Consider the following 57,671-nt stretch of genomic DNA (forward strand, 5'->3'; position numbering starts at 1 on the left):
TCAGCATACGTCCACCACGTGCAACGTAGCCTTTTTGATTTTCTAATGGGTGATTTTTGTTCCAATATTCATCAGTCACTGTGTCCACAGGAGCGCCATCATTTGATCCATGGTCATCTAAGGAGTAGAAAGTGATTTGATCTCCACGCCATTTGCCTTCTTGGATCAAATAAACAGCAGCTGCCATATTCGCGATTCCTGCACCAATCATAATTGCTTTCTTTTTTTGCATCATGCGTTCCTCCAATATTTACCAATTCATTTTCACAGCGATTTTTCTAGATGGATTCAAATTCATCATAAAGGTGACGATCATCTTCTAGTAAGCCTGTTTTTTTGCCAAGATAAACAGCACCTATAGCGACTAGTCCTAAGCCAATGCCTACTTTCAACCATTTCTTGCTCATAAAAAAACCTCCTTTTGGTTTGTGAACTGTTTCTACTTCAAAGCATAAAGCGTTTAGAAAAATAAGCCAAATGATAGGGTAAGGAAGCAACCTGGATTTTTGACAGTTTAGAGGAAGTGTCTGTTTTTCACAATAAAGTGTAAGAAAATGTTAAATGAATCAAAGAAGAATTAGTGACGATCACTGAGGCAAAAAAGGGGAAAGAGATAATGGCTGAAAAAAATAGAACCAACATTTGCTGATTTCTTGAAAAAACTTCGTAGTTTCTGGTTTAGAGAGAAAGAATATGTTTCATCGACTAATAGATACAAGTAATTGAATCTCATTTTTGTTATTTAAAAAAAGGTGGTTTGATTATTTAAAATATTCTTCCAGTGGATAATCAACTAGGATCAGTCATTTTGGTTTTTTTTATTATTATGATGATTTTGAGAAAAGAGTGTGATAGGATGAATGAAAAGGGTATCATAGTTGTTTTTGTATAGTTTTTAGACGGATGAAGTCAAAAAAAGCGCCGAGACAGCGCTTGCTCCTAGAAGCTGATGACGAACAAAGCCTTATTTTAACTTGCTATATTGAATTGAATGCTACCAATGGTTTTATTATAGCATAGATTGTCAGACTTACAACAATATTTTTGATTTTGTTTTTTTATCATGTTGAGAGGTGAGGATTTAAGTATGGAAAAAGAGTATACGATTGGATTAGATATTGGGACAAATTCGGTTGGATGGGCAGTGTTGACGGATGATTATCGATTAGTCGCAAGAAAAATGAGTATTCAAGGAGACTCGAATAGAAAGAAAATAAAAAAGAATTTTTGGGGTGCACGTTTATTCGAAGAAGGTAAAACTGCACAATTTCGACGGATCAAACGAACGAACCGTCGTAGGATCGCACGAAGACGTCAAAGAGTTTTAGCATTACAAGATATTTTTGCAGAAGAGATACATAAAAAAGATCCCAATTTTTTTGCTCGGCTAGAAGAAGGAGATCGTGTGGAAGCAGACAAACGATTTGCTAAGTTTCCTGTTTTTGCTACATTGTCGGAGGAAAAAAATTATCATCGTCAATATCCGACCATCTACCATTTGAGGCATGATCTAGCAAACTCAAAAGAACAAGCAGATATTCGTTTAGTGTACTTAGCGATTGCCCATTGCTTGAAGTACAGAGGGCACTTTTTGTTTGAAGGAGAATTAGATACTGAAAATACCTCGGTAACCGAAAATTATCAGCAATTTTTACAAGCATACCAACAGTTCTTTCCAGAACCTATAGGAGATTTGGATGATGCTGTCCCTATTTTGACAGAGCGGCTATCTAAGGCAAAACGAGTGGAAAAAGTATTAGCTTATTATCCATCTGAAAAAAGTACTGGAAATTTTGCTCAATTCCTTAAACTAATGGTCGGAAATCAAGCAAATTTTAAAAAGACGTTTGATTTAGAAGAAGAAATGAAGTTGAATTTTACTCGTGATTGTTATGAAGAGGATTTAAATGAACTGCTAGAAAAAACAAGTGACGATTATGCAGAATTATTTTTAAAAGCGAAGGGTGTGTATGATGCGATTTTACTTTCGCAAATCCTTTCTAAGTCAGATGATGAAACGAAAGCTAAGTTGTCTGCGAATATGAAGTTGCGCTTTGAAGAGCACCAACGAGACCTTAAACAATTAAAAGAACTAGTCCGTAGAGACTTACCTAAAAAGTACGATGATTCCTTTAAGAATCGCAGTAAGAATGGATACGCTGGGTATGTCAAGGGGAAAGCGACACAAGAAGATTTTTATAAATTTCTAAGAACAGAACTAGCTGGATTAGAGGAAAGCCAATCAATCATGGAAAAAATTGATCTAGAGATCTATCTATTGAAACAACGTACCTTTGCAAATGGGGTGATTCCTCATCAAATCCATTTAGTTGAAATGAGAGAAATTATGGATCGGCAGAAACGTTTTTATCCTTTTCTAAAAGGGGCACAAGGAAAAATCGAGAAACTACTGACGTTTCGAATCCCATATTACGTAGGACCGTTGGCACAAGAAGGTCAAAGTCCTTTCGCTTGGATCAAACGTAAGAGTCCGAGCCAAATCACTCCATGGAATTTTGCAGAAGTGGTTGATAAAGAAAATTCAGCCATTGAATTTATTGAGCGAATGACAAATCAAGATACGTATTTACCAAAGGAAAAAGTTTTACCAAAACAAAGTTTGATTTATCAAAGATTCATGATCTTCAATGAATTGACAAAAGTCAGTTATACGGATGAACGTGGCAAATCTCACTATTTTTCAAGTGAACAAAAACGCAAGATTTTTAACGAGTTGTTCAAGCAACATCCAAGAGTAACAGAAAAACAATTGAGGAAATTTTTAGAGTTGAACGAGCAGATCGATTCAACTGAAATCAAAGGAATTGAAACGTCATTCAATGCTTCTTATAGCACCTATCATGATTTGTTGAAATTATCAGATCAGATGGATACATTATTAGATGATCCCGATATGACAACGATGTTTGAAGAAATTATCAAAATTTTGACGATTTTTGAAGACAGAGAAATGATTAGGGAACAACTGAAACCGTACGAAACTGTCTTAGGTCTTCCAGCTATCAAGAAATTAGCAAAAAAACATTATACTGGTTGGGGACGGCTATCGGAAAAAATGATCCAAGGAATGCGAGAGAAGCAGTCCCGGAAAACCATTCTTGATTATTTGATCGATGATGATGATTTTCCTTGCAATCGTAATCGAAATTTCATGCAACTAATCAATGATGATCATCTTTCGTTTAAAGAAACGATTGCTAATGAATTGATCATGAGCGACTCAAACGTATTGCTTGATCAAGTGAAGGCTATCCCAGGAAGTCCTGCGGTCAAAAAAGGGATTTGGCAAAGTATCAAAATCGTCGAAGAAATCATTGGTATCATCGGTAAGGCACCTAAGAACATAGTGATTGAAATGGCACGTGAGAATCAAAGAACAAGCCGTTCAAGACCCCGCTTAAAAGCCTTAGAAGAAGCATTGAAGAATATCGACAGTCCATTGTTGAAAGACTATCCAACAGATAATCAAGCGCTACAAAAAGATCGACTGTATTTATATTATTTGCAAAATGGAAAAGATATGTATACAGGTGAACCACTAGAGATTCATCGTTTATCAGAATATGATATTGACCATATTATTCCTAGAAGTTTTATTGTTGATAATTCTTTAGATAATAAGGTCCTAGTTTCATCAAAAGTCAATCGTGGAAAGTTAGATAATGCCCCGGACCCACTTGTTGTCAAAAGAATGCGATCACATTGGGAAAAGCTACATCAAGCAAAATTGATCAGTGACAAAAAACTAGCCAATCTTACAAAACAAAATCTGACCGAGGCAGACAAGGCAAGATTTATCCAACGCCAGTTAGTCGAAACAAGACAGATAACGAAACATGTTGCCAATCTGTTACATCAGCATTTTAATTTACCAGAAGAAGTAAGTGCGACTGAGAAAACAAGTATCATTACCTTGAAATCAACGTTGACAAGCCAATTCCGTCAGATGTTCGATATTTATAAGGTGAGAGAGATCAATCATCACCACCATGCCCACGACGCTTATTTAAACGGAGTAGTCGCAATGACTTTACTAAAAAAATATCCTAAGTTGGCACCAGAATTTGTCTACGGAAGTTATATCAAAGGGGATATCAACCAGATCAATAAAGCAACTGCAAAAAAAGAATTCTATTCTAATATCATGAAATTTTTTGAAAGTGAAGAAATCATTTGTGATGAGCAAGGTGAAGTGATTTGGAATAAAAAACGTGATCTCTCAACAATCAAGAAGACGATTGGCGCACACCAAGTGAATATCGTTAAGAAAGTAGAAAAACAAAAAGGTGGATTCTATAAGGAAACAATTAATTCAAAAGCGAATCCAGAAAAACTAATTCCAAGAAAAGCATCATTAGATCCTTTGAAATATGGTGGCTATGGTAGCCCACTTGTGGCATATACGGTGATTTTTATCTTTGAAAAAGGAAAACAGAAGAAGGTAACCAAAGGAATCGAAGGAATTACCGTTATGGAACAATTGAGATTCGAACAAGACCCACGAGAGTTTCTAAAAACAAAAGGCTATGAGGGCGTAAAACAATGGCTGATATTGCCTAAATATATATTATTCGAAGCACAAGGTGGATATCGGAGAATGATTGCGAGTCATCAAGAAACGCAAAAAGCTAACTCATTGATTTTACCTGAAAATCTAGTTACATTGCTTTATCATGCAAGACATTACGATGAAATCAATCATAAAGTGAGTTTTGATTATGTCAATGCGCATAAAGAAGGGTTTAATGACATTTTTGATTTTATCTCTGACTTTGGGGTGCGTTATATTTTGGCTCCTCAACATCTTGAAAAAATAAAAGTTGCCTATGAAAAAAATAAAGAGGTAGATCTGAAAGAAATGATAGATGCTATTTTATCTTTATTGAAATTTACGTTATTTGGTGCTTCTGTTGAGTTTAAGTTTTTTGATATTAAGATATTAAAAAGATATAAGAGTTTGACCGACATTTGGGAAGCAACCATTATCTACCAATCGGTTACTGGATTATATGAAAGGCGAGTGGAGGTAAGGAAGTTATGGGATGGAGAACGCTTGTAATCAATACACATTCAAAATTGACCTATACAAACAATCATTTGATTTTTAGGAACGCAGAAAGAACAGAAAAAATCCACTTGTCAGAAATCGATGTTCTATTATTAGAAACTACGGATATCACGATTACTACAATGTTGCTCAAGCGTTTAGTGGATGAAAAAGTCCTTGTCTTGTTCTGTGATGACAAACGATTACCTACTGCAAAATTGCAGCCATTTTATAGTCGGCATGATAGCAGTTTACAATTGACTCGGCAAATCGAATGGAAGAAAGATGACAAAGCGAGTGTTTGGACTGAGATCATCACACAGAAAATCAACAATCAGCAACGTTTTTTAGAAAAGCGTTTATTTACTGAAAAAGCAGAAGCAATTGCTCAGTTGACTGCCAGTTTACAATTACTAGATCCAACCAATCGAGAAGGCCATGCAGCCAGAATTTATTTCCAAACATTGTTTGGAAATAAATTCACTAGAGAAGCAGACAATGCAATCAATGCTGGATTAGATTATGGATATACTTTATTGATGAGTCTATTTGCTCGAGAAATCGTCAAGAATGGTTGCATGACTCAATTTGGGTTGAAACATGCCAATCAGTTTAATGACTTTAACTTAGCCAGTGATTTAATGGAGCCGTTTCGCCCATTAGTCGATCAAATCGTGTACGAGGTACGTGAGAAAGAATTTCCAATAATCAAACGCAGATTATTCGATCTGTTCTTAACGAATTATTCTTATGAGAAAAAAGAGATGTTCCTGACAAATATCGTTGCAGATTATACAAAGAAAGTAATCAAAGCATTAAATAAAGAAGCGAAAGGAGTTCCACACTTCGGAATATGAGTTATCGCTATATGAGAATGATATTAATGTTCGATATGCCAACTGAAACCGTCGATGACCGCAAAGCTTATCGTCGTTTTCGAAAATTTTTGATCAGTGAAGGCTTCATCATGCATCAGTTTTCCGTCTATAGTAAACTCCTGCTTAACAATACCGCCAATCAGGTAATGATCGGTCGTTTAAAAGGGAATAATCCTAAGAAAGGGTTGATCACGATCCTTACAGTAACAGAAAAGCAATTTGGTCGAATGATTTATTTGACTGGTGAAAAAGATCAAAGTATCGGGAATCTAGATGACCGAGTGATCTTTTTAGGAGAGGAGTTCAATGATGAATCTTAATTTTTCATTACTTGATCAGCCAATGAAATTTGAGCATGCGAATTTTTTTATCATAGAAGACGTGACGGTGTTTGCTAAAATGATCCAACAGCTGTACACCTATAAAGAAAATGGTGAAGTGAAGTTATTCAATGAACGGCATGAAACGATTAAAGAAAGCGAATTGATGATGATAACAGATATTTTGGGCTTTGACATCAATTCAGCCGCGACACTGAAATTGATTTATTCAGATTTAGAAAGACAATTGAACGAAAAGCCAGAAGTGAAGTCGATGATCACTAAATTGACAGATACGATCAGTGAACTGATTGAGTATGAATTATTAGACCATGAGATGGACTTGGAAAGTGATGAGATCACGATTTTAGAATTATTCAAGGCGTTAGGAGTCAAAATAGAAACGACGAGTGATACGATTTATGAAAAAATAATCGAGATTTTACAAGTATTTAAGTATCTGACAAAAAAGAAACTATTAATCTTTATCAATGTTTGTTCGTATTTAACGTTGAAAGAAATAGAAGAAATACGATCTTATATTTCTTTATGTAACATGGATGTTCTTTTTATCGAACCAAGAAAAATTGCAGGAATCACACAAACAATCTTAGATAATGATTATTTTTTAATAGATGGTAGTATGGTAGAATAAAAGAAAATAAGTATTCAATTCTGAAGTTTTGCTATGAACGAATCGCGCGATTACGAAACTTTGTCAGAAAAAATTTTTTCTACGAGGTTTTAGAGCTATGTTGAATTGAATGCTTCCAAAACACACCACCAACACACGCCACATCACAAGGCGTTTTAGAGCTATGTTGAATTGAATGCTTCCAAAACTCAAGTTTCTTCTTCACTACTAAAGGTTTTGTTTTAGAGCTATGTTGAATTGAATGCTTCCAAAACTGTGCTGATATTGAAGGAGTGGAAAGCTTCGTTTTAGAGCTATGTTGAATTGAATGCTTCCAAAACTTTTCATCTTGATATAAAGTAGGCTTATATGTTTTAGAGCTATGTTGAATTGAATGCTTCCAAAACCAATTGATGAAATTGAACCAGCAACAGTAGGTTTTAGAGCTATGTTGAATTGAATGCTTCCAAAACTGGTTATCAATATACGTTAAAACTTTGTCTGTTTTAGAGCTATGTTGAATTGAATGCTTCCAAAACTAAATTATTTGGTGCATGTGACTACGTAACGTTTTAGAGCTATGTTGAATTGAATGCTTCCAAAACGATGTACTTGACGACGAAGGCAATCCAATTGTTTTAGAGCTATGTTGAATTGAATGCTTCCAAAACGGGCAAGTGACTGGCGTGTAGCTGGTATAGGTTTTAGAGCTATGTTGAATTGAATGCTTCCAAAACCCCATTGATTGAAGCAATGATAAAATCTCGGTTTTAGAGCTATGTTGAATTGAATGCTTCCAAAACGGCATATAGCCGTCTAGTTCTCTCCATTCAGTTTTAGAGCTATGTTGAATTGAATGCTTCCAAAACAACATACTTCATTAATGATCCTAAAAAGTCGTTTTAGAGCTATGTTGAATTGTCTGCCATTACTAGCTATACTGGATCTCAGTAAAAAGATGATAGTGGGATTCACTAATAAAAAGTACAGAGTCAGAAGAAAACACAGACACTTGTGTTTTCTTTTTTTGCTCAAACTGGACGAAACTCTTTACTCTTAGTAGGATAGGAGTAGAAGAAAAAGTGGGGTGTAAAGATGTTTAGTGAAACGTTGGTCCATTTGTTGGAATGGGTGACTGCGATTTTGAATATTTTCTCGATTTTAGTCTTGTTGGTTGGAATTTTTTTAGTTTTAAAAAATTTGATGTTGGAACGTCCATTGATTAAAGATTATGCGACACGTAATCGGCGCAATGCGGATATTCGAAAACTACTAGCTAGTTACATTTTGTTGAGTTTAGAAGTACTGATCGTGGCAGATCTCATCGAATCTGTCATTAAACCAACTTGGACAGACATTTTAAAATTAGCATTGATCATTATCATTCGCACGATCATCTCTTATTTCTTAAATTTAGAAATTGCGAGTCATGTATCGCATGAAAGAAGGGAAGTTTGATGGAGATCAGTTGGATGACACTGCTTTATCCATATCTTGAATGGTTGGTCTTGATTTTAGATATTTTTGCCATTGTGGTCTTATTATGGGGAGGCTTTCTTTCAATCAAAGATTTTTTGAAAGATTCCTTGAATCCGTCATTCAAACAAAATGAACGGATTCATCAAAATAATGGCATCAAAAAAATGCTGGGTGGGTATATCTTGTTGAGTTTAGAGATATTGATTTCTGCTGGGATCATCGAGTCGATCATCAAACCGACATTACAAGATATTTTTCAGTTGGCCGCATTAGTTGTGATTCGTACGATCATCTCTTACTTCTTGAATAAAGAAATCGGCCCAGCAGATGTCTAAGTTTGCATCATCATAGGCAGAATGGGTAAATGATATTAGTGATCACGTCTCTTAAAATTGAATAGTTTTTCAGAAAGTAACGATTATAAAAAAGCTAGAAAAGCTAAAATCTTGTAGGATGAATTTTTGGTTTTCTAGCTTTTTTTATGGAACTGTCTAGCTTTTCACACACTTTATACGACAGAATAAATGTGTGCAAGAGTTACTATTACGAAAGTATGCCTTCCTCATGAACTACTTTTTACAAGCAGTATAATTGCTTGTTCCACTGTTTCGACTGAGATTGGAATAATTTGTTCCATGGACAAGGCCACAGGTGTGTAGAGTGTACGTTCACACAACAGCCGGTTAGATGAGGCTGCCACAAAATCGATAGCTTCTTTACTTAATTGTTTATAAATCATTGGCTCGACGGAAATGTCACATGTCGTAACAGCCTCTAAAGCTTCGCGATAAATCAGGTATTTGATATCTGAGTTGGTCACGATCCGCACAGTTAATTTTTGTTTATCTAAGCGTAAAATGCCAGTCAATTCAATAACGAATGACCGCAGACAATTTGGATTGATCTTTAATTGATAAGGAAGTGCATGGCTCCAATCGCTAACGATCCGTTTTACTTCTTCAAATAACTCTCGTTGTTCATCGGTCAATAAATGAAATTTTTCAGGTAAGAACAATTGATAGTTTTTCCAAGCAGAACGCAAAATACGTATCAAAGCACGTTCAAAAGCTTTGTTTCCAAGAAAAGCATGATCAAAATGTTGTTCAAATTGTTGGATCAATTGTTTTGTCTCTGGATTATTTTCAATAAAGACCTGATGCAGTTGGGCAAAATCCTGCTCGATTGCTTCATAAGAATCAAATCCATAATCACATAAATTGAAGAGTATCAGAATAAAATAAAATTCATTTGGTTGAAAAAATTGCTTAAACGGACTTTCTTCCCAAGCTGCAAGAACGAAATGATAAATCGGTCTCTTTTTGATTTCATCGATGAAGGATTGATCGATTGATAGCGGGGCGTCTTTTTGATAGAACAGACTGATCAGAAAGCCTGTTTGCAAAATCTCTTGGGTATCCCGATCATAGATCCGCCCACTTTTTTTCGTGACTGCTTGAATAAACTCTTGCGCTTGGACATCAAAGGAGCAAGGAAGAGAGAGGTCAGGCAATGTGCCTGTCCGATAGCTCACATTTAGCAAAACCAAGCGTCTTTCGATGTCAGTAAAGTGAGGGGAATGATGTTCAATGGCGATATCGCATGCTTGAAAGTAGTCTAACACTTGTTTCTTCAATGCGTAAGCTTTGCTGACTGAAACAAATTCGAGTTCGGTCAATTGGATATAATCTGGTTCATCTTCTAAGTAAAGAAGGCAAGTTTTTAAAAATAAAGACGGCCGAGAGAGTCGTTGCATCAATTGGAAGCGAGAAGTTGTTGGTGCGAAGTATAAAGAATAGGTTTCTTTTTCTTTTGATTGATAAATGATTTGGTCGCTCAATTCTCTACTTAATGATTTGATATCATTCAACAGAGTGGTTTGACAAACATGTAACAAAGTAGCTGTCGTTGGAAGATGGACTTCCTTATTTACATAAAACTGTCCACAAAGAAAGAGTTGGCGTAAGAGATTTTTCTCAAGATAATGTTCAATCATGGGGAATCCTCCCTATTTGTATAGTCATGCACAAGCACTTAGCTATTATGCCATGTTTTTTGTAGATACGCATCTATCACCCAATCTTTCTTAGCAAACAAGATGCTAAATTTACTTATTTTTGTTATTGTATCTGTTTTAATTAAAAAAATTGGGAACTGATTGATAAAAAGAACCAAATAGAAAAAACAAATATGAATATTTTTCAACGAATAAGTACATTTGATTTCTTTTTTTTTGTTCGTGACTTAAACGTTATAATCAATAAATTGAACCATTCTTAGATAGGGAGTTTAGTCACATCGTTCGTTTTTTTGAGCTAAAAATACAGAATAATCAGACTTTATTTTTTTTGTCTTCAAAGTAAGAAATATAAAGATATGTTATTAAAAAAATTTTTTTAAAATTTGAGCGTATAGTCAAACACGTAAACTGATCAAGCAACAACAGCCGGCTGATTATTTCCTGTGATCAGGTAACAAGAGAGGAGAAATGAATCATGAAAGATATGGACATCAAAGCCGTCTTTATTGGCGACAAAGCAGAAAATGGTCAAGTGTATAAAATGTTATTGAATAAGATGGTGGATGAACATTTAGGTTGGCGTGAAAATTATTTGCCAGCTGACCTTCCCGCAATCAGTGAAGCAGACAAATCAACAACATCTTATCTTGCGACTCGACAACATATGATGGAGGTCTTAGATGAAGTCAGTGAACGAATGCGTGCCGGTTCAATTCCTTGGCATTCAGCCGGACGTTATTGGGGACAAATGAATGCAGAAACATTGATGCCAGCTTTGTTGGCTTATCACTTTGCGATGCTTTGGAATCCTAATAACGTGGCATTGGAATCCTCAATGGCCACGTCACAAATGGAAGCAGAAATCGGAGAAGACTTTGCGAAGCTGTTCAGTATGCCGAATGGTTGGGGCCATCTGACAGCGGATGGTTCAATTGCGAATTTAGAAGGTCTATGGTATGCCCGTTGTATCAAATCGATTCCTTTAGCGGTCAAAGAAACTTACCCTGAAAAAGTGAAAGACCTATCGGATTGGGAATTACTTAATCTATCTGTAGAAGAAATCTTAGAAATGATCGAAACATTTACTGATGAAGAATTAGATCGAGTCAAAGCTGCATCTTCACGAAGTGGGAAACACATCCAAGAATTGGGCAAATGGCTTGTTCCTCAAACCAAACACTATTCATGGATGAAAGCATTAGATATTTGTGGTGTCGGGTTGGATCAAATGATCGCGATCCCCGTTGATGACTGCTACCGAATGGATGTCCAAGTATTGGAAAAGACGATTCGTGAACTAGCTATCCAACATATCCCCATCCTAGGTGTGGTCGCTGTTGTAGGTACAACAGAAGAAGGACAAGTCGATCGTGTCGATCAAATTGTTGAACTTAGAGAAAAATTGAAAGATGAAGGCATTTATTTCTACCTTCACGTGGATGCAGCTTATGGTGGCTATGCCCGTTGCTTGTTCATGAATGAAGCGTATGAATTTGTACCTTACGCATCATTAGCAGAATTTTATGAAGAACATCATGTTTTCCATCATGAAGTGAAAATCGAACGAAGTGTTTATGAAGGATTCAAGGCAATCAGTGAAGCCGAATCAGTGACTGTTGATCCCCATAAAATGGGCTATGTACCTTATGCGGCAGGAGGAATCACGATCAAACATAAAAGTATGCGGAATATCATCTCTTATTTTGCACCTTATGTGTTTGAAAAATCCGTTAAAGCACCAGATATGTTAGGTGCTTATATTTTAGAAGGTTCAAAAGCTGGGGCAACGGCTGCGGCAGTTTGGACGGCACACCGAGTTCTGCCTTTGAATGTCACTGGCTATGGTCAATTGATTGGTGCATCGATCGAAGCCGCTCAACGTTTCCGAGAATTTCTTGATCAATTAAGCTTTACTGTCAATGGGAAAACAATCGAAGTCTATCCATTGAATCATCCAGATTTCAATATGGTCGATTGGGCATTCAAAGTCCAAGGTTGTACAGATTTAAAAGAAATCAACCGTTTGAATGAAGAAATGTTTGATGTGTCCTCTTATATGGAAGGTGATGTGTACGCAGAACGCTTTATCACTTCTCATACGACCTTCACGCAAGCGGATTATGGCGATTCTCCAGTAGCATTTGTTGAAAGCATGGGTGTTCCAAAAGAGGAATGGCAAAAAGAACAACAAGTTACTTTGTTGCGAGCTGCGATCATGACTCCGTATTTAACCGATGACAACATCTTTGCTTATTATACCGAAGCCATCAAACACGCAATGGAAGAAAAACTAAGAGAAGTTCTTGCGTAGTTTTAGTGATAGAAAGAAGGATCAATCATGACAGACTCAAAATCTACCAAACAACTGTCAACGTTAACGTTTATTGGGATGACTTGCGCTTTAGTCGCAAGCGTCCGCAATATTCCTGATGTCGCTGCCACTGGTTGGACGATGTTGTTTTATATGTTAGTTGCTGTACTCTTTTATGCGTTTCCGATCTCTCTGATCTCAGGAGAGTTTGCAGGGATGTTTCCTCAAAAGGGAGGGCCAGAACTGTGGGTCTCTCAATCCCTCGGTAGAAAATGGGGATTTGTCGTCTCTTGGCTTTTATGGGTTCAAATGTTTCCAGGGATGGTCATGGTTGCCTCAGCACTTGCCCCATTGTTTGGCAACATGGTCAATAACGTCCCATTGGGCTTGAATAGTAAATTCACATTGCTCGTGATTTTAGTCGTTTATTGGATCATCACACTATTGAACTTAAAATTCGACATGGCAAAAATTGGCGGGAAAATCGGTGTCTGGTTGGGGTTGTATGTCCCGTTGGCATTGATGCTCCTATTAGGTGCCGCAGCATGGATCAAGATCGGTATTATGCCAAATGGAACATTAGGGAAATTTTCTTGGGATCTTTTAGTTCCCGATCCAAGTACTGCAAAATCATTCGTTTATTTTGCACCGATCATGTTCATTTTTACTGGAATCGAAATGTCTTCTGTTTATATCACTCGATTGGCACATCCAGTTAAAACTTATATACGCGGTATTTTCGCTGCGTTAGTCTTTTTATTTGTGGTAAATACGCTGAATGCGTTAGTCGTTGCCAATGTGGTACCAAAGGGTCAAATGGAGTTGAATAATATTGCTCAATCCATTTCGATCGATTGCCAAATTCTTGGCTTGTCACATATGATTGTGAACCTATTCAGCTTACTTGTATTTGTCGGTGTCGCTGTACAATTGTCTGCTTGGGCTTCTGGTCCAGCCAAAACTGTTACAGAAAGTGCAAGAAAAGGCGCGTATCCTCCTCGTTTCAATTTTTGGAAAACCAATGAATTTGATGTGTCAAAAGCGGTGATCTTGACACAATCCATTATCATTTCTGTATTTGCACTATTCTATTTATTGATTCCCGGAGTCAATCAAGCATTTTTGATGTTAGTAAATGCAACGACAGTGATTTATTGTATCGTCTATCTTATCATGGGTGTCGCATTCTTACGTTTTAGAAAAACAAATCCAACTATCCCTCGTCCATTTCGCATCGGTAAAAAAGAGGGAAATGGGAATCTCGGTGCATGGCTTGTTGTGTTAGTCTTATTTGCAGCAATCGTTTTTTCTGTCGGACTTACATTAAAAGCTGGTACATGGATCAACTTTGTGGCTGTCGCATTGATCAGCGGCATTCTTTTTGTTGCCCCATTATGTATCGAAAAAATTAGAAAACCTTCTTGGGAACAAGAAATAAAGAACAAATTGAGTGAACAAAAATCAACGAAGCAATCGGAGTAAAGGCAAAAATTTTCGTTTGAAAAGCAAACCTAGAAACCTGGCTCATATTAAATCACACTAATTATTTCATGTTTGCCTGAAATAATCGACATAAGAAACCCTCCTTTTTACGTATAATAAGTATTATCAAATGAAATATAGGAGGGATTGCCGATGACATGGTACAAAGAAACTGCTGAAGAAACAATGAATAAATTAAAGACGACCAAAGATGGTCTTTCAAATCAAGAACGTACCAGTCGTTTAGAAATACAAGGAAGAAATGAAATAGAGGTAAAAAAGAAAGTCAGTCCGCTTCGGAAATTTTTGAAGCATTTTACGGATTTGTTGATGATCATCCTTATGGTGGCTTCTGTCTTGAAGTTTTTAACGGGTGATTATATTGAAGGTAGTATTATTTTACTTGTAGTGATCATCAATAGTTTTGTTGGTTATTGGCAAGAAAGAAAAGCAGAAGAGTCACTCAATGGGCTAAAAAGTTTAATGAGTCAAGACGCAGTGGTTCTTTCTGAAGGCGTCAAGAAAAGTATTCCTGCCACTGAGATCGTGCAAGGGGATATAGTTAGTTTAACAGCTGGAGATGTCGTGCCTGCCGATATTCGTTTAGTCGAAACATATGGTTTGATGATCGAAGAAGCTGCGTTGACCGGTGAATCCGATGCGGTCGAGAAAATAAGTGAGCCGTTAGTCGACGAATTAGGCGCAGGAGATCAACTCAATATGGCTTTTTCAGGTACACTTGTCCAAGCTGGATCGGCACTTGGTGTCGTCGTTGAAACAGGGAATACGACGGAGATTGGAAAAATCAATCAAGCATTACAATCAGTCCAACAACAAACAACCCCTTTGGTTCGCAAGATCCATCAGTTAAACAAGCAAATCTTCAGAGGAATCGTTTTTCTAAGTTTATTCTTGATTTTCTTTACCTCATTTAGGTATGGCTTAGAGTGGAACTTTTTATTCTCAACAATCATTGCGTTGATCGTTTCTATGATCCCAGAAGGCTTGCCAGCGGTATTGACGATGATCCTCTCACTTGGGGTCAATGAAATGGCACAAGAACAAGCGATTATCAAAGGATTACCTTCTGTTGAAACACTTGGTTCAATGACGGTGATCTGTTCAGATAAAACGGGTACGTTGACCAAAAATGAAATGACTGTTGTGGAAACAATGACAGAAGATGAGACACGCTTACTTGAAATCATGAAAAATTGTCAAGAAGTGCAAACGAAAGAGGATCAAGTAGTGGAAACGTTGAGTGGCAATCCAACTGAGCTAGCTTTATTACGATACACAGCTGAACAGAATCTTCCCCTAAAAACGTCGCTTGCTAAATTGCCATTTAGCTCAAGTTATAAATATATGGCAACATTGCATGAAGAACAGGACCATGCAGTAGTGTTTGTCAAAGGAGCGCCAGAAGTTTTATTATCGAGATCTTCTTTGTCACAATCAGAACAGCAACAATGGATCAACCAAGCATCACAGCTAGCGAAAAAAGGCCAACGTGTATTAGGGTTCGCCTACAAGCAAATGCCTATTGAGCAAGAGTTAGACCATGCACAGTTGCAACAACTGACATTTGTTGGGATTGCAGGAATCATTGATCCACCAAAAGAGAGTGCGATCCAAGCGGTAAGAGAATGTCAGCAAGCAGGGATCTCAGTGAAAATGATTACTGGTGACCACAAAGACACAGCCCAAGCAATTGCGGATCAAATCGGATTGAAGCATACGAGTAATGTCCTTGAAGGAATCGATATCGATCGACTCTCTGATCAAGATTTAGCGAAGAAAGTGAGCAAAGTCGATGTCTTTGCTCGAACGACTCCGGAGCATAAATTGAGGATCGTAGAAGCTTTGCAGAAGAATGGTGAAATCGTTGGGATGACCGGTGATGGTGTCAATGACGCGCCCGCATTGAAGCGAGCAGATGTGGGAATCGCTATGGGGATCAAAGGAAGTGAAGTCAGTAAACAAGCCGCAGATATGGTATTAGGCGATGACAACTTCCATACGATCGCTAAAGCAGTCAAAGAAGGACGGCGGATTTTAGATAATTTACAAAAAACGATCAGCTTCTTCTTACCTACATCTTTAGCACAAGGCTTGGTGATCATCTGGGCATTACTTGCGAATCAGCCATTGCCTTTGACACCGATCCAAATCTTATGGGTCAATATGGTGACAACAATCACGTTATCCTATGCTTTAGGTTTTGAACAAGCAAGTAAAGACACGATGAGTCGGCCACCAAGAGATCCTAACCAAGGGATTTTGACGAAGTACAATGTTTTCCGGATTTTCTATGTGTCCCTCTTGATCATTATCCCAGCTTATTGGTTGGCAATGCAGTTTGAAGGTCAAGCCTTACAACAAACTGTTCTTTTACAAAATATTGTTGCTGCCCAAGCCGTCTATATGATTAATTGCCGTGAGCAAGTCGATGCTTCATTGAATAAAGGCTTCTTCCAAAATAAATTCTTATTTATTTCATTAGGTATTTTATTTGTCCTCCAAACTGGAGTCATTTATCTACCCTTTGCGCAACAAGTCATTGAAACAACAAGTTTGAGCTTTGCTCAACATTTACCAATCCTTGTAAATGTACTTCTATTATTTACAATCGTAGAAGTCGAGAAACGAATCAGTAAAACATGGATTAAAAGAAAAGAAAGAGAAGCTTTTGCCGGTAACTGAGAATCGTCGATCGTTTAAGAGATAAAGTCAAAGCGACAGTCTTCCCCCTAGGTTACTGTAGAGGAAGGCTGTCGCTTTTTATGGTTTAATACTTGGAGCTGAACGCTTCTTTTAAAACCTGATAAACGGTGTTCGAAAAGCTGACCTTCAACATTAAGCTAAAAAATCAAAAAATATGGAAAGCTATTTTCTGATTTTCTATCTTAGTGCTCAGGTCAAAGCGCTTTTCTCGGCTCTTTGTCAATAAGGACTGATGAGTTGTGCAAAATCAAATCTGGGTCAGAATGAACCTCATTCTGGCTCAGATTTTTTGTTATCTTACTTTGATTAATTGATTGATCAAAAAGATTCTAATTCTCATGTTCTCGAATGATTTAAATCCGTAGGATACTCGTTTCATTGTCTTTATGTGGGTATTCTTCGCTTCTATTTTTCCATTGGAATAAGGATAGATCATTGCGTTGGTGATGCCTTCTTCATAGGTCAGAAGGTTTTGAAGCTTTTCCCGAAAGCTGTCATCCAACGTTTCGGGAAGTTCTGCTAATAAGGAGAAAAATAAGTCAGGGTCTTTGTCTCGAAAGGCTTCAACTAATTCATGAAAAAAGGGATACGCCTCCTTTAGGGGCGTAGAAAACTCAAGCAATCGATCAATCATCATTGCTTCAGTAAGAAATGGGTATTTTGGTGCTCGGAAACTTTTCCATGTTTTGTATTCATAATGGTTGATGTTTGCACGATTTTTTAGCAAAAAGCGCCAGTTCTTTTTCAGTTTTTCTGCCTGGCTTTTCTGTCCTGCTTTACGAAGTTCATTCATTTCACGGATACGCAACTCATTGAACGCTTGATTCATGTGTTTGACAATATGAAACCGATCAATCACTATTTTCGCATTTGGCAGAACACGTTTGGTGAGCTGGAAGTAGGCGGCGTTCATGTCTGTCACCAAGAATTCTACTTCTTCTGGATTGGTACACTTTAAGAAATAGCTTGTTAATCGAGGTAATTTACGCGTAGGCAAAACATCTATTAATTTTCCTGTTTCGCCATCTGCGCAAATAAAGCTCATTTTATCTTCTATGGAAGCATGCGAACGAAATTCATCAACCATCAATACTCTTGGGAGAATCTTCTTAGATTGCTTTGGTAAATAGCTTTTAAACTCTTTCAATGTACGAATAACAGTGGTCAAAGATACCTGACAGCTTTTCGCAATAAAAGATAAAGATACTTTTTCAGTCAGTAAAGAAGCAATTTTATATCTAACATGATTTGCGATTGAATGTCTGGATTGGACAAAATAACTTTGAGCAGTCCAATGGGTTCGGCAGTTTTTACAGGTATAGCGCTGCTTTTTTAGGCGCATAACCAAAGGCATATGATTGTATTGTTCAAAACGGACAATCGTTTCTTTTTTTCCATTTTTCACTATAATTGCTTTCCCGTTTCCATCTACCACAGTAGAACCACAACTTCTACAAGCACGAGGAGTAGGCGAGAGAACAGCATCGACGACCAACGTCTTTTTCTTCTGAAGGGTCTCGTAAGAGACCTCTGTAATCATCAAATCTTTCTCTATTATTCTCAGCATTTTTTTGATAGAATCATTCATATAGCATATCGTCCTCTCAGTTGTTTATTTTGTGGTGATTTAATCATACTAGAGAACGATATGTTTTTTAATACCTAAAATGAAAATGGGACTGAAGAATCAATTCTGATTCATCAGTCCCATAAATTATAGAGCCCTTTTCTCACAACCTTACAAATAACTTCTAAATGTGAGTTCGGTCAATTGGTCGAGCTCATTTTTTGTTGGTATGGTAGAGATGTAGATGATTGGTATCGGGACTTGGTCGAGGGGGGTGTTTGAGACGAACAAGTCGTTTTTATGGAACGTGATGTCAGAAAGTTGAGATAATTCTACTGGAATCAATTGAACTCGTTTCCCAAAGTAATCATTTAATTCTTGTTGCAAAAAGGCTTTCCAAGAGGGTTCGCCTTGAAAGAAGAAATACAGGTTCAATTTATTTGGACGAACGGATAAGATTGCTTGTTGGATCAAGAAGGATAGTAGGCGTAGAAAGTATTCGTCTTCTTGAATAGGCAACTCTTGTTTCAGTTGCTCAAGTAATTCTTGTTTGAATGGGTACAACTGCGGATATTGTTGCTCATATTCTTCCAAAAAATAGTGATATTGCAAATTCAGCTGCTCGATCAAGATAGGTGATTCATGGTATTTCAACAGTAACAAAATCAGGTTATCAGCAAGTTTTGTTTCGTTTAGTTTTTCTAAGTGCAAGGTATCAGCTAAATCCTGAACGAATTGTTTGATCTTGCCTGAAAAAGGATAACTTTGCAAGATATCTGCCACGGGTTCTTGGTATTGATTGTTGTAATTCCAACTTTCTAAAAAGCAAAAGAAAGCAAAAATCAATTCATCTTTTTGTAAATACACGCCTTCTAATTCATAAAGTTCGGTTAATTCAGTAGCATACGTGGAGTAAAGAGTATCTTCAGGTTTAAAGAAAGAGTCCTTGATACGGCAATTTGCCTTGACACGTATCGTGTTGATGAAAAACCAGCAAATTCCAAAGATCTCTTCTGTTTCAACAGAAAAAGGGGTTTGCTTCAAGCGTTTCAAAAAACGAAAGTAATGGGATTCATGGATGGAATAATCTTCAAAAAAATAATTATTATGAGTAAATGGCATCAAAAGACGATGATAAAACAAGCGGATCGCATTCTCAGAACCACTCATCGTACTTGTATATTTTGTCAGCTTGATCTGTAACCCATAACGAAGGAGTTGGCGATTGACTTTTCTTGTATGACGTTTCAGCGTTTCGTAAGAAAGTCCATTGACTGCTAAAAAATTGGTTGTGGAACATTCTTTTGTAAACAATAGTTCTTTGATCAATTGTACACTAACGGATTGTTTTAGAAACAATTCCCACAGATCATTGGCAAGTAGATTTTTTTGATTGAGTAAACGAATCCCTGACTGATCACTATCGATCAACCAGCCATCAGGTAATTGTGAGCGGATGACTTGTAAGTCGGAAAAAATCGTACGTTCCGTTGTATTGGTTTCTTCAGCAAGCTCATTGACAGTGATTTTGGGATGGTTCAAAAGTAGTTCAATCAGCGTGACTTGTCGTTGTAAATCTTTTTCAGTGATGATTTGGTGCATGAGCGAGTACATCCAACATCCCTCCTTTTAAAACAAATTATAACACAATCCTTGACTTACATAAGCGGTTTCTTGTAGTTTTGGAGTAAGAGATAGCAACGCGGATTTATCGAAAGGAATGAATCAAAATGGCAACAAAAATCGAACAATACAAACGCTTATTAGCGATAGCAGAAGCCGGTCTCTTCTATGGCAAAGATCCATTTGACGAAGAACGTTACCAAGAATTGAAATCGATTGCTTTATCTTTATTGAGTAATGGCGAAAAGGAAATCGAAGAACAGCTTGCTTTTATTTTAGACCAAAATGAAGGATATCCCACACCAAAAGTCGATGTGCGTGCCTTCATCAAACAAGAGAATAAGATACTGCTAGTGGAAGATAGTCATACAAAAGAATGGGCATTGCCAGGTGGTTTTGCAGAAATCGGCTATTCACCAAAGGAAAATATTGGAAAAGAGGTGAAAGAAGAAACCGGGCTAACGGTGACGGTGGATCAACTACTGGCAATTTTTGATACCAATACCCGAAAAGATATTCCACAAGCCTTTCAATACTATAAAGTCATTTTTGGATGTTCAATCATCGGAGGTTCTTTTATCACGAATAATGAAACTTCAAATAGTGCCTTTTTTGCATTGGATGATTTGCCTATCCTTTCCCAAAAACGGACGACAGAAGAACAGCTTGCGATCTTAGCGAAAGGTAATTTGCCTTACTTTGAGTGATCAATATATTTTTGTTGCATTTGCAACAAAAATCAGTACAATAAAAGTACAACTAAAGGAGAGAAGAGATGGCTGAGATCATAAGAGAAATTGGCGCGATAGCACGAGCGTTAGATTCGATCAGTAATATTGAGTTCAAGGAAGTCGCTTTGACGAGGGGGCAATACCTGTATCTCGTTCGCATTTGTGAAAATCCAGGCATCATTCAAGAAAAAATAGCCGAAATGCTTAAAGTCGATCGAACGACAACTGCCCGTGCGCTGAAAAAGTTGGAAAGTAATGGCTTGATTCGACGGGTAACTGACGAACAGAACAAGAAAAACAAAAGGTGTTACCCGACAGCCCAAGGAGAAGCACTTTATCCGATGATCATCCGAGAACACCATTATTCTACGAAAGTCGCTTTAGCTGGCTTGTCTGAAGAAGAAATCCAACAGTTGGAAAGATTATTGACACACGTAAGGAAAAATATCAGCGAAGACTGGAATTTTGTAAAAAAGGGCAATAAACGCCTGTATTGAAAGGGATGTTGGAGTGGAGAAGGTAGAAATCAGACCGATTGTGGGGAGTGAAGTGGAACGTCTCCAAGCTATCAGCATTGAAACGTACACAGATACTTTTGGTGAATATAACACGCAGGCAGATATGGATGCATATCTTTCGCAAGCGTATGATTTGCAGCGATTGACAAAAGAACTGATCCAGCCAGACTCAGCTTTTTTCTGGGCGCTAGATCATGGCGAAATTGCAGGTTATCTAAAACTGAACATAGGAAAAGCACAATCCGAGGAAATGCCTGAGGATCATCTAGAAATCGAACGGATCTATATTCGACCACCCTATAAGAAAAAAGGGATCGGCACTCACTTGATGAACTGGGCGTTGGCTCAAGCGAAAGCACAGGGAAAAACAGCTGTGTGGTTAGGTGTGTGGGAACATAATGATCCAGCCCAAGCTTTTTACCGTAAGCATGGTTTCATACACCAAGGACAACATGTGTTTTATATGGGCGACGATGCACAGATCGATCATATCTTAGTCAAAAAAATCAATGAGGTGTAACGAATGAAAAAATTTGTAGCAGATCCATCATTTTGGGAAGTGTTCCCAGAAGCAAAAATCGAGATCCTAACGGTAGAAGGGATCAATAACGAAGTCGTTGAAGAAAACAAAGCAGATTATTATGACAAATTGAATCGTGCTGCTAAAGAAGCAAGAAATTATTTAACAGAAGAACCTTTTAGTCAAAATGAAGTGATTGCACAATGGCGTCAAGCGTTTACCCAGTTCAAGACAAAAAAAGGCGCACGTTCATCGATCGAGGCACTGCTAAAAAGAGCCAGTCAAGGTCGCGAATTTGTCCCGATCAGTCCGTTAGTGGATATCTATAATAGTATCTCTTTGCGCTTTGGCGTACCCTGTGGCGGAGAAGATCTTGACACAATCGTTGGGGATCTTCATTTGGGTAAAGCTCAAGGTGGAGAAAATTTCTTGCCATTAGGCGCAGAAGCAGATGCGCCCGCATTACCAGAAGAAATCATTTATTATGATAAAGAAGGCGCAGTTTGTCGCTGCTTTAACTGGCGTGAAGCGCAACGGACCATGTTAACGAAAAAAACGACGAACGCTGTGTTGGTGATTGAGGCAGTCAACGCACAACAAGCAGAAGTTGCCGGAAAAGCAATGACTGCTTTACAAGAAGACATTGAACGAACATTTGGTGTAACGAGTACTAGACAAACAGTGACGAAAGAACAACCAGAAATCACTTTGTGACCGGACACGTAGTAAATAACCAAAACGATGGAGTCACTCGTAATCTTCAAACAAAGCAAACTTGAAGATTGCGGGTGATTTGTCTTTTGATAGCTTAACACGAAAATAAGCAACGTTTGCTCGATCATCTTGTGCTTAATAGCAGTGACTTCCACTAAGTGTGTTTCCGCTTTCGTGCTATAATGAAAACAAGCTTTTATTTAGAGGAGGCGTTGTCAAATGATCCATAAATCTCGTGTCATGCTATATGTTGAAGATGTCGCGTTAGTCAGTCGGTTTTTCGTTGAGCAATTGAAGGCAGAAATCGTTGAAACGTTGGAATTGCCAGAGGAATATCAAAGCATTGTCTTACGTATGTCGCAAGAATTGGAGTTGGCTATTTTTCCTCGGACATTCGTTGAACGATTTTCACCAGAAGTGTTAGGTCCACCACCGTCTATGATTTTCTTTACAGATAAGTTTGATGAACTTTACGAACAAATCGAAACAGCTGGTGAAATTTTGGAGAATAATGGCTTGTTGACGTTTAACTTTTCCGATCCTGAAGGAAATTTTTTTGTGATTGCAAAATTAGAATCGACAGAAAAAGTAGATGAAAGGGAGACAGAAGATGAAAATCTCGATCACTGAAACACTTGAAGATTATTTCAAAAAGCAACGGATGAAAAAGAGTGATAAATTGAGAATGAAGAATTTGAAATCTGGGAAAAATCCTGCCAAAGGATGGAATAAAATGGTCGATACAGGCTTCGGTGGTTTAAATTCTTTAGATTATCGTGGGAAAGGGAGTAATTTACCGATCAGCCAAATCGACAATCAGCAATTTCGTGCGGAAGAACAAAAGCGAATCGGTAAAGAAACCCATAGATAGAAGCTTCTTCAACTATTGTGTACTTAGTTTTATTTATTAGTAATCGACATACTTTTCTCTAAATGAAAGCGGAATAGGTAAATAGTAATGTTCGGATTTTTGATTAAATCCGAATTTTTTGTTTACTTATTTCTATATTTGGGATAATATTAAACACGTTGTTTTATTAATAAATCTAATATAGTAAGAACTTTTTTATAAATGTTCGGTTTTAGGGGGATGAACGATGAAGGAAAAGATACTTTCCTACTTCGAGATTGACGCACTGAATACGACGGTGAAACGTGAGATACTGGCTGGGTTTACGACATTTATCTCTATGGCATATATCTTATTTGTCAATCCAACAGTACTTGGTGCTTCGGGGATGGATGAAGGGGCAGTGTTTACTGCGACAGCATTAGCCAGTGCCATTGGCTGTATTTTGATGGGGGTCGTTGCACGCTACCCGATTGGAACAGCACCTGCGCTAGGAATCAATGCCTTTTTTGCTTACTCAGTCTGTTTAGGTATGGGGATTCCATGGGAAACAGCATTGGCAGGGGTGTTTGTCGCTTCGTTGATTTTTATTTTGATCACCATTTTTAAATTACGTGAAATGATCATTGATGCGATTCCAACAGACTTGAAGTTTGCGATTTCTGGCGGGATTGGTTTGTTTATTGCCTTTCTAGGCTTGAGTGAAGGTGGCTTGATCGTGGCAAATGAATCAACTCTTGTTGGCTTAGGTTCATTGAGTGTCGGTTCCACTTGGTTGACGATTTTTGGTTTGATCGTTACTGCGGTATTGTTAGTTCGTCGCGTACCAGGAGGGATTTTTATCGGAATGGTAGCTACCACGCTTCTAGGACTAGTCACTGGACTGATTCCTATGCCTTCACAACTTGTTGCGGCAGCACCTAGCTTGAAACCTACTTTCTTAGTTGCATTGAAACACGTTGGTGATATCAATAGCTTACAAATGTGGGTAGTCGTTTTGACGTTCTTGTTAGTGACATTCTTTGATACAGCTGGAACATTGGTTGGCCTAGCAAACCAAGCCGGTTTCATGCAAGATAACAAAATGCCACGTGTTGGGAAAGCATTGGCTTCGGATTCTACTGCGATGTTAGCTGGTTCATTGTTAGGAACATCGCCAGTTGGGGCTTTTGTTGAGTCATCCGCAGGGATCGCCGTTGGTGGACGATCTGGACTAACTGCAATCACAACAGGGATTTTATTCTTGTTCGGGTTGTTTTTCTCACCATTATTATCAGTCGTGACTTCTCAAGTGACTGCACCTGCGCTGATTTTAGTTGGTGTGTTGATGGCCCAATCATTACGTCAGATCGAATGGGGAAAAATGGAGATTGCGATTCCTGCTTTCTTGATCTTGATCGGTATGCCGTTGACTTATAGTATCTCAGATGGGATTGCATTAGGATTCATCTTTTATCCAATCACCATGCTAGCAGCAAAACGTGGCAAAGAAGTCTCACCAATCATGTACGCGCTATTCTTTGTCTTTATAGGATTCATGTGGATCTTGAATGTTTGATTGATTTAGGTAGAACTTGAGTGTTCATTCGCTTTTAAAAGAGTGTGGGACAGTCCAGTTGCCCTTTCTCAAATATAAAAAACGAGTCTGATTTTGATGTTTTTTTGTCAAAATTGGACTCGTTTTTAGTCATATACACACTTTTTATCCATGTGTTGCCCTAATTTCCTTAGATCTAGTGCCATGAGCGTCAATCTGATATCACTCGCCCACGTTAGTGAAAAATTTAGCACCCCAAGTGAGCCTTTAGATGACCGGTCACTGGTTCGACGAGTTTGTGACAGAAGTGTTTTGACCTGAGCAGTAAGATAGAAAATTGAAAAATTACTTTTTATATTTGACAATTTTTTAGCTTAATGTTGAAGGAGCCGGTTTGCAAACACTGTTTATTCGGTTTTAAGGTATGCAACAAAAAATGAATTTTATTTTTTGTCCCACCCACAAATCGAACCGTTGAAAAATAAGGACTAGAATATGACGACATGAAATGAATCGATCTTTACGATAATAATCGTTTGAAATATATGTGGTCTTTTGAATACACGGATAAAAACTTTGTTAATTACGTAGCAGCAACCCCACAGTTCAAGTTTATACGATTAGTTGAAGAGATAGTTCTAACGACAATCGGCAATTTCCTTAACTATGTACCTGATCAAAATAGGTTAGAAAAAATTCGTCCTAGCTTGATTGCTAAATAATGCAAGAAGAGGTAGTAAATAAAGTGACGATATTTAATAGATACAAAGATGATAAATATTTTTAATATTATAATTAAGCTAACTCGATAGGTAATATTTTCTTGTTGAGTTATTTTAATTTATTTTTTTAGTTATTTTATAAAAATAATATCTTTAAATAACCCTATTAAGCGAAAATTTCATTAAAACAGCATATTTTGATTAATATATTTTTCCGCTATATAAGTATGTTATTGTAACGATTGTGACAAATACAATTTGAGGAGTGGAAAAATGAAAAAGAAAATTACTGTTTTAGTTCTTAGTTCTTGCATGTTATTATCCACGTTGGTTCCAAGTAGTGTTGCATGTGCAGAAGAATTTATTGATGAGTCAACTGTAGTGGAGACTGTACATACTCCAGAGATGCCCCCTGGGGTTTACGCTGAAGTACATGAAGATGGAAGTATTTCTGTTGTAAAGACAGACCCAATGCTCAAAGCTAATGTATCTCGATGGGGTAGTTCATTCTACACGAACGTTGCAGTTTCTACTGGTGTAGCAACTAATGCAATTAATACAGCATTTTATTCAGGAATTGGTTCAGTATTGGGAATTTTTGGGGTAGTACCTCTGTGGGCTTTACAAGGACTATTAAATGCGGTTGGTTGGACTCAAATGGGATCTAAACCTGGTGCGTCGGTCGCTAAACTTTGGGATAAGAATAAAAATGGGTGGATTGGGTTCTATTTCCAAAGAGGTTACGATACTGCTGGCAAAGAAGTGGCTACTAGGTATAGTACACTTTAAATATGAAATTCAAAAAATTTACTGAAGACCACCCATATTTAACCGTAATCTATTCGGGATTAATTGGAAGTGCATTTGGGATTACTGTTGAATATATCGTTAATCGAGATTTCAGACCTAGTGGAATTTATAGTCTAATATTTTATTATGTAATTGGATTATCTTCTGTAAAATTTAAGTCCAGAAAAAAATGAGTACTGTAAAACCCAAAATTATTAATTAATCGTTTAGTCCAACAGGGTATACCCTGTTGGACTTTCTATTTCGCTTTTAAACACTTAAATTAGAAAATGACATCAAAGTTGAGCAAGAAAAATAAAAGATAAGGATCAAAAAACTTAAATATTTTTGATCCTTACCTTTTATTTTTTTTTGAGTACTAATTATTTTCTCCCATTCATTCTGATGAATCAATGATTTCATTTGTTTTTTTTTGGTTATTTTCTAGATATGCATAACGAGGTGAAAATTGTGATTTTCAACCTTATATAAATTGTTATAAGATAATGAGTATAAGGAAGGCTAAAGGTTAAGCCTTGTTTATTCACTAAAACGTATTAGAAACCATCGTTTTTGGGTGTACAGCAATATAGACATCTGAACTTGTCAGATGTCTAAAGCAATGTTGTTAAATTGGCGTTACGATGACTTAGCATACATAAGTATTCGTTATTCTAAAAAACGATCGTTTTTGAGATAGATGTTAAAGGAGGAGGGAAGATGCGAAAAACTATTGGTCTTATGATTGGTCTAATGTCCCTAATAATAGCGATACAATTTCCGCTACAGGTGTATGGTACACAGGTCCAATCCGTCGAGTCAGAAGGATCTATTGGGTTTACAGGAACTTATGAACCAATCGGTCCACCAGATCCACCTCCCAGCACCAGCCCACAAAAGCCAGGAGGAACTTTGCCAAAAACCAATATGACCGGTAGCTCACTTGGGCTATGGATTGGAAGTTTCTTAGTGGCAGGTGTTTTATTAGTCGTAGGGAATAAAAAAAGAAAAGAAACACAAGAAAATTAATTAAAAGAAAGCAGGAATTTAAGTATGAAATTTATTCGTTTAGCAACTGTAGCCGCATTATCAACCACGATCTTCGCAGGAGGTGTACAGGCTTTCGCTGAAGAGGAAAACCAAGAGTCAAAAGAAGTACGTAAAACAACAACGACCGGTCAGGTCACCTTCACTCCAAATATTGAAGACACAGTAGTAGAACCTGATCCTGAAGGTCCAGATGTGACGATCCCACCAATTCCTGGTACAGGACCACTAACGATTGCAACAGTTCCAACAATGAACTTTGGAACGAAAGTTATCTCAACTGCTGATGAACATTACAACATGATTGCGGAAATGCAACAGAAAGCCGGAACAACAGGCGAGGAAAATATGATTCCTTATGTCAGTATGGCACAAGTTCAAGACACCCGTGGAACGAATGAAGGATGGGAACTGAGCGTGAGTTTAAGTGAATTTCAAGCAAAAACAGATACCCTAAATAGTGTGTTAAAAGGCGCCAAAATCACGTTATTCGATCCTTCCCTTCGTTACAGTGTGAATGATGCAAATCAGGAACCGACGATTCACACAAGTGGTTTAGAGTTGATTCCAAGTGAAGAGGCCGTGCCGGTCATGACAGCTGCTAACCAAAAGGGTGGCGGAACTTCTTCCGTTGTTTGGGGAGATCATGATGCGCTCGCAAAACAAGTAGAAGATGGGGTAGATGTCGTTGAAAATAAGGCGATCCAATTGTTTGTTCCTGGCTCGACTGCCAAAGATGCAGTAACGTATACCTCTACATTGACATGGGAATTAGAACTAACACCAGATAATGAGGAACCTGATGCGGTTTAAGAAGTAAACCATTCCTATTTCCATGTTCCATTAGTCACTGGCAGCGTTACAGATTTCTGTGACGCTGCTTTTTTAGAAAGGATTATGACAAATGATACACAAACAAACGATACAAAAAAGTCTATGGTTGCTTATAGCGCTCTTCTTTTTCTTGCCGCAGGCGGTCCAGGCCGAGGAAACGAGTTTAAATACGTACGTTACCCCTCTTTTTCCAGAGAGCCAAGTGGATGAAAGTAAAGGATACTATGAGTTATTACTCCCTCCTGGACAAAAAGAGACTTTGCGACTAGAAGTCGGAAATTCCAGTTCAGAACCAATCAACGTTCAGGTGACACCGCATACAGCTTATACTAATACTTTGGGGAATGTCGAGTATGGCAAAGATGTTGAAGAAGCGGATCCATCCTTAATCCACTCCTTGGATGAGCTGATGACTCCTTCGGAGGTCATTGCTTTAGCTGGAAATGAAACAAAGGTTATAGAAATTCCTCTGCAAATGCCTAAAGACGCCTTTGAAGGGTATTTAGCCGGCGGCTTACGAATCGCCGAAGTAAAAGAAGAGGAAGATAGCGATGCCCCAGGAGGAGAAGGCGTAGCTATCAAGAATGAGTTTGCCCATGTGGTTGGTGTGGTCGTTAGTAATACTCGAGACTCGGTGCAACCGGAGTTGGAACTATTAGATGTGTTTGCAGATCAATTGAACTACCGCAATGTGATCAGCGCCACGTTACAAAACTTTACGCCCACTTTTGTCAATCAATTGGCGGTGGAAGCGACCGTAAAACGAGTAGGGGAGAACGAGGTTCTCTATAAGGCGGAGAAAGAAATGATGCAGATGGCCCCAAATTCTAATTTCAACTTCCCGATTTCTTTAGAAGGCGACCGTTTTCGAAGTGGGAACTATGTCCTAGAATTAACAGCTACATCTGGAGAGAATGAATGGTCATGGACGCGTGAATTTACAATTGAAGCCGAAGAAGCCCGCAAGTTAAATCGAGAAGACGTAATGATTGATTCTGGTGTCAATTGGTGGATGATCGGTGCGATTATTTTGCTTATTTTAATGCTTGGACTTGTGCTTTACCTGATGTGGCAAAAGAAAAAAGCACGTGAAAACGAAAAAGAAGTATAGAGAGGAGGATTCCATGAGAAAGCTAATGAAAAAAGGAATGCTCATTTTAGGGACGATGATTCTTGTTCTGCATGCATTCCTCCTGCCAGTAGGCATCGTCTATGCGGAAACCACGGATAGAAAGGTAGGGGGGCAAGTACAGGAAGAAGAACAATTGGAACTTCCATCCATAAAAAACTATCTAGAAGTGGAAGAAGAAGGCAATCCTCGCTTTTCCTTTCCTCGCTCTCACCTTCAAGGAACGGTTGAAGAGCCATTGAAGGTGACATTTGTTTCAGATCAAGAGGTGTCAGAGGCAAGAATTACCCTTCCAAAGGAAGCGCAGCTGGTAAAAGATCAGTTACAAGCTGGAGTTACCGTAAACCAAGAAGAATCAGATGAATGGGTGATTCAAGCGGAGCGTGTACAACAAACGTTTGTGCTTCCAGTGGTATTTAAATCTGAAGGTAATTATGATGTGTCCGTCGAAGACGTAACTGCGACACTTGAAATATCGGAAAAGGAAGAAACGGAGACTGAAGATCAACCAGAAATGAATCAGGATTCATCTAATGAATCAAATGAAGAACATGAGCAATATCCAAATACGACTGAACAATCAGAAGAAAAAGAAGCGCCTGTAGCAACCGAAGAATCGAAAGAGGAAGCTACTCCTTCTGAGAACGAAACATTCAAACAGGCGGTCTTTGATGGAAATACAGAAGAAGTCTCAACAATGGCTGCATTCAGAGAGGCTATCGCAAATCCTGAAGTCAGCATTATCTCTGCTCAAGCAAATTTAACTGAAAATACAGCCAATATAATGACGATCGACCGACCAATCAAGATACAAGGAAACGGACATACGCTGACTTTTGGTAACAATAGTTTTTATTTTCAATTAGCAGAAGTGAGTGAACCAATGACCTTTCGGATAGAGGACGCAACAGTTACAAAAACCGGCGATACACCTTTAGTCAATGCAACAACAGAGGTTAGCCACAATTGGACACTAGAAATAGAAGATGTAGCAGAAGTCAATGCCAATACGATGCGACTAGCATCAATTCCAAAAGGTACGGTTCAATTTACAGGTGGCACGAATAACTTTACACGCACAAGCTCTACGCAAACTTTCATTGAAGCAAAAGAAGTCAAAGCAATCAATCAAGCGAAAGTAACGATCAGTCGTGGGAATGCCACGATCTTTCTAGCAGCAGCGACAATTTCCGAACCTAAACTAACAATCGAAAACGGTGCAAATTTAGCAATTACTACGACTTCAGGTGTGGCAAATACGATTGATTTTAGAGGAGAAAATGCGGAGATTGCACTCCAATCTGGTGGGGATTTAACGATCAATACAGTAGGAACGACTGCTACTCCTACTAATATAAGAAATAATACGATTGCTATGACTGGAACAGGACCGAAAATCACCGTTCTTGATAAAAGTAACTTGACTACGACAAGTACTGCAGCCAAAAGAGGGTTACATCTATCCGGAAATAATCCCCAGGTAATTGTGAATGATTCGAAATTATCTGTGACCTCAGCCACACAGTCAGCCATAAATCTATCAGGGGATGAGCCAATATTTTCTGTAATGAATAGTCATACTGATATTCGTTCTGAAACAGGGACCACACTTGCCTTGACAGGTGTATCGCCTAAAGTCAACTATGTGGGGTCTATAGGGAGTTTAATAAGTACCACCGGACAACGATTGCATTTGAACGGCGGCAACCCTCAATTATCATTGGAACAGACCCAACTGTCAATGTCAGCTACAACCGGCCGTGGAGTTTATTTAGAAGGAACAACGCCACAAGTATTACTAAATGATAGTAGTATTGAAATGACAGATACAGGTGCTTCTCAAGGTATGATTTTGGAAGGAACGGATGCGTTACTTTCTTTAAAAAAGAATAGTATTTTCAACATTTCTGGAGGTGGAACAGGAACACTAGAAAATATTCAAGTTGGGAATAATAATGCAAGACCTAAGATAGACTTAGAAGATGGTTCAAAATTAGCAATAACCGCTACCAGTGGACCTGGTGCAGGGTCTGCCACAGCCAATAATGCCGTTCATCTCAGAGGAAATGAACCAGAACTAAATATAACAGACGGAGCGAGTATTGCCATTGATATTACTTCTGGTAATCGGCGTGGCATAGCGCTGACCGGGAATAATTCTACTACACTTGTTGATTCTAGTGATATAAGTTTGAAGCTAGGGGGGAGTGGTGTAGGTTATGCTGCAACAGGAACTACTAATAAATTAGCCATCTCAAAGAGCCAGTGGGAGGCGAACGGAAGCTCTGGACACAATATTCATATGGTTGGGGCCAATAGCACAGTCTTACTTGATCGCTCTGATGCTGTTTTTGAAGCAGCCAGCTCTGGTAGGAATATTTGGTTAGCAGGAGCAGATTCAGTTCTTGCTATAGAAAATGGTGCTCAAGTAAATGCAACATCAGATAATGCGAACAGTATAACAATACATGGCGCACGTGCATTATTACAAATGAGTGGGTCTGAATCAAAGATGGAAGTAATTAGTAATGTCAGTGCCGGTGAAACCAATGCAGCGGTTTATCTAGGTGCTGCTAGCGCTAGTACTACTTCAGGAGCTGCAAATCCTAATGCTGAAGTTAGATTGACGGAAGGCGCAAAAATGAACGTCCATGCAAATCGTGCCTCTGCGTTAGGTTTGCTTAGCTCAAATGGCCAATTTAACCTGTTAAAGCAGTCCGAATTAAATTTAACTGCAGGAAGTACCAATGAATCGCAGAATGGAGCTGTCGCTGTCTTACGTTTTATACGTGCAGGAGGCTATCAGTTTACAATAGACAATGCAAAAATGAACATAAGTAAATCTGGAGGAAGAACACCAGGTATTCGTATGTATGGTGGTAATAATCATATTTTAGTTAGGAACGGAGGGCAATTTTTCATCTATAATCCTGGGAATGGTACACCTATAGATCAAGATACGTCCTCTGGTTTGGCCAATCAAGGGGTACATTATCCTAGGACCGGGGGTAATTCTTTTGTAGTTGATGGTGTTGGTTCTAAAGTTCAAATTATTGCGGACAACGGTGCAGCGATTGATATGGAAAGTCAGGCGGGGCAAATTGAAGCACGAGACGGCGCCACTTTCATTGCTCAAGGACGAACAGCTACAGATGCGGCAGGAATTTTCAATGCTGGAAATTTAACTGTTGATTTTGATAATCCGTTATTTATGGACTTTAGAAATACTCGCGTTGGTGGTGGGAATATATTTAATGCTAGTAGTGGATCGACATTAAACGCAATAAATAGTGATTTATCTGTTTGGCGAAAAGGCGCTGATTTGAATGGAGACCCAAATTTAGACTTCCGAAGTATTGATTATTCGTTTACCGGAACAAATTTTAATACGTTAAGAGAGACAAGTGACCCCACACAACTAAATACGGACGTGTTTGGAAACACAGGGTTAACTGCTTATAGTCGATTAAGTAGTAATAATGGGCGCTGGGCTATCGCAGATGAGCTGAGAGTACCAACCAATGCTGATAAGAAAATCTATGGGCGCGTGAGTCTTCCTGTAGGACTAGATGATAGTCGTCCAGCGTGGGATGATGAAGCGATTGTGACAGTCGAAGTAGAATCTCCATCAGGACGCACACAAGAGTATACAGCCAAGACCGTCGGTCATTCAGACGAATCACCAGGGATCAGTATCTACGGAGAAGACCCACGTGGTGGGCTTTTTGAAATCACCTTACCTGAACCCCTTGAAGCAGGATCAAAAGTTCGAATCAGTCACGTAGAATTAACCAGTGGCGAACTGACCGAAGATTTTGACCACCAGATCTTAACAGATACTGTGGAAGTCTTTCCAATCGTCCCTCCGGCACCTGCGAAATTCTCATCTTCTATCATTGGTGAAAATAGTAAAACCATCCAAGGGATTTCAGAAAATAAAGAAGCTGAAGTAACCGCAACGCATAATGGGCAACCCTTTGATACATCAGATGCCACTATCAACGATGAGGGCAGATTCACACTTGATATAAGCGAACTCGTACTACAAGAAGACGATGAAATTCAAATCTTTTTACGGGATAATGCAGGATCCGCAAAGGCCGCAGAGGTCGTTTCTCCACCTGAAACAAATAATGATCGAGGTAATATCAATCCGGCAACCGAGTTACTGTTTCATGATGTGACATTTGAACCAGCGACGATTTTAACGGTTGGGAATCTTGGTCCTGTTTCACCGGTAGATCCGATGAATCCAGAAATAGAAGTCGATCCAGAGAATAAACCTGAGCTCGAAGAAGACCAAGGCTTGTTAAGCATAGATTTTGCTTCTCGATTCACATTTGGCCAACAAGCAATTTCTACGCGAACGAAGCGATATTATGCGCAACCGCAACGCTTGTTAAATCCGGATGGAACCGTCAATGAGGCTGAAGAGCGACCAAACTATATCCAGATCAGTGATCGACGGCCAGAAGAGGAACGTCACGGCTGGCAATTAGCAGTTACGCAAAACAGTCAATTTACGGATCTACAGGAAAATGAACTAAGAGGGGCACGTTTGTCTTTCACTAACCAACAATTGGAGTCTATTCACGGAAGTGATGAACCGATGTTGTATAATCAAGACGGTGTTACCTTAATTCCAGGAGAAAAGACTAAACTTCTGACCGCGCTCGATGGCCAAGGCGCAGGTACCTGGATCTATCGGTTTGGTGACGGTGAAAGTGCAAGCGAAAGCGTGGCACTTGAAGTTCCTCCAACCGCGAATCCAAGAGCAAGCACCTATGAAACAACACTCACCTGGGAACTAAGTGTAGTTCCCGATAATTAGTCACAAGAAAGAAAAGGGCTGCGGCTCTTTTCTTTTTCTTCATAGAAAGTACAGAAAAAAATATGCACATTTTATTTGATCATTTAGTCATGGCAGATAAGACGAAACGTTGGCTGCTCTTATTGGCGACGTTAGAAGAAGAGGAACATGTTACCGCACAAACCTTAGCTAAACAGACTGGGTTTGGGCGACGGACGATTATTGAGGATATAAAGGTGATCAAGGACTATTTTGGTGAGCGGATCCATTTGATCGGCGATGAGAAGGGCTATCACTTTTCCTTTCTGAACCCTAAAGGGTATTATGAGGAGAAACAAGCGTTACTAAATGAAGAGAAACTTTTTCTTTTTGTGGATCAATTGGCTGCGGGAAAGTGTTTAGACAATCAACAGTGGATGGCGTATCTTGATGTGTCGAGTGCAAGCTTCCAACGGATGAAACGGCAGCTTCAAACGTTATTAACGACCTACTATGGGATAAAAATTGAATCTAAAACCAATCAATTATGGGGCGAAGAAGCGGGGATTCGCCAATTCCTTTATGATTTTTATTTCACCTTACCATTGTATCCTAGGTTTCTTTCAGAACATATTCAGGACCTACATCAGGAGAAAGTGGCGATTCAAGACGGACCTTGGCACCTAGATCAAACCTTGTTTAATCAATGGCTGAAACTAGCTAAGCAACGAGTCGACCAAGGACATTGCTTACAAGAACAAGTGGCACATAAACAAGCCCAAACAACTCTAATCCAGGCTTTGGATCAACAGGTGAGTGTGTTTCTGCCAGGACCAGAAAAAGCTGCGTTGTTTCTTCTCTCGTTAGATGAGAGTCAATTTTTGAACCCTTTGACACAACAGGCATTTACCCGCACATTTTCACCTGCGAGTGAGTATGAGTTACCGAAGGTCTGACTTATGGTTTTTTCGAAACACTCCTTTTTTTAATGGAGGCCTTTTTCCAGCTACCTACACTTGAAGCACCAGAACAAGTGCCGTATGCAAACAGTGATAAACCGTCTCCTTTAGAAGTACTCATGAAACGTTTTTTAGCTGAGAAGAAAAAATATAGCCAGACGATTTATGTTTCCTATCAGCTAGTAGGACCACGTGCTTTGACACGATGGATCAAACAGGAAGTTGAAACGATTTTAAAAAAATCTGGCCTACAGGTGGTGGAAGCTGCCCAAATGAATCCACTGGGACTAGTACGTCATGTACAAATCGTGAATCAACCACAAGCTAGAAACGCTCGTGAAACGATTGAACTTCCCTATGTACCTAGCAAGGAGAAAATCGATGAAGTGCTCTCTGCATTTTCTGAGTCAAGATGAGTGAACGAGCATGAGAGGGAAATATTTGAAAAAGTGAGGGGGAAAAAAATTGCGTGAGTTTCAGATGGCGTTTATTACAAGCGCAGAGGTCAAGCGATGGATGCAGGTGTTAAGTGTGATGGAACAAGAACGGCGTTTTACGATTGGAGAGCTGAGTGAACGACTGGCTATTTCACAACGTACCTTGATAAAAGATATTCAAGCATTCAAAAACCATTTTGGCACAAGCATCGAATTACGTTCGAATTATAGTGGGTATTATTTTGAAGAACGAAATCGTAGGGACTACCAAGAGAAAAAAGAACAACTGTTGGAAAACGAAGTGTTATTTGAAATCGTGGGAAATGTTTTTTGGGGAAAAGATTTTACAGTGGCTGACTTGGCTCACCAGCACAGTTATGCAGAGAGTACTTTACGAAGGTTTTTATTAAGAATCCGACCGGTATTAGCTGAGTATGAGTTAACGTTGGCTTTTAACCCAGTCAATTTTTTAGGGGAAGAAGCCAATATCCGAAAGTTCTTTTTTGATTTTTATTATAGCAGTGAACAAACTCCGTATACAATCCGTCCGCCAGAAGACTTACATACGTTGGTCTTGAACGAACTGTCTGGCAAATTGGGAAAGTATGAATTGGGTACGGGAATCACGATTTCAGCCTTTTATTACCAGCTTTATATCGCAATGGTCCGAGTTCATCAAAACCATTTTATGTCCTTACCTGAATGGGTAAAAGTAAGCATTTATCAGGAAAAAGATTTTCAGTTGCTTTATTCTTTACAAGAAAGAATCAAAGATGAATACGAGATCTATCTATCAAAGGAAGAATTCGCTTGGATCCATTTATCGATTATTTCCAAACGGACGATCCATCGTGTGGACCAAGAACAAACTTTTAACCAACGATTCAACCGCTGGAAGGATCTTCAATTCATCGTGTCAGATTATCTTTCTGATCCTTTCTTTGAACAATGGGATACGGATACTTTAGAACCGTTTATGACCTCTTTTTTCATTTCGCGCTTGATGAATGAAGCAGTGAGTCCAGTGTTGAACAAAGAGCTAGAAGAAATCCATTGGATGGTAAAGAAAAGCGATAAACAGATTTATGAAGCCCATAAACAATTTCTCTTAAAACATGCCCGAGTACTCAGTTTTTCTGGTCAATATTTTGAAGATATCGTGGTGAGTTTTACGGCATATATGAACTTATTGTTCCACTATTACCAACCGGTCAAAAAAGTTTTATTTTTATTAGAAGGTGACTACTTAGTGGTTCAATCCATCCGAATGCAGGCACGTGTACTATTAGGGGAATATCATAAGCTGTTGTTTATGCCGCTTCAGGAATTGACGCCGGAACATTTAAATGATGCACACGTTGATTTGATTGTAACGAACTATCGACCGTACCTTTTGGATTACGCTCTTGACACGGATTATGTTCTTATGGGCAGTATTCCTACGGCGCAAGATTGGGCAAGAGTCAAGCATCAGTTGAATCCACTGATCGATCATGAAACATTTTAAAAGAAGGAAGGAAAAAACAATGCCTACATTTTTTACAAAAGAAGCGTATCTGGAGGGCTTTTAAAGTACCTTTGAAGAGGCAGAAAAACGAGCAAGTGAAGACCTAAAGGTCTATTTAAACACCCAGATCCAACGATTGGAAACCTTAGTAAGTCAGATCTGTCAGGAGAATTTTTGGAAACTATTGCCGGAGATCTTAGGAATCGATGCCAAGATGAGTCTAGTAGTAGATCTGATCGACTTTGATCACTGTTCAGATGTGGAAATCCTTCGAATCGTTGAAAGTGAATACTCCACCTACTTTAAAGAACTATGTGGGTACAATCGCAGTATGGACCCGAAACATTCCATGATTTTCAATGTAGTATGATGGATCGATTGCTTGTGGATTATATTCAAGAACTGGAAAAGCTGACTTAGATGAGGGTGAAGTGAATGGTTGTTTCTTCAAGACTCGTTTTTCAAATTTTTTTAATTTTGTAATATCAGTACCTAATATTTTCCTTTTGTTGAAAAATATAAAGCATTCTCAATGGCTATATTGATTATCGAAAACTATACGAAATCCTTACACAAAAAAATAGACGAAATATTACTCTATTTTATGTGCTTTATTTCACAATGTGTTATATATAAAATATAGGAGGATATTATTAGTTAAAAGTTGAAGCCTATATTATTTAAGGGAGATAAAAACTAAAACAGTTGCTTAGTATATTTGATCGGAAAAGATAGTAATTATAAAATATTTTTAAAGGAGAAAGTAGTTATGCAGAATAGAAAGTTTAGAATGTGGAACCTTTTGTTAATCCTATTTTTTATAAACTTTATCAGTTTAAGTCCTATTGTAAGAGCAGACGAAACCAATTTGCATATAAAAGCGATACTGCCTAATAATGATAGAACTCAAATAATAGATGCTTCAGTGGAACCTTATCAGTCAGTATGTTTTATTTATGTGAATAATGCTACTCAAGGATCTGGTGTGGTAGTAGGGAAAAATGCTATCCTGACTAACAGACACGTTGCAAATGCTGCAAATAATGGAGATCCCGCTAATATAAAAGTAAATGCAGCTCGAGTTTCTAATACTGAGTATAAAGGAACATTCTATGGAGAAGAAATCAAATATAGTCCAGATGGACAAGATTTAGCTATCGTTTATTTAAAACCTAATACAGAGGGACAGAATATCGGTGACGTTGTAACTCCAGCTAAATATATAAATAATCCCACTACTACAGTTGGAACACCTATCAGAGTTATTGGTTATCCAGGAGATAAACCATGGGCTACCATGTGGGAGAGCAAAGGCGTATCTACGACTGAAACAACGAATCGAATTTATTACAATGCTAGTACTTTTGGCGGGAATTCAGGATCACCAGTGTTCAATAATCAAAATGAAGTAATCGGAATTCATTTTGGTGCTGTTAGTGGTGAAAATATGGCCGTTCGCTTTAAACCAAGTATTTATGAATTCATTAGAGAAAATGTTGAACCTTAAAAAAATGTGATAAAAATATTTATTTACAAGATATTTTTTAAAGAGCCTATTCATTTTTTATTTCCAGAGCGTACAGAAAATGACCAAATTTTTATAAAATTAGTATACCACCCAGTTGTATGGTATACTGAATATAGTGATATACTTTGAAACGTATTAAGAGTGCTATGCTTCCATTTATACTCTCCTTTTGCTTATCAAATATTTATTGCAACAAAACGCATACGTAGTGATGCACAAGGAGGAAATAGTATGAATAATGGTACAGTAAAATGGTTTAATGCAGATAAAGGTTTTGGTTTTATCACCGGAGAGAATGGCCAAGATGTCTTTGCTCATTTTTCTGCGATTCAAGCAGATGGCTACAAGTCTCTTGATGAAGGTCAAGCAGTCACCTTTGATACTGAAGAAGGTCAACGTGGCATGCAAGCCGTTAACATTTGCACAGCATAAATGATTTGTTCAACCGTCTCAATTGCTTGAGACGGTTTTTTTAATACTTAAAAAGGGGAGATTATTATGAGTTTTGGAAAGTGGAAACCAATAGAATCATCTATCGAAGGCTTGGCTTTTAAAGAAAATCAACAGGTGTCATTTAAACATAACAAGAAACAAGTCATCGGAACCATCGTAACTCTGCTAAATAATTCGGCAGTTGTCACTTTAAGCATGGACAAAGTAACCGCTACTTCAGAAAAAACGGTGATCAATTACAAAAATTTAGTAGCTATCTGAATTAAGTGCTACCCGTTAAAAAAGGTACTATTAAATTCACCACAGCACTTCCTGATTTGAATAACTTAAATGCGTAGGCTCTTACTTTGGTAAGAGTTTTTTAATTGGTCAATGATTATTTATCTTTATATAGGCATTCTTATTGTTGATTTCATTTTTAATTCTATAAACTGTTTGTCTAGTAATATTGTAGTCTTTTGCAATCTTAGAAATAGCAACGCCATTCTCAAGATCCTCAACGATGCTTTTATAAACAAGGCGACGTTGGGGATCTTTTGTATCTGCGCTATATAACTTAGGACGTCCTTTGTAAACACCATTCGCTTTTGCAATCTTAATTCCTTGTGCCTGGCGTCGTTTGGATTCTTTACGTTCCTGTTCGGCAATCATGGCCAATATTTGAATGATTAAGTCTTTAATGAATTTATCCAGGAGTGGATCTCCAATTGCTTGCGCCATGATAGGTAGACTAGTAATGATCAGTCGGATGTTATTATTTTTTAGGTAATTAACTGAAGCAATAATTTCATCATAATCTCTCCCTAATCGATCAATTGCTTCTACAATAAAAGTATCTTGTTCACGTACAAAATCTAAAGCCTTTTGAAAAATTGGCCGTTCTGAAATTGTGGCTCCAGATTGTTTTTCAATAAAAATTTTTTCTGCTCCAAATTGTTTCATTTCTTCAATTTGGCGTTGTTCATTTTGATCAAGAGAAGAGACTCTAATATATGCAACTTTCAATTTTTTACCTACTTTCTTGAATCGTTTAAAATACACCCTAATCATACATTAGAAATCGAGATTTTTCAATGATTGGCTAATGTCTATTTAGGGTACACTCTAAACGGACATGTGGATAGCAAATTCTACTTATTTCAATCGATGGTTTCTGTTTTCAGGCATACTCCATGAATTGAAACTTTCCCCACGCGCTGTTTTATTTCTAAATCCTGGATTTTAATGTTATCGGTAACATGTTTCTGCCTGTTTACTCTTGCTTTTGTAAGCGTTACAATTCTTTGAGAATAGGACAAAACAAATGGAGGATCATATGGAGAAAAAATGGTGGCATCAATCAGTGGTATATCAAGTGTATCCACGTAGTTTTCAAGATACGAATGGAGATGGAATCGGTGATTTAAGAGGGATTATTTCAAGATTAGATTATTTAACCTATCTAGGAATCAATACGATCTGGCTTTCCCCAGTCTATGAATCCCCAAATGATGATAATGGTTATGACATCAGCGATTATGAAGCAATCATGGCTGAGTTTGGGACGATGGCTGAAATGGACGAACTGATTGAGGAAGCGAAGAAATCAGGCATCAAAATCATTTTGGATTTAGTCGTCAATCACACTTCTGATGAACATCCATGGTTTATCGAATCACGAAAAAGCAAAGACAATCCATATCGAGATTATTATATCTGGCGTGATCCAGTAAATGGTGATGTGCCTAATACATTACGTTCGATTTTTAGTGGACCTGCTTGGGAATTTGATGATGCGACTGGTCAATATTATTTGCATCTATACAGCAAGAAACAACCCGATTTGAATTGGGAGAATGAGCTAGTCAGACAAGAAGTCTATGACATGATGAATTTTTGGATCGATAAAGGAATTGGCGGGTTCCGCATGGATGTCATCGATACGATCGGCAAACTACCCGATCAAGAAATCACCAATAATGGACCTCGGCTTCACGAATACCTACAAGAAATGAATCAAGCAACCTTTGGCGACAAAGATTTGATGACGGTAGGTGAAACTTGGGGCGCAACGACAGAAATCGCGAAGCTTTATTCAGACCCTAAAAGAAATGAACTATCCATGATCTTCCAATTTGAACATATGAGTTTGGACCAACAAGAAGGTAAGGATAAATGGGATCTAAAAGCTTTAGATGTTTCTGAACTGAAAAAAGTTTTGTCAAAATGGCAGACAGCGTTAGGTGATGAAGGTTGGAACAGTTTGTTTTGGAATAATCATGATTTACCGAGAATTGTTTCACGTTGGGGGAATGATCAGGAATATCGTGTAGAAAGTGCAAAAATGTTTGCTATTTTACTACACATGATGAAAGGGACTCCTTATATTTATCAAGGGGAAGAACTAGGCATGACAAATGCGCCAATCCGGGAAATCTCAGAAGCAAAAGATATCGAAACGATCAATATGTATCACGAACGACTTGCAGCTGGCTATCATAAAGAAGAGATCTTGCAGTCTATCAATGCCAAAGGACGTGACAATGCACGTACACCAATGCAGTGGGATGAAACAGCACATGGTGGATTTACGACAGGAATGCCCTGGCTATCCGTCAATCCAAACTACAAAACCATCAACGCGGAACAAGCAGTCGCAGATTCCTCTTCGATTTTCTATACGTACAAACGCTTGATCGAGTTACGCAAACACAATGAGATCATCGTTTGGGGAGAATATGAATTGTTGACAGAAACGCCAGTTGAGGTCTTTGCTTATTATCGTACACTAAATGAAGAACGTTGGTTGATCGTCTGTAACTTATCCGAGCAAACACATGAATGGACTATTCCGCAAGAAGCAACGGAACTAATCATTGCCAACTATGATCGAGAAGTACCTGTAGGAGAAATCGAATTACGTCCTTATGAAGCATTTGTAGTGAAAATTGGGTGATGAGTGATAGAATTGCTCAGCTCCGAGAAATAAGTGTGAAGTATCGGAAATTTTTCTTTTCATTTTTTATATTTCACACTTATTTCTGGAACACCGTTCATTTGGTTTTAGGTGTGCAAGCTACCTAATGTCTCGAGCCTAGTGTTGTATTTTTTTTAGGCTTGGAGATATTGAATAAAAAGCTATGTTCTCTTCTTTATGATCAGTCAATGAAATCAAATGATAAAGGCTATGTTAACAAGAGATATAAGATGAAATTTATCAGGTTTATGATTATTGGTGCACGCTTGTATGTACGTTATACTTAGCAATAAAGAAGGGCGTGAATAGAGATGGAAACGAAGGCTCGTAATCATTTATATAGCTTGATTAGGCATGCTGTGGCAGACAATTAACCGGTTGAAATCATCCATTCTAAATGTGAAGAGGAAAGTGTAGTAATCATAAGTAAATCAGATTGGAATGCAATTCAGGAAACGCTCTATTTACAAAATACAGGGGTGCTCAATCAGATTAAGCAATACGAAGAGGAAGAAACGGAAGAGTTAGATGAGATTGATTGGGATACATTATAGAAATAAAAAAAATTACGAAAAAGATCTTACTAAACTTAAGGGAGCTGGGTTACATAAGCAGTTTGATGAATGACTCAAGGTCATTCTAAAGAATCCTTTTCAGTCACTGGCACCGTATGAAAAAACTAGTAGGAATTCGTATTACTCAATAAGAATCAACATTAAGCATAGACTAGTTTATAGTGTGGATATTTTGAGGGAAATAGTAACCATCCTTTCCGTCTGATCTCATTATGAGCGTGGGTTGTTTTTAAATGCGTGAACTGAATTGCTCATTGCATGCTATATGAATGTTTAGATACGACAATGGGGATTTGTCCTTAGTTGTTTTACACCTTCTAAAAACGAATAGATGCTTCTACATATCATTGTATTTTTATAGATGATCATTTGAACTACATATGAATGCTATTCTCCTCTTTGACAAATCAACTAAATCATACTATGATATGTACGCTAACAGGAGGTGTAAAAATGGGGAAATCAATTGAACGTTCGTTAGAAGAATGTCTTTTTTTTAGTGTGAAGAAGCTCGATCGAGTATTGAATAAATTAGCTGATGAAGCTTTCAAGAAAACGGGACTTGCACCTACTTATGGATTTATCTTACTGATTTTGAAAGAAAAAAACGGTATTCCTCAAAAAGATATCGCGCAGATGTTGTATTCAGCGCCTTCAACGATTGCACGTTTTGTAGAAAAGTTAGAATATAAAGGCTATGTCAAAACGGTTACAGAAGGACGGTTATCTTTGGTATTTTTAACTGATGAAGGTCGTGAATTTGTCAAAGAGATCGACAGTAGTTGGGATGAGTTGCACCACGCATATAAAGTTGTTTTAGGTGCTGCCGAGAGCGAGCGGCTTTCTCAAGAGCTGAATGAAGCGACCAATAAATTACAAAAAAAATAAAATTTTTTAAACATAACAGTTGCATGTACAACTAATCGTATGGTTAAATAAATACGAGAAAAAATAAGTGACATTCGTCATATTGGAGGAAGAAGAATGGCAAAATTCAATGAATCAATCACATTTCCATCAGGTAGTGAGCTGAAAAATCGGTTGATGCTATCACCAATGACTACAGAACTTAGCTTTTTTAATGGGGTAATCACAAAAGACGAGATCGAATACTATGCACAACGCTCAAAAGGATTAGGAGCAGTGATCACTGGTGCAGCAAATGTGCAAGACATCGGTAAAGGTTGGCCAGGGGAATTGAGTATCGCCCATGATGAAATGCTTCCTCGTCTAAGCGAGTTAGCACAAGCCATTCAAGGCGAAGGCGCCAAGGCAATCGTGCAGATCTTCCATGGCGGTCGTATGACAAGCCGTGCGACATTATCAGGAGAACAAACAGTATCTGCTAGTGCGATTCCGGCAGAACGTCCAGATGCCGAAACACCTCGGGCATTAAGTGATGAAGAAGTTAGTGAAACGATCCAAGCATTTGGAGAAGCAACACGCAGAGCCATTGAAGCAGGATTTGACGGAGTAGAATTACATGGTGCGAATACTTACTTGATCCAACAATTCTTTTCTCCTCATTCGAACCGTAGAGAAGACCAATGGGGTGGTTCTTTAGAGAAACGTTATCATTTTATTGAAGAATTATTGAAATCTGTCTTCCAAGCAGTTGAAACACACGCAACCAAACCATTTATTGTTGGCTATCGTTTTTCACCAGAAGAATTTGAAACACCAGGTATCCGTTTTGAAGAAACGATTTGGTTGATGGAACAATTACGTGAAACGAAATTAGACTATCTGCATGTTTCATTGAACACATATGATCGTGTGGCTCGTTCTGAGACCTACAACGAAAAATCAATTCTTGAATATGTCCACGAAGCGATTCAAGGGAAAATCCCGTTAGTAGGTGTCGGGAATGTCCGTAACCGCGAAGATGTCGAGTCTGTGTTAGCTCATGCGGAACTCGTAGCAGTAGGTCAACAAATGTTGGTAGATCCTGAATGGGCGGTCAAATTATTAGAAGGTCGAGATGCTGAATTTGTGACGAAACCTTTTTCTGAAGCATACAAAGACTTGTATTTACCAAGTCCGTTGTATAATTTTCTTAATCAACGCTATGGATCAACCATCAATATATAAGAAAGAAGCTGAAAAAATGAAAGTTTTGATTGTTTTGACAAATGTAGAAAAATACGACAGTATCGAGCGTCCAACAGGTTTATGGTTAAGTGAATTGACTCATTTTTATGATGTATTAGTCAAAAACAAGATCGAAGCTGATTTTGTTAGCCCGAATGGCGGATACGTACCATTGGAACCAAAAAGTATAGTAGATATGGACCAAGTGGATTGGACCTATTACCAAGATGAAGACTTTCGTAATCGTGCGTTAGGGCAAACGTTACGTCCGGATGAAGTGGACCCAACAGAGTATACAGCGATTTATTATGCCGGTGGACATGGAACGATGTGGGATTTCCCCGGATCAGAAAGATTAGCAGAGATTGGTTCTGCGATCTACAAAAATAATGGGATCGTATCAGCGGTTTGTCATGGTGTCGTAGGCTTATTACCTGTTGTTGATGAAAACGGACAGTCCATTTTAGCTGGACGTAAAGTGACTGGCTTTAGTAATGAAGAAGAGGAATTAAATGGAACAACGAATAACGTACCATTCCTGACCGAAGATTCATTGAAGGAAAAAGGGGCCGATTATCAGGCAGGGAAAGCTTTTACTGAAGTTGTTCATACAGATGGGCGTTTATTAACAGGACAAAACCCACAGTCTGCACATTTATTAGGAGAAAAAGTCGTTGCTGAATTGACGAAATAACGTGGAGTTTGGAGAGAAAATCAATGATGGAAACACGGACCTTGAACAACGGATTGACAATTCCTGTACTTGGATTTGGTGTCTTTCAAATCTGGGATCAAGAAGAATGTGAGCAAGTCGTTTTAGAAGCGCTGAATGCTGGCTATCGCCTGATTGATACTGCGGCTGTTTATTACAATGAAGAAGCCGTTGGTCGGGCAATCAAAAAAAGTGGGATTCCAAGAGAAGAGATCACTATTACAACCAAGTTATGGGTCACTGATGCTTCTTACGAGGGCGCATACAAAGCGTACGAACGTTCTTTACAAAAATTAGGGGTAGACTATATTGATATTTTCTTGATCCATCAGCCTTACAATGATTATTATGGCGCATGGCGTGTCATGGAAGAACTCTATGATGCAGGAAAAGTAAAGGCAATCGGAGTCTCTAATTTTTCAACCGGTCGTTTGACTGATTTGATTTTGAATCATCGGATCAAGCCAGTGATCAACCAAATCGAACAACATCCATACCGTCAACAAAAACAACAAAGAGAAACAGCCACTCATTTTGATGTCGTGACTGAAGCGTGGAGTCCCTTCAACCAAGGAAAAGATGGGATCTTTGATGAACTAGTTTTAAAGGAATTAGCTGAAAAATACCATAAAACTGTCCCACAAATCATCCTACGTTGGCAAACACAACTAGGGATCATCACGATCCCTAAGTCTGTCCATGTGGATCGTATGAAGCAAAATATCGCCATTTTTGATTTCCGATTAACAGAAGAAGAATTAAATTTGATTGAACAGCTCGATCAAGCACCAGAGTCGACCGGACCTCGTGAACATCGCACCTTAGTTGAAAATCTGCATAATATCTCCATTGATCAAGCAAAACAGTAAATGATATGCTGATGTGTAAAAAAAGAGAGCATAGAAGCTTGTAGTGTTTCTAAAAAGTAGTTCTTTAATACTTAGTGCGGGTAGAAAACAGTCTTGTTTTCTACCCGCATTTTTTTGTTGAAAAACTTAGAAAACTGGGATCATATCATTCTCTAAACAATTGGATAGGAACGAAGTATCAATCAAGATAGATTGGTGTGTGATTTTAAAGTATAAGGGTGGTACATTTAGTTTTTTCTTTTCTAATCAACCAGCTTTTCTAGCTATCTAATTGACTTGCATGACGATGACTTTGGTGGCAATAAAGGTATCGCCAACTTGTTGACCATAAAGATTGACGGATCTTTCAAGCTGTAAGTCTGCTCTTGAGCCTTCAACGATTCGAGAGTTTTGAGTTTGTGCATTATAAATAACGGCTGTAATCTCAGTCTCACTGGTAATAGTAAAGCTTAATTTTTCGTCAGAGGAGACTGCCATATCATAGATCTCATCATCTTCATTTTTTTGATAAAATTTTGTGATCTCTAGTTCAAATTGATCACCATTCATAGACACAAGAATCCCAGACTCATCTGCTTGATCAAGTAAATCATTAGCACGATCAAAATCTGTTTGCTCGTTGTTGTTTTGCTCATCATCGCCACTTTGACTCGTTTCGGTTTGTTTTTGCGGGGGAGTGATTTGTGCATTGGTGGGGACGTTGTCATTGTTCACCTGTGACTGGTTGGTGGTAGAACCACAGCCAGTCAATACTATCGCTAAGAAGAGAATGGATAACATTCTTTTTTTCATAAAAACACCTTCCTGTTTATTCATATCGTAATGCTTCGATTGGTTTTAATTTCGACGCTTTATAGGCGGGTAAATAACCAAAAATAGTACCGATCAGCATCGAAAAAGTAACACTGATCAAAATAGAAAGCAGAGATATCGTCAGTGGATACTCTAGCAGATTCAGGGCGACCAGACTGATGATCGTGCCTAAAATAATACCAATCAATCCACCAATTACTGATAAGACGATTGCTTCTGTCAGGAATTGTTGCAAAATCACTTTTCGTTTGGCGCCTAATGCCTTCTTTAAGCCAATCTCTCTAGTTCGCTCTGTCACGCTGACCAGCATCGTATTCATGACTCCAATCCCACCGACTAACAAGGAAATACTGGCAATTCCGCCCAATAAAATCATATTTGAACGATTGATATCATCAGTCATCTTCTTTACCTCATCATAATTTCGAATGGAAAAAACAAAATCTGATGGTGGGATGCTTTTTGTCAGTTCATGGCTAGCCTGAACGACAGCTGATTCTAACACTTCTGCATTCGTAGCCTGAAACAATACCGTTGGCTTTTGATTAAGTTTCCCTTCAACTAGACGTTGGCTATTTCTAGGAATGAAAACATATTTCCCTGAAAGTTGATCCGTTTCAGACTCTGCGATACCGATGATTCGAAAAGGTGTTCCATTAATCTCAATCAGTTGATTTAAAGGGTTGCGATACTGAAAAAAAATCTCTGCCAAGTCAGCTGTGATCAGAGCGACTTGTTTTTGTGATTGTAATTCGGTTTCAGTCATTGCTCTACCTTTAAGAATCTTATGAGGCATGATTTCAAAGAAACTTCCATCCATTCCTAATACTACGGCATCGGTCTGTCTCTCTCTTTGAAAGACCGGCAAATTAGCTTCATAGAATAAGCTGACATTCTTGGCATGATCGATAGTCAGTAATTTTTGGAGTTCACCATCTGATATCTGAGGAGAATAGTCAGGTAGCCGATCATTTCTACCATTTTCTCCGGCAAGAAAGGCACTTCTGGCGTCATATTCGATACGCATCGAATTAGTAGAACCGCCAATCATCTGCTTTTTCATATTTTCAGTATTTCCATTGATAATACTCACAATGGAAATGATTGAAGCAATCCCAACAATGATTCCTAACATCGTCAACAGGGAGCGTAAGCGATGCTGGTAAATCGATTGAATCGCTAACCGAATATTTTCTTTCATTCTTTGACCTCCTCAACAATCAAACCATCTTTTAAAAGAATTTGACGTTTGGCATAGTCAGCAACCTCTTGTTCATGTGTAATCAACACAACTGTCTTTCCCATATCATTTAGATTTGCGAATAGGGACATGATTTCATGACTATTGGCTGTGTCTAAGGAGCCGGTCGGTTCATCAGCTAAAATCACATTTGCCTCTCCAACCAGTGCCCGAGCAATGGCTACCCGCTGTTTTTGACCACCAGATAATTGATTGATCCTAAAATCGATTCGGTCAGCCAAACCGACACTTTCTAAGGCATGAATAGCACGACGTGTTCGTTCCTCTTGCATGACACCGGCATACAAAAGTGGTAAAGCAACATTTTGTAAAACGGACAATTTTGGCAATAGTTCAAAATTTTGAAAAACAAAACCAATTTTTTGATTGCGAATCTCAGAAAGATCGTCTTCGTCCATTTGACTGGTTATCTTGCCATCAATTAGATAGCTTCCTTTTGTCGGTGTATCTAAGCAGCCGATAATATTCATCAAGGTTGATTTGCCCGAACCTGATCGTCCCATGATAGAAACAAACTCCCCATTGTCAATTGTTAGATTGATTTTATTCAAGACATGGATTTCACCAAGCCCTTGTTGGAACGTTTTACAGACATCAATTAGTTGGATCATTTGTTCTCACATCCATTCCTACTTTGACATCATTTGTGGGAAAGACAAGCTCGCTGTCCAAGTCTAGCTCACTTTCTAGCAAATATATTGCTTCATCCATTTCATCTTCGAACAACTCTACTTGTTTTTTGCTGATTTTATGATTTTCAACAACATAAATGAAAGGCTTGTCTTCTTCATAGAAAACGAATGATTTTGGCAGCTTGATTTCTGTTTGGTTTTCTTCGATCAGTTCCACGAAACAATGAGTACCAATGCTTGGTGGGGTTTCACTTTTATCCAAAGCAACTTCAAAGCTGAATTGAGATAAATTTGGGTTTGCACCTTGTTCTTCCACAACTACTGAAGGTTCTTTCATATCACCAACTCGTGTGATCTGTCCAGTCCATTGCTGACTACCGCCATTACGATCCTTTAGTTGAACTTTTTGTCCCGGTTCCAGCTGACTGCGACGGAATTCATCTACGGTCCCTTTTAAAAACAGCCGGCTTGTGTCGACGATAGTCATGAAAGGGGACTCTGGGGCTGCTTCACTCGCATTCATATTCATTTGTCGTTCATCAATATCTTTGACGATTCCGTCAATACCAGCCTCCACGACATCTGAACCATGTTGTTCTTTGACGGAGTTCAACTCCAATTCTGCTCGTTCTAGTTCTAAGGTTGCATCGCCTATACTATTCTCTGAATTTTGAGCTTCCATCAATAGTTGACTTTGTTGCATTTCTAATTCATTTTTGCGGTCTTCTAGCGCTTCTTTATCTTCATCCTTTGCGGTAGTTATTTTTTGTTTGGTCTCTTCCAATTGAGTAGTTACCTTGTTGTATTGTTCCCATTTCTGGTTTGTTTGTCGCTGGGCTTGTTCTACTGCACTCCTACGGTTTGCAGTGGTTTGCTCTGCTTCCTTAATAGCTAAAGATCCTTCAGGGTTAGAATAGACAAACAGCGCTTGTCCGGCTTTCACTTGATCTCCCGTCGCAACCTTTTTTTCGACGACTGAGCCTCGCCCGCTATCTACCTTCACTTCAATGGTTCTCGCCGGTTCAATGACCCCCACCAAGTGAAAGTCATTTCTAGGTTGCAGATCTTGTAAAGATACACGCGTGATAGCTGGGGCTTCTCGGCGATCAAGCCTTAAAGCACTTGCCCCAGCTGTACTGCCGATAACCAGTAGAGCACCAGTGACCATGATGGCTTTTTTAAAATTTTTTTTATGTTTTCTCAAACCTCTCACCTTCCTCATTGGTTAATTGGATGACTACCTTTATTTAAGCACTTCACCTACAAACGTTTTGAATGATTCTCTTAATATATTCTGAAGATTTCTTAAGAGATATTCTCTATTCGTTGTATCCTCGCTTTGTTATAATCAAGAATGAATGAAGACTATTTATTTGAAAGGAACTTTTCATGCATATTAAACATCCTCGCTTTGTTTTTTCCTTTTTAGGCATCTGCTTATTATTAGGAATCGTTTGGCTAATAAAGGAGACAAGAATCATTCACATGGTCATCGACGATTTTTTTTCAAAATTTGTCATGCAAGAAGTTGTTGGAACGAGTGACGGGGAAGGGGGGACGATTATTGGAAATTTTGTTGATTGGACGATGATCAAGCAACTCCTATTAGCATTCTCTCTCTTTCTTATTTTTATCGTTTTCTTAATCAACTATTTTATCTATCGCTACTACTCAAGAAAAAAGATTACACAAATCGCTGAAGGCATTCAGCCTTTTTTCTCTGGGTCTACGGAAGCTTCGACTAGAAGTATGCCAATCGATAATGAATTGTTAAAAATAAAAAATACGATGAACCGAAATGAAACCCTCCTAAAGGAAGAAACCCAACGAACAAAGGACTTGATCACTTATTTGGCTCACGACTTGAAGACACCTTTAGCCTCCGTGATCGGCTACCTCAACTTATTATTGGATACAAAGAACTTAACGAACGAACAAATGGCTCAGTCTCTGACTATCGCTCTTGAAAAGTCTGAACGGTTGGAAACACTGATGAATGAATTTTTCGATATTACTCGATTCAATCTTCAAGATATCCAATTGTTTAAACGAGAACTTGATTTTGTGTTCTTATTAAAACAAATCCAGGAAGAATTTTACCCGTTGTTGAAAGAAAAAGGACAAGAGGTTCGTTATATCGGACCGGAAAGCTTGAAAATTGAAGCTGATAGTGAACAGTTAGCCAGAGTATTGAATAATCTATTGAAAAATGCGATCGCCTACGCACCTGAACATACAATGATCACAATGGAACTATCGGTTTCTGAGCATCAAGCAACCTTTATTCTTGCCAATCAAAGTGAGCTCATCGAACAAGAGCAGCTGGAAGCATTATTTGAAAAGTTTTATCGCCTTGATCAAGCCCGTTCAACAAAAACCGGCGGTGCGGGACTAGGTCTAGCGATCGCCAAAGAAATCATTCTGGCTCATCAAGGAACCATTCAAGCTGCCAGCAAAAATAATGAAATCCAGATGTTTGTTACTTTGCCTTTGGGTAATACAAAAATGAAGGTATCAGAAAGCAACTAAGTTGAAAAGGACGGTCGATACGATTGGAAAAAATACTTTTAGTTGAAGATGAAAAAGAAATTTCAGACCTAATTCTCTTTTATTTGCAGAACGAGAATTTTTTAGTAACGACTTGCTCTGATGGGAAATCTGCTCAAACACAAATTGAACAAAATACATTTTCACTGGCAATTCTTGACGTGATGCTACCGGACATCTCTGGGTTCGAACTTTGTAAAGAAATCCGAAAAAATCATAAATATCCGATCATCATGTTGACCGCAAAAACCGAGGAAATCGATAAGATCACAGGATTGACGATTGGCGCAGACGATTATATTACGAAGCCCTTTCGCCCTTTAGAAGTAATTGCCCGAGTGAAGGCCCAGATTCGGCGATCCACTCAGTACAATGGATTTGATAAACACAAATTGATCGTTAAAGATTTGGTATTAGATGTTGATAAACGAAAATGTTTTTTACAGGAAGAGGAGCTTTTTCTGACACCAATCGAATTTTCCATCTTAAAATTATTGATGGAACGCCAGGGACAAGTCATCAGCTCTGAAGAAATGTTTCATGAAATTTGGGGCGAAAAATATTATACTTCCTCCAATAATACCATCATGGTCCACATTCGAAATTTAAGAGAAAAAATGCATGACACGCACAAGCAGTCTTCCTATATTAAAACGGTTTGGGGCATTGGCTATAAAATTTAAAGCTAAGATCAGAAAGCGTGGCATAAGTCAGGCAGTGTATACGCACAAAAACACAAGGGACATTCGAAAACCAACAAATTTCGAGTGCTCCTTGTGTTTTTATCTTCGATGTTTCAACTAATTTTTTTCGTTCTTCTAGTTCAATAGCGTGGCTTAGTGAAAGGGATTATCTGCTTATTTCCAGCGAGCGTCCACCACGATACCCTTTACTGATTGAAACGTTTTCTAAGAAATGATACTCTAAGGATAACAGATGAAAAAGAGGAGAATAACATATGAGGATCGTAATCGTCGGTGGCTCATTTGCGGGCATTCAGACAGCTATTTCTTTGCGCAACGACTGTCCAGAAAGTGAGATAATCATTATTGAGAAGCAAGCGCGGATAGGTTTTATCCCGAATAGTGTCAATTTGATTTTAAAAGGGGAATTTCATGAAGAAGCCCATCATTATTGGATCACTAAAGAGCAATTGACTCAAGAACATCAGATAGCAGTACGGGTAGAAACAGAAGTGACTGCGCTAAACAGCGATAAAAACCAAATCCAATTAAATGATGGGGAAATATTGTCTTTCGATTTTCTTGTGATTGCGACAGGCTCACAACAACGCTTCCGTTTTAGTACACAAGAAAACGACACGATTTGGACAATCAAAGATCCTAAAACTTCGCAACAATTCCAACAACGTATTGGAAATGCAAAAAAAATCGCAGTGGTCGGTGCAGGGCAAGTTGGCTTGGAACTCATCGAAGGATTAGTGAACCTGGGAAAAGAACTTCATCTGTACGAAAGCCAATCGACAGTTTTATTCCGATATTTTGATCCAGAGATGATCAAGCCGTTGTATCGCGAGCTGAACAATCGAGGTATTCGATATTTCTTAAATGAACAAGTACAAGAAATCATTGAAGCAGAACAAACAAAGATCTTCACGGAAAAAAGAAGTGAGACGTATGATTTAGTCTTGTTAGCAAATTACACCCGACCAGATAATCAATTATGGGAAGAATCCTTGCGATTGAATGATGATGGGACGATCTGGGTAAATGACTACCTGCAAACATCCCAGGAAAATATTTATGCTATTGGCGATGCCATCCAAGTAACCTATCGACCAACGCAAGAAAAGATGTACGTGTCTTTAGTCAACAATGCGATTCGAACGGCGAAGATCGCCAGTAAAAATATCAGTGGGCAACAAAAGAAGGATTTAGGTACGTATCGTCCAATCGGTAATCACTGGTTCGGACATTATTTTGGGAGTGTCGGTTTAACAGAAAGCGAAAGTATCTTTTATGCTGGGGAAATCAACACACAATATTTAACCACCAGAGCTTCTGCTGCGAATCAGGAGTTGATCCAAATAAAAGTGCTATTGACGGAAGAAGGAAAACTGATTGGCGCGCAATGTCATAGCCAAGCAGTTATTTTCTATCTTTTAGACCGACTGACTTTAGCAGTTGAGGAAGGATGGACACTCGCAGACCTGGAAGCGCGCGAATTCTTCTTTCAACCAGAGTATCGAGCGCCAACAGCTCTTGTAAAGGTGGTTGATTCTTTCGATGAAGATTGAAGAATTTTTAGAAAAAAAAGAGCAAATCCAAATTGAGATTTTACGAATGCTTGTATTAGAAGGTGGTTCCGCTTCAATCAATGAGTTGCGCTCCTCTGTGAAATTATCAAAATCTGCCTTCGACCAATATATCGAAGACCTTGAATTGATCGGTCGTATGATGAAAACAAAGATTTCTGTCCGAAAAAATGAATTTCAAGTCGTCCTTGAATTAGATGAGCATACGAGTTTAGAAAAAATCATGCTTTTTTTGGTACAACAAAGCGTGAAATATCAGATCTTGACGTATCTTCTTGAACACCAACAAGCTTCAAGTGTTCGTTTGGCAACAGCTTTTACGATCAGTGAATCCTCTGTCTTTAGGAAAACCAAAGAATTGAATCAGCTATTGAAAGAGTTCTCTCTACAGATAAAGAATGGACAAATCCAAGGAGAAGAGCTCCAGATCCGTTATTTTTATTATTCCTTATTTCAATTTTTCCCAGAGTCACAAAGACCACAGTATTTACAAGATACTCCAGATAAGCGTCCGTTGATAGTAGGATTGGCGCATGTGTTGAATACAACTTTTTCCCCACAATCATCGACAAAAATTGCGACATGGATCGGTATTACACGGAAAAGGTTACTGTCAGATAAGATGAAGTTTTCTAGTACAAAAGAGAAAAAAGAAATATACCAAGAGGATCAACTGTACCAGACCATCCATCCGGTGATTTCCTTATATCTTAGTCGAACAGCAGCTGATGTTACGGCGTATGAGTCGATGATGTTTTATAGTTTTCTCGTTACTTTCTCGGTACTGGAGGAAGAGACATTTTATCAATACGAGTTGACTCGTAGCAAAAAGTTACCTACAGCGGTGTTGGATACGTATATTCGAGAAACCATGCTGTGGCATTATCGACCAAGGCGTCTAAAAATCAAGGAAGAGAAAACAATTGGGTATCACTTGGCACAAATCAATAATGAGTTATACTTTTTTTCTGGCTATTTAACCATCTATGATCCGCCACACTTACTCATCCAACAACAACGGATGTTGGGTGATTCGTTGACTCAATTACTTGAACGATTGAAAAAAACGACAGTCGAACAGCTTCCTATGAAAAAATTGACCAATCAAGTTTTGGATAATCTGATGAGTCAATACGCGAATATTTTGATGATGATCGATTTCTATATTGAAAAATCTGTGGTTATTGGCATTGATCTACAATCATTACCGATCTATCGGGTTGCTTTCCAACAGTTCTTGATTCGAGAGTTAAAGGGGATCAGCGGGATCGTGATCGAAGAAGTCCAACCAGAAAAAAGTTATGATTTTGTGATCACCTTCAATCAGGATAAAAAAGGTCAAGAGTACTATTATCTATCGGAGTTTGCTTCAAGTTATGATATTTTAAGGTTAAAGCAAAAAATCGAGCAAGAAAAAAAAGCCAAAAATTAAAAAACTGTCAAAAAAAAAGTGAATTGCTATTTTTTTGGCAGTTTCTACTCCTTAAATAGGTGTACCATAAAAGTAGTTAAAGAAAGCGTTTGCAAAAATGGAGGAGATCATAATGACAGAATCAACGTATATCATGGCGATTGACCAAGGGACAACAAGCTCACGAGCGATTATCTTTGATAAAAAAGGAAGACACATCGGTAGTTCGCAAAAGGAATTCACACAATATTTTCCCCGGGAAAGCTGGGTAGAACATGATGCGAATGAAATCTGGAACTCCGTACAATCAGTTATCGCAGGTGCGTTTATTGAATCTGGTATCAAGCCAACACAAATCGCCGGTATTGGTATCACGAATCAACGTGAAACAACAGTGATTTGGGAAAAAGATACAGGACGTCCGATTTATCATGCTGTAGTTTGGCAATCGCGTCAATCAGCTGGTATTGCTAACAAATTAAAAGAAGACGGACACCAAGAGTTTTTCCATGAAAAAACTGGTTTAGTCATTGATGCGTATTTCTCTGCTACTAAGATTCGCTGGATCTTAGACCATGTAGAAGGTGCACAAGAGCGAGCAGAAAAAGGCGAGTTGATGTTTGGAACGATCGATTCTTGGCTTGTTTGGAAATTGACAGATGGGCAAGCACATGTAACCGATTACTCGAATGCGAGTCGTACAATGTTGTTCAATATCCATGAATTGGATTGGGATCAAGAAATCTTAGATCTACTGAATATTCCACGAGTGATGTTACCGAAAGTAACCTCAAATTCAGAGATTTACGGTTATACACAAGGGTACCACTTCTATGGTAGTGAAGCACCGATTTCTGGGATGGCAGGAGACCAACAAGCGGCCTTATTCGGTCAAATGGCTTTTGAGCCAGGAATGGTCAAAAATACGTATGGTACAGGTTCATTTATTGTGATGAACACAGGTGAAAAACCACAATTATCTAAAAACAATCTGTTGACGACGATTGGTTACGGAATAAATGGAAAGGTTTACTATGCGCTAGAAGGGAGTATCTTCGTTGCCGGTTCTTCCATCCAATGGTTGCGTGACGGTCTGCAAATGCTACAAAAAGCGAGTGATTCAGAAGATGCAGCGAAGCGTTCAACTAGTGATGACGAAGTTTACGTTGTACCTGCTTTTGTTGGACTTGGCGCTCCTTACTGGGATCAAGCAGCACGTGGTTCTATGTTTGGTCTTACTCGAGGAACAACGAAAGAGGATATCATCAAGGCGACATTACAATCCATTGCCTACCAAGTTCGAGATATCATCGATACGATGCAAGATGATACCGGCATCCAGATTCCTGTGTTAAAAGTTGATGGAGGTGCAGCCAATAATGAATACTTGATGCAGTTCCAAACAGATATCTTGAATGTACCGATCCAACGTGCCGGTAACTTGGAGACCACTGCATTAGGTGCTGCCTTTCTTGCAGGATTAGCCGTTGGTTACTGGAAAGATACGGATGAAATTCGTGAGTTTTATGAAGCTGGTAAAATCTTCGAGGCGGAAATGCCAGAAGAGCGTAGAGAAAAACTTTACACTGGTTGGAAAAAAGCAGTGAAAGCAACTCAAGCATTTGAGTAAAGGGAGGGAACACAAGATGTTTTCAAAAAAAACAAGACAAGATAACATTGACCACATGAAACAAGAAGAATTAGATCTTTTGATTATTGGGGGCGGAATCACTGGTGCAGGTGTAGCAATCCAAGCAGCTGCTTCAGGTATTAAAACCGGTTTGATCGAAATGCAGGATTTTGCAGAAGGAACTTCTTCACGCTCAACCAAGTTAGTTCATGGGGGGATTCGTTACCTAAAAACGTTTGACGTTGAAGTGGTCGCAGATACAGTAGGCGAACGTGCAGTGGTACAACAAGTGGCACCGCATATCCCTAAACCAGATCCGATGTTGTTGCCGATTTATGAAGGAGAAGGCGCAACGACATTCAATATGTTTTCTGTAAAAGTAGCGATGGATCTTTATGATAAATTAGCAAAAGTAACTGGAACGAAGTATGAAAACTATACGTTGACACCTGAAGAAGTTCTTGAACGTGAGCCGTTTCTTAAAAAAGATGGCTTAACAGGTGCCGGTGTTTACTTGGATTTCCGGAATAATGATTCCCGTTTAGTGATCGATAATATCAAAAAAGCGGCAGAAGACGGAGCATATCTGGTCAGCAAAATGAAAGCTACCGGTTTTATCTATGAAGGTGACCAGATCATCGGAGTCAAAGCGCGTGATTTGTTAAGTGATGAAGTCATTGAGATCCGAGCAAAAGTAGTGATCAACACAAGTGGACCATGGGTGGACAAGAT

At 38.5% G+C, this 57,671-nt stretch carries 48 protein-coding genes, 1 pseudogene and 1 CRISPR repeat array (2 of these 50 cut by a window edge); of the genes and pseudogenes, 39 read left to right on the plus strand and 10 right to left on the minus strand.

Annotated features, from left to right (window positions below; genetic code table 11):
• Both HZ311_RS09475 and HZ311_RS09480 read right to left on the minus strand, forming a co-directional pair.
• Positions 1-232, minus strand: partial view of an oleate hydratase gene (locus tag HZ311_RS09475; protein ID WP_062805806.1) — the beginning only. It extends 1,463 nt beyond the left edge of the window; only the first 232 of its 1,695 coding nucleotides appear in the window; it begins with the start codon at positions 230-232; the stop codon falls past the left edge of the window.
• Positions 233-278: 46 nt separating this feature from the next.
• Positions 279-407: a hypothetical protein gene (locus HZ311_RS09480; protein WP_010736477.1), complete on the minus strand. Its 129-nt coding sequence runs from the start codon at positions 405-407 to the stop codon at positions 279-281.
• A 680-nt stretch (positions 408-1,087) separates the two neighbouring features.
• Between HZ311_RS09480 and cas9 the strand changes: the two genes are divergently transcribed.
• The 6 genes from cas9 to HZ311_RS09510 all read left to right on the plus strand — a co-directional run bounded on the left by cas9 (position 1,088) and on the right by HZ311_RS09510 (position 8,714).
• Complete coding sequence (gene cas9 / locus HZ311_RS09485; RefSeq protein WP_178946641.1) at positions 1,088-5,080, plus strand: type II CRISPR RNA-guided endonuclease Cas9; 3,993 nt, start codon at positions 1,088-1,090, stop codon at positions 5,078-5,080.
• Entirely contained in the window at positions 5,059-5,925 is an 867-nt protein-coding gene (gene cas1 / locus HZ311_RS09490; RefSeq protein WP_023519018.1) for a type II CRISPR-associated endonuclease Cas1, read from the plus strand. Before cas9 ends, cas1 begins: the two co-directional genes overlap by 22 nt.
• Positions 5,922-6,266 (plus strand): CRISPR-associated endonuclease Cas2, encoded by a 345-nt coding sequence (gene cas2 / locus HZ311_RS09495; RefSeq protein WP_023519019.1) that lies wholly within the window; start codon positions 5,922-5,924, stop codon positions 6,264-6,266. Before cas1 ends, cas2 begins: the two co-directional genes overlap by 4 nt.
• A complete protein-coding gene (gene csn2 / locus HZ311_RS09500) occupies positions 6,256-6,921 on the plus strand; it encodes a type II-A CRISPR-associated protein Csn2 (protein WP_041684361.1) in 666 nt (221 codons plus the stop codon). The genes cas2 and csn2 overlap by 11 nt, the downstream gene beginning before the upstream one ends.
• Before the next feature lie 86 nt (positions 6,922-7,007).
• Positions 7,008-7,769: direct repeats of the CRISPR family, unit length 36 nt; unit sequence GTTTTAGAGCTATGTTGAATTGAATGCTTCCAAAAC.
• A 226-nt stretch (positions 7,770-7,995) separates the two neighbouring features.
• Positions 7,996-8,358 carry a DUF1622 domain-containing protein gene (locus tag HZ311_RS09505; protein ID WP_010736474.1) on the plus strand — a complete coding sequence of 121 codons (363 nt, stop codon included), beginning with the start codon at positions 7,996-7,998 and terminating at the stop codon, positions 8,356-8,358.
• Positions 8,358-8,714, plus strand: coding sequence for a DUF1622 domain-containing protein (locus HZ311_RS09510; protein ID WP_019724648.1), 357 nt, complete (start codon positions 8,358-8,360; stop codon positions 8,712-8,714). Before HZ311_RS09505 ends, HZ311_RS09510 begins: the two co-directional genes overlap by 1 nt.
• Before the next feature lie 227 nt (positions 8,715-8,941).
• Here the strand turns inward: HZ311_RS09510 and HZ311_RS09515 are convergent, their stop codons facing one another.
• A complete protein-coding gene (locus HZ311_RS09515) occupies positions 8,942-10,372 on the minus strand; it encodes a hypothetical protein (RefSeq protein WP_023519021.1) in 1,431 nt (476 codons plus the stop codon).
• A gap of 499 nt (positions 10,373-10,871) precedes the next feature.
• Here HZ311_RS09515 and tdc point away from each other — a divergent pair, with 499 nt between their 5' ends.
• The 3 genes from tdc (at position 10,872) to HZ311_RS09530 (ending at position 16,892) form a co-directional block, all read left to right on the plus strand.
• Positions 10,872-12,707 carry a tyrosine decarboxylase gene (tdc, locus tag HZ311_RS09520; RefSeq protein WP_023519022.1) on the plus strand — a complete coding sequence of 612 codons (1,836 nt, stop codon included), beginning with the start codon at positions 10,872-10,874 and terminating at the stop codon, positions 12,705-12,707.
• A 27-nt stretch (positions 12,708-12,734) separates the two neighbouring features.
• Positions 12,735-14,189, plus strand: a complete 1,455-nt coding sequence (locus HZ311_RS09525; protein WP_023519023.1) for an amino acid permease — start codon at positions 12,735-12,737, stop codon at positions 14,187-14,189.
• A gap of 153 nt (positions 14,190-14,342) precedes the next feature.
• Complete coding sequence (locus tag HZ311_RS09530) at positions 14,343-16,892, plus strand: HAD-IC family P-type ATPase (RefSeq protein WP_023519024.1); 2,550 nt, start codon at positions 14,343-14,345, stop codon at positions 16,890-16,892.
• Between the two features lie 313 nt (positions 16,893-17,205).
• Here HZ311_RS09530 and HZ311_RS09535 read toward each other — a convergent pair whose 3' ends face one another.
• On the minus strand, positions 17,206-18,501 hold the full coding sequence (locus tag HZ311_RS09535; protein ID WP_010734358.1) for an ISL3-like element ISEfa11 family transposase: 1,296 nt from the start codon (positions 18,499-18,501) through the stop codon (positions 17,206-17,208).
• A gap of 150 nt (positions 18,502-18,651) precedes the next feature.
• Positions 18,652-20,094: a helix-turn-helix domain-containing protein gene (locus HZ311_RS09540; protein WP_010736466.1), complete on the minus strand. Its 1,443-nt coding sequence runs from the start codon at positions 20,092-20,094 to the stop codon at positions 18,652-18,654.
• Between the two features lie 116 nt (positions 20,095-20,210).
• Between HZ311_RS09540 and HZ311_RS09545 the strand changes: the two genes are divergently transcribed.
• The 19 genes and pseudogenes from HZ311_RS09545 (at position 20,211) to HZ311_RS09630 (ending at position 39,428) form a co-directional block, all read left to right on the plus strand.
• Positions 20,211-20,810, plus strand: coding sequence for an NUDIX hydrolase N-terminal domain-containing protein (locus HZ311_RS09545; RefSeq protein WP_023519025.1), 600 nt, complete (start codon positions 20,211-20,213; stop codon positions 20,808-20,810).
• 68 nt (positions 20,811-20,878) lie between these two features.
• The gene (locus tag HZ311_RS09550) at positions 20,879-21,331 is read left to right on the plus strand and encodes a MarR family winged helix-turn-helix transcriptional regulator (protein ID WP_023519026.1); all 453 of its coding nucleotides are present in this window, start codon (positions 20,879-20,881) and stop codon (positions 21,329-21,331) included.
• A gap of 13 nt (positions 21,332-21,344) precedes the next feature.
• A complete protein-coding gene (locus HZ311_RS09555) occupies positions 21,345-21,872 on the plus strand; it encodes a GNAT family N-acetyltransferase (protein ID WP_010736463.1) in 528 nt (175 codons plus the stop codon).
• A 3-nt stretch (positions 21,873-21,875) separates the two neighbouring features.
• A complete protein-coding gene (locus HZ311_RS09560) occupies positions 21,876-22,586 on the plus strand; it encodes a B3/B4 domain-containing protein (RefSeq protein WP_010736462.1) in 711 nt (236 codons plus the stop codon).
• Between the two features lie 219 nt (positions 22,587-22,805).
• On the plus strand, positions 22,806-23,216 hold the full coding sequence (locus HZ311_RS09565) for a VOC family protein (RefSeq protein ID WP_023519027.1): 411 nt from the start codon (positions 22,806-22,808) through the stop codon (positions 23,214-23,216).
• Complete coding sequence (locus HZ311_RS09570) at positions 23,197-23,457, plus strand: hypothetical protein (RefSeq protein WP_019724093.1); 261 nt, start codon at positions 23,197-23,199, stop codon at positions 23,455-23,457. The genes HZ311_RS09565 and HZ311_RS09570 overlap by 20 nt, the downstream gene beginning before the upstream one ends.
• 226 nt (positions 23,458-23,683) lie before the next feature.
• Positions 23,684-24,994, plus strand: coding sequence for an NCS2 family permease (locus HZ311_RS09575; RefSeq protein ID WP_010736459.1), 1,311 nt, complete (start codon positions 23,684-23,686; stop codon positions 24,992-24,994).
• A gap of 974 nt (positions 24,995-25,968) precedes the next feature.
• Entirely contained in the window at positions 25,969-26,484 is a 516-nt protein-coding gene (locus HZ311_RS09580) for a hypothetical protein (RefSeq protein WP_023519029.1), read from the plus strand.
• 720 nt (positions 26,485-27,204) lie between these two features.
• Positions 27,205-27,513 carry an LPXTG cell wall anchor domain-containing protein gene (locus HZ311_RS09585; RefSeq protein WP_023520670.1) on the plus strand — a complete coding sequence of 103 codons (309 nt, stop codon included), beginning with the start codon at positions 27,205-27,207 and terminating at the stop codon, positions 27,511-27,513.
• A gap of 24 nt (positions 27,514-27,537) precedes the next feature.
• Entirely contained in the window at positions 27,538-28,344 is an 807-nt protein-coding gene (locus HZ311_RS09590) for a WxL domain-containing protein (protein WP_178946642.1), read from the plus strand.
• A gap of 91 nt (positions 28,345-28,435) precedes the next feature.
• The gene (locus HZ311_RS09595; RefSeq protein ID WP_137071953.1) at positions 28,436-29,476 is read left to right on the plus strand and encodes a DUF916 and DUF3324 domain-containing protein; all 1,041 of its coding nucleotides are present in this window, start codon (positions 28,436-28,438) and stop codon (positions 29,474-29,476) included.
• 13 nt (positions 29,477-29,489) lie between these two features.
• Positions 29,490-34,325 (plus strand): WxL domain-containing protein, encoded by a 4,836-nt coding sequence (locus HZ311_RS15770; protein WP_232092476.1) that lies wholly within the window; start codon positions 29,490-29,492, stop codon positions 34,323-34,325.
• 62 nt (positions 34,326-34,387) lie between these two features.
• Positions 34,388-35,239 carry a helix-turn-helix domain-containing protein gene (locus tag HZ311_RS09605; RefSeq protein WP_232092477.1) on the plus strand — a complete coding sequence of 284 codons (852 nt, stop codon included), beginning with the start codon at positions 34,388-34,390 and terminating at the stop codon, positions 35,237-35,239.
• A 122-nt stretch (positions 35,240-35,361) separates the two neighbouring features.
• A complete protein-coding gene (locus HZ311_RS15775) occupies positions 35,362-35,658 on the plus strand; it encodes a hypothetical protein (RefSeq protein WP_232092478.1) in 297 nt (98 codons plus the stop codon).
• A gap of 49 nt (positions 35,659-35,707) precedes the next feature.
• Positions 35,708-37,186 carry a helix-turn-helix domain-containing protein gene (locus HZ311_RS09610; protein WP_178946643.1) on the plus strand — a complete coding sequence of 493 codons (1,479 nt, stop codon included), beginning with the start codon at positions 35,708-35,710 and terminating at the stop codon, positions 37,184-37,186.
• Between the two features lie 91 nt (positions 37,187-37,277).
• Positions 37,278-37,556, plus strand: a pseudogene (locus tag HZ311_RS09615) (DUF7006 family protein); the annotation flags it as partial.
• Positions 37,557-37,955: 399 nt separating this feature from the next.
• Positions 37,956-38,693: a trypsin-like serine peptidase gene (locus HZ311_RS09620; RefSeq protein ID WP_137071957.1), complete on the plus strand. Its 738-nt coding sequence runs from the start codon at positions 37,956-37,958 to the stop codon at positions 38,691-38,693.
• A gap of 252 nt (positions 38,694-38,945) precedes the next feature.
• Entirely contained in the window at positions 38,946-39,146 is a 201-nt protein-coding gene (locus HZ311_RS09625; RefSeq protein ID WP_071868074.1) for a cold-shock protein, read from the plus strand.
• Between the two features lie 66 nt (positions 39,147-39,212).
• On the plus strand, positions 39,213-39,428 hold the full coding sequence (locus tag HZ311_RS09630) for a DUF2187 family protein (protein WP_137071959.1): 216 nt from the start codon (positions 39,213-39,215) through the stop codon (positions 39,426-39,428).
• 108 nt (positions 39,429-39,536) lie between these two features.
• Here HZ311_RS09630 and HZ311_RS09635 read toward each other — a convergent pair whose 3' ends face one another.
• The gene (locus HZ311_RS09635; RefSeq protein ID WP_175401321.1) at positions 39,537-40,172 is read right to left on the minus strand and encodes a recombinase family protein; all 636 of its coding nucleotides are present in this window, start codon (positions 40,170-40,172) and stop codon (positions 39,537-39,539) included.
• 310 nt (positions 40,173-40,482) lie between these two features.
• On the opposite strand from HZ311_RS09635, the gene HZ311_RS09640 reads away from it, so the two are divergent.
• From HZ311_RS09640 to HZ311_RS09660, 5 genes are all read left to right on the plus strand, one after another.
• Positions 40,483-42,102: a glycoside hydrolase family 13 protein gene (locus tag HZ311_RS09640; RefSeq protein WP_023519034.1), complete on the plus strand. Its 1,620-nt coding sequence runs from the start codon at positions 40,483-40,485 to the stop codon at positions 42,100-42,102.
• 1,049 nt (positions 42,103-43,151) lie between these two features.
• Positions 43,152-43,586 (plus strand): MarR family winged helix-turn-helix transcriptional regulator, encoded by a 435-nt coding sequence (locus HZ311_RS09645; RefSeq protein ID WP_010736432.1) that lies wholly within the window; start codon positions 43,152-43,154, stop codon positions 43,584-43,586.
• Between the two features lie 96 nt (positions 43,587-43,682).
• Entirely contained in the window at positions 43,683-44,789 is a 1,107-nt protein-coding gene (locus tag HZ311_RS09650) for an NADH-dependent flavin oxidoreductase (protein ID WP_023519035.1), read from the plus strand.
• Between the two features lie 16 nt (positions 44,790-44,805).
• Entirely contained in the window at positions 44,806-45,483 is a 678-nt protein-coding gene (locus HZ311_RS09655; protein WP_023519036.1) for a type 1 glutamine amidotransferase domain-containing protein, read from the plus strand.
• 26 nt (positions 45,484-45,509) lie between these two features.
• On the plus strand, positions 45,510-46,370 hold the full coding sequence (locus HZ311_RS09660) for an aldo/keto reductase (RefSeq protein ID WP_034691665.1): 861 nt from the start codon (positions 45,510-45,512) through the stop codon (positions 46,368-46,370).
• Positions 46,371-46,637: 267 nt separating this feature from the next.
• On the opposite strand, the gene HZ311_RS09665 is transcribed toward HZ311_RS09660, so the two are convergent.
• Genes HZ311_RS09665 through HZ311_RS09680 form a run of 4 tightly spaced genes read right to left on the minus strand, consistent with a single transcriptional unit; the run spans position 46,638 to position 50,289 of the window.
• A complete protein-coding gene (locus HZ311_RS09665) occupies positions 46,638-47,162 on the minus strand; it encodes a hypothetical protein (protein WP_010736428.1) in 525 nt (174 codons plus the stop codon).
• A 16-nt stretch (positions 47,163-47,178) separates the two neighbouring features.
• A complete protein-coding gene (locus HZ311_RS09670) occupies positions 47,179-48,384 on the minus strand; it encodes an ABC transporter permease (protein WP_137071965.1) in 1,206 nt (401 codons plus the stop codon).
• Positions 48,381-49,055, minus strand: a complete 675-nt coding sequence (locus HZ311_RS09675) for an ABC transporter ATP-binding protein (RefSeq protein ID WP_010736426.1) — start codon at positions 49,053-49,055, stop codon at positions 48,381-48,383. The genes HZ311_RS09670 and HZ311_RS09675 overlap by 4 nt, the downstream gene beginning before the upstream one ends.
• A complete protein-coding gene (locus tag HZ311_RS09680; protein ID WP_231867629.1) occupies positions 49,039-50,289 on the minus strand; it encodes an efflux RND transporter periplasmic adaptor subunit in 1,251 nt (416 codons plus the stop codon). The genes HZ311_RS09675 and HZ311_RS09680 overlap by 17 nt, the downstream gene beginning before the upstream one ends.
• Before the next feature lie 176 nt (positions 50,290-50,465).
• Between HZ311_RS09680 and HZ311_RS09685 the strand changes: the two genes are divergently transcribed.
• The 6 genes from HZ311_RS09685 to glpO all read left to right on the plus strand — a co-directional run.
• Positions 50,466-51,605 carry a sensor histidine kinase gene (locus HZ311_RS09685; RefSeq protein ID WP_023519039.1) on the plus strand — a complete coding sequence of 380 codons (1,140 nt, stop codon included), beginning with the start codon at positions 50,466-50,468 and terminating at the stop codon, positions 51,603-51,605.
• A 23-nt stretch (positions 51,606-51,628) separates the two neighbouring features.
• Positions 51,629-52,306: a response regulator transcription factor gene (locus HZ311_RS09690; RefSeq protein WP_010736423.1), complete on the plus strand. Its 678-nt coding sequence runs from the start codon at positions 51,629-51,631 to the stop codon at positions 52,304-52,306.
• 275 nt (positions 52,307-52,581) lie between these two features.
• Positions 52,582-53,880, plus strand: a complete 1,299-nt coding sequence (locus HZ311_RS09695; protein ID WP_137071969.1) for an NAD(P)/FAD-dependent oxidoreductase — start codon at positions 52,582-52,584, stop codon at positions 53,878-53,880.
• Positions 53,870-55,330 carry a helix-turn-helix domain-containing protein gene (locus HZ311_RS09700; RefSeq protein ID WP_062805749.1) on the plus strand — a complete coding sequence of 487 codons (1,461 nt, stop codon included), beginning with the start codon at positions 53,870-53,872 and terminating at the stop codon, positions 55,328-55,330. Before HZ311_RS09695 ends, HZ311_RS09700 begins: the two co-directional genes overlap by 11 nt.
• Before the next feature lie 112 nt (positions 55,331-55,442).
• The gene (gene glpK / locus HZ311_RS09705; protein ID WP_023519042.1) at positions 55,443-56,939 is read left to right on the plus strand and encodes a glycerol kinase GlpK; all 1,497 of its coding nucleotides are present in this window, start codon (positions 55,443-55,445) and stop codon (positions 56,937-56,939) included.
• A gap of 16 nt (positions 56,940-56,955) precedes the next feature.
• Positions 56,956-57,671, plus strand: partial view of a type 1 glycerol-3-phosphate oxidase gene (gene glpO, locus HZ311_RS09710; RefSeq protein WP_010736419.1) — the 5' end (the start) only. 1,108 nt of this gene lie beyond the right edge of the window; the window shows 716 of its 1,824 coding nt (coding positions 1-716); it begins with the start codon at positions 56,956-56,958; its stop codon lies beyond the right edge, outside the window.

The sequence above is a fragment of the Enterococcus mundtii genome (genome assembly GCF_013394305.1).
Taxonomy (GTDB): Bacteria; Bacillota; Bacilli; order Lactobacillales; family Enterococcaceae; genus Enterococcus_B; species Enterococcus_B pernyi.

Bases quoted from the DNA above. Each gene is read 5' to 3' on its own strand.
- HZ311_RS09510 (WP_019724648.1), top strand. From the start codon at position 8,358: ATGGAGATCAGTTGGATGACACTGCTTTATCCATATCTTGAATGGTTG.
- HZ311_RS09545 (WP_023519025.1), top strand. From the start codon at position 20,211: ATGGCAACAAAAATCGAACAATACAAACGCTTATTAGCGATAGCAGAA.
- HZ311_RS09585 (WP_023520670.1), top strand. From the start codon at position 27,205: ATGCGAAAAACTATTGGTCTTATGATTGGTCTAATGTCCCTAATAATA.
- tdc (WP_023519022.1), top strand. From the start codon at position 10,872: ATGAAAGATATGGACATCAAAGCCGTCTTTATTGGCGACAAAGCAGAA.
- HZ311_RS09650 (WP_023519035.1), top strand. From the start codon at position 43,683: ATGGCAAAATTCAATGAATCAATCACATTTCCATCAGGTAGTGAGCTG.
- HZ311_RS09540 (WP_010736466.1), bottom strand. From the start codon at position 20,094: ATGTACTCGCTCATGCACCAAATCATCACTGAAAAAGATTTACAACGA.
- HZ311_RS09655 (WP_023519036.1), top strand. From the start codon at position 44,806: ATGAAAGTTTTGATTGTTTTGACAAATGTAGAAAAATACGACAGTATC.
- HZ311_RS15770 (WP_232092476.1), top strand. From the start codon at position 29,490: ATGAGAAAGCTAATGAAAAAAGGAATGCTCATTTTAGGGACGATGATT.
- HZ311_RS09595 (WP_137071953.1), top strand. From the start codon at position 28,436: ATGATACACAAACAAACGATACAAAAAAGTCTATGGTTGCTTATAGCG.
- HZ311_RS09640 (WP_023519034.1), top strand. From the start codon at position 40,483: ATGGAGAAAAAATGGTGGCATCAATCAGTGGTATATCAAGTGTATCCA.
- glpK (WP_023519042.1), top strand. From the start codon at position 55,443: ATGACAGAATCAACGTATATCATGGCGATTGACCAAGGGACAACAAGC.
- HZ311_RS09625 (WP_071868074.1), top strand. From the start codon at position 38,946: ATGAATAATGGTACAGTAAAATGGTTTAATGCAGATAAAGGTTTTGGT.
- HZ311_RS09605 (WP_232092477.1), top strand. From the start codon at position 34,388: ATGCACATTTTATTTGATCATTTAGTCATGGCAGATAAGACGAAACGT.
- HZ311_RS09685 (WP_023519039.1), top strand. From the start codon at position 50,466: ATGCATATTAAACATCCTCGCTTTGTTTTTTCCTTTTTAGGCATCTGC.
- cas9 (WP_178946641.1), top strand. From the start codon at position 1,088: ATGGAAAAAGAGTATACGATTGGATTAGATATTGGGACAAATTCGGTT.
- HZ311_RS15775 (WP_232092478.1), top strand. From the start codon at position 35,362: ATGAAACGTTTTTTAGCTGAGAAGAAAAAATATAGCCAGACGATTTAT.
- HZ311_RS09660 (WP_034691665.1), top strand. From the start codon at position 45,510: ATGGAAACACGGACCTTGAACAACGGATTGACAATTCCTGTACTTGGA.
- HZ311_RS09530 (WP_023519024.1), top strand. From the start codon at position 14,343: ATGACATGGTACAAAGAAACTGCTGAAGAAACAATGAATAAATTAAAG.
- HZ311_RS09645 (WP_010736432.1), top strand. From the start codon at position 43,152: ATGGGGAAATCAATTGAACGTTCGTTAGAAGAATGTCTTTTTTTTAGT.
- HZ311_RS09480 (WP_010736477.1), bottom strand. From the start codon at position 407: ATGAGCAAGAAATGGTTGAAAGTAGGCATTGGCTTAGGACTAGTCGCT.
- HZ311_RS09560 (WP_010736462.1), top strand. From the start codon at position 21,876: ATGAAAAAATTTGTAGCAGATCCATCATTTTGGGAAGTGTTCCCAGAA.
- HZ311_RS09535 (WP_010734358.1), bottom strand. From the start codon at position 18,501: ATGAATGATTCTATCAAAAAAATGCTGAGAATAATAGAGAAAGATTTG.
- HZ311_RS09670 (WP_137071965.1), bottom strand. From the start codon at position 48,384: ATGAAAGAAAATATTCGGTTAGCGATTCAATCGATTTACCAGCATCGC.
- HZ311_RS09700 (WP_062805749.1), top strand. From the start codon at position 53,870: ATGAAGATTGAAGAATTTTTAGAAAAAAAAGAGCAAATCCAAATTGAG.
- HZ311_RS09515 (WP_023519021.1), bottom strand. From the start codon at position 10,372: ATGATTGAACATTATCTTGAGAAAAATCTCTTACGCCAACTCTTTCTT.
- HZ311_RS09695 (WP_137071969.1), top strand. From the start codon at position 52,582: ATGAGGATCGTAATCGTCGGTGGCTCATTTGCGGGCATTCAGACAGCT.
- HZ311_RS09620 (WP_137071957.1), top strand. From the start codon at position 37,956: ATGCAGAATAGAAAGTTTAGAATGTGGAACCTTTTGTTAATCCTATTT.
- HZ311_RS09675 (WP_010736426.1), bottom strand. From the start codon at position 49,055: ATGATCCAACTAATTGATGTCTGTAAAACGTTCCAACAAGGGCTTGGT.
- HZ311_RS09630 (WP_137071959.1), top strand. From the start codon at position 39,213: ATGAGTTTTGGAAAGTGGAAACCAATAGAATCATCTATCGAAGGCTTG.
- HZ311_RS09590 (WP_178946642.1), top strand. From the start codon at position 27,538: ATGAAATTTATTCGTTTAGCAACTGTAGCCGCATTATCAACCACGATC.
- csn2 (WP_041684361.1), top strand. From the start codon at position 6,256: ATGAATCTTAATTTTTCATTACTTGATCAGCCAATGAAATTTGAGCAT.
- cas2 (WP_023519019.1), top strand. From the start codon at position 5,922: ATGAGTTATCGCTATATGAGAATGATATTAATGTTCGATATGCCAACT.
- HZ311_RS09575 (WP_010736459.1), top strand. From the start codon at position 23,684: ATGAAGGAAAAGATACTTTCCTACTTCGAGATTGACGCACTGAATACG.
- HZ311_RS09550 (WP_023519026.1), top strand. From the start codon at position 20,879: ATGGCTGAGATCATAAGAGAAATTGGCGCGATAGCACGAGCGTTAGAT.
- HZ311_RS09525 (WP_023519023.1), top strand. From the start codon at position 12,735: ATGACAGACTCAAAATCTACCAAACAACTGTCAACGTTAACGTTTATT.
- HZ311_RS09580 (WP_023519029.1), top strand. From the start codon at position 25,969: ATGAAAAAGAAAATTACTGTTTTAGTTCTTAGTTCTTGCATGTTATTA.
- HZ311_RS09505 (WP_010736474.1), top strand. From the start codon at position 7,996: ATGTTTAGTGAAACGTTGGTCCATTTGTTGGAATGGGTGACTGCGATT.
- HZ311_RS09565 (WP_023519027.1), top strand. From the start codon at position 22,806: ATGATCCATAAATCTCGTGTCATGCTATATGTTGAAGATGTCGCGTTA.
- HZ311_RS09570 (WP_019724093.1), top strand. From the start codon at position 23,197: ATGAAAATCTCGATCACTGAAACACTTGAAGATTATTTCAAAAAGCAA.
- HZ311_RS09665 (WP_010736428.1), bottom strand. From the start codon at position 47,162: ATGAAAAAAAGAATGTTATCCATTCTCTTCTTAGCGATAGTATTGACT.
- cas1 (WP_023519018.1), top strand. From the start codon at position 5,059: ATGGGATGGAGAACGCTTGTAATCAATACACATTCAAAATTGACCTAT.